We start from the raw sequence: 42931 nt of genomic DNA on the forward strand, positions 1-42931 counted from the left end.
CGGGCACCACCTTGGCAATGGCATCGATGGCATTGCTGAAATGCATGGACCTTTCCCTGTCAGTGTACCTGACAGGGAAAGGTCTCATGATCAGCTTATTGAAGGTAGGCTTAACTGACTGGCATTACGGCTACGGCCGCGCCTTTTTCATGGGCTCGCCAGGAGTTCGTGGTGCCACGGGTCCGATCTCGGTGGGGTTGAGTTCCAGTATCGCTTTTATACCGTTATCTTCGCGTGCCGCAGATAAGTCGATCCCTTCATGTTGCCGCTTCCAGGGCGGCGATGCGGGCGAGTGCCGTCGACCGGTCGGTGCCGCACACTTCGGGGTCGAAGTCGAAGCGCCGACAGACCGCCGGGCGGCGTGGATCATCGAACAGGCGGCAGAGGTTGTCGTCATCGAGTTGCACGCAGCGGACTCCGGCCGGCTTGCCATCGGGCATGCCGGGGATCGCCGAGCTGATCGAAGGCGCAATGCAGCACGCGCCGCAGCCCGCCCGGCAACCGTCGCTGCCTGAGTCGCTGGAGATGAGTTCGCTCATGGTTCGCTCGTGACGGGGGCAGGCCGTGGCGATTCGGCACAGGCTCCCTTGTCGATGCCCTCGAAGGCCTGGACGCGGATATGGGCGTCCGGCGCATCGTGGCATGACACCTGCGCGGCCAGCCAGGCGGCGATCTGCTCCACGGTCGTCGCCGTGGGCAGCAATTCACAGCGCTCGCGGGGCAGGGTCAGGCGGAATTCACCCTGACTGGCCCGGTAGCCGAGCGTCACCCTTGTATCCGTCTGCTCGAGGATATCCTCGACATGAGCCAGATAGCGTGTGTCGAGACGCCTGGCCCAGTGGCGCTCGAGTGAGGGTCGGCGTTCGCCGTCGCACCAGATCAGCAGCCGCGAGCGGTGGCCATGAGCGATACGCTGACAGTTTCCGCCATGTCGCTTGAGGCCGTGACTATAACCATAGGCCGCGCCTTCGATGGCTTCTTCGGTGAATCGCAGGCGCACCGATTCGACCCGTCGGGGCGGGTGCTGAATGAGTCGTTCCCCATAGAGAGCCGCCAGACGTTCAGCGGTAATGGCCGGCCAGGGCAGCAGCGTGAAGGCCTGTCGAGGCCCGCGCACATCCATGGCGTAAGGCTGCGTGGTTCGAACGATGCAATCCTCGTCCTGGAAAGTGACCGTGACGCCCGGCGCCCGGGTTGGCACCAGCAGGGTGTGGTCGGGGCCGTTGTCCAGGCTTGCCTTGATCCAGGGCTTCACCTCGCCGAAATCGAACAGCATGCCATCCGCACCCAGTTGTCCATCGAGTTCGACATCGACGCCCCAGCTTGCGCCGCTGAGCCCTCTTTGCGGACACCAGAAGGAGACATCGACATGGCTGATGTGGTTGACGAAAAGAGTCATCAGTCGATTCCAAGCGTTTTATGAGTCTGCAGCGAGAGACGCCATTGCGGATTTTCCAGGCAATAGGACAGCGCCGCAGTGAGCGGATCGGAGCAATGGCGGGAGGACGCGATGCCCGATGTGTCCATGGGCTGCAGGTAGAAATGGTCGAAGCCCAGGCTCGCGAAGCGCGATGGCGGGGCGTCGTGCTGAGGATAGACCAGCTTGAGTTCGTCGCCGTGGTCGATAGCCAGCGTCGTCGTGCTTTTGGGGCTGACGCATAGCCAGTCGATGCCGGGTGGCGCCGGTAGCGTGCCATTGGTCTCCACGGCAACCTCGAAGCCGCGAGCCTGCATGGCCTCGATCAGGCCTGCGTCGAGTTGCAGCAGAGGCTCGCCGCCGGTGAAGACCACATAGGGCGTGGCCGCCGTCAGCGGGTGTGGCCACAGTGCGGCGAGATGTCCGGCCAGCTCGCCGGCGTCGTTGAAGCGGCCGCCATTCTGGCCGTCGCTGCCGACAAAGTCCGTATCGCAGAAACGGCAGGCGCTGTGTGCCCTGTCGGCCTCGCGTCCCGACCACAGGTTACAGCCGGTGAAGCGGCAGAAAACGCTGGCTCTGCCGGTACGCGCGCCCTCGCCCTGAAGCGTGTAGAAGGCTTCCTTGAGGTGGTACATCCTCACGACTCCATCGGCAGGGTGCGATAAGCCAATGGATCGGCGAGGCCTCGTGCGGCGAAGGCCGCCAGGCGTTCGCGGCAGCTGCCGCATGCGCCGCAGGCCAGCTCGCCGCCCTGGTAGCAGGTCCAGGTCTCGGCATAGTCGAGCCCCATGCCCAGGCCATCGGCGAGGATGTCGGCCTTGCTGGCGTGCAGGTAGGGGGCCTCGATGCGCACGGCATTGAAGTTGGCCACCGCCGAGGCGGCATTCATGCGCTCGACGAATTCGGGTCGACAATCCGGATAGAGCACGTGATCGCCACCGTGGGCGCCGTAGAAACATACATCGGCACCGATGTTGACGGCATGGGCGATCGCCAGCGACAGCAGAATCATGTTGCGGTTGGGGACCATGGTGGTCGCCAGGCTATCGCTATCGTAGTCGCCGTTGGGCAGCGTTCGGCTGCTGTCGGTCAGGGCGGAAGCGTCGATCAGCGAATGAATCGCCCGGATGTCGATCACCTGGTGGGCGAGATCCAGCCGTTGGCAGACGCGGCGCGCGATATCGAGTTCCCTGGCATGGCGTTGGCCGTAGTCGAAGGACAGGGCGTGTACCGAATAGCCTTGGCGAAGGGCATGGTGCAGGACGGTATAGGAGTCCATACCGCCGGAATAGATGACGACGGCCCTGGCGGATGCCGTGGCCGGGAAAGAATCGTTCATGGTCGGTCCTGCCGGAGAATTTATTGGTCCGTTGAAGACGGCGTCCGGGATCCGGGTGTCCGGACGTATGATCTTTCTAGCGAGCGGGCATTGTACTCATCGCCGATGCGGACCGACAATGCCGCACTTGGCGATTCTCGATCACAATGCGTACTCTTCTAGGAAAACGTCGGCTCAACAAGGAAGCGCATGGCGACCATCGAACACAGTGCGGTATTGAAGGCGGCACCCGAACGCGTCTATGCACTGCTGGAACGCATCGAAAACTTTAGCGACTATTCGGACAAGATCGAACGCGTCGAACCCCTCGGCAACGACTGCTATCGCTGGCACATTCACGTGATAGGACGTGACTGGCAATTCGACGTGCAGGTCACGGAGCGGCAGCCGCCGCATACGTTGGCCTGGGAATCCCTGGCCGGTGTGCGTAACCAGGGGCGCTATACCCTGACCGCGGTACCGGAGGGCACGCGGGTCGAACTCAGCGTGAGTTACGAGATACGCAACCGCCTGCTCGCCAAGGCGGTGGACAAGGCGGCACGACCGCTGGTCAACCAGGTCGGTCAGCAGGTACTGGCCCGGCTCGAGGCCAGACTCTAGACCGCGGTCTATTCGTGGGTCACCCGGTTGCGTCCGGTACGCTTCGACAGGTACATGCGCTGGTCGGCCCGGTGGATCAATTCATCGGTTGAGTCGTAGTCCTCCTCCTTGAGGCTGACGATGCCGACCGAGGCGGTGATCTGGATCGCTGCCCCCCGGTGGTCGAGCAACGGACGGCTGCGCAGCGTGTTGCAGATGTGATCGGCGTAGCCGGCGGCCTGGTGGCGGTCGTAACCGGGCAGTATCACCATGAACTCCTCACCACCGTAACGGCCGACATGAACGTCCGGATCGCTCAGATCGACGAGCAGGCTGGCAAAATTCTTGAGTACTTCGTCGCCCACCGGGTGCCCGTGCTCGTCGTTGATCTGCTTAAAATGGTCGAGGTCGAGAAATACCACCGACAGCTCCTGGGACAGCTGATAGGCCTGTTCGAAATGCGTCTCGAGCAAGGACAGCAGGTACTGGCGGGTATAGAGCTGGGTCAGCGGGTCATAGCGTAGCGCGTGGTCGAGATGCCAGTTGGCTGCCTGCAGAGCGTCCAGTTCCTGGCTCTGGTGCTCGAGCCTGGATTGCAGGCGAAGTGCACGATCGAGGAGCAGTTGCTTCGCTTCCATCAGCAGGCGCGGCGAGTCGAGCGTGTCCGGGGCGTCGACGTCGAAGAGCCCGGCCATCTGGGGAAGTCGCGCCTGGATGCGGCCGAGCAGTTCGCTGCGCTGCTGTTCGTCGCTCAGCCAGGGATCCAGTTGGGCGAGGGTGCGGTGACCATCCGACGCCAGCCAGATATCGGCAAGACGGCCGGAGAGCATGACGCAGTCACCGGGCAGCGCGATAGCCTCTCGCACCGGTCGGTCATGACTGCGGCGTACCCACTCGCAGCAGCGTAATGACAACCCCCAGTTTTCCGTCAGCCAGGCTCCGATCTCGGCATGATCGGCACCGAAGTGCGAGCGCTCGCGCAGTGCGATCTGGTCGTGGTCGTCGAGGGTGCCGATGACTTCCGTATAATCGAGCGGAGCAACGGCGTTGAGAGCCAGCATGCCGATGTCCTGCAATAGCGCCGCCGTGAACACGGGACCGAGTTCGTTGCCCTGGCAGCACAGTGTGGCGAGCTCCTGGGCGGCGATGGCGGCGGTCAACGAGCGTTGCCAGAAGTGCCTAGTATCGAAGCCGGAGGATTGCGTATCGATACGTGACGCCGTTGCCAGGCTGAAACCCAGCGAGAGGGATATGGTGGTGTCGAGCCCCAGTCGCTCGACCGCTTCGCGTAGCGTTTCGGCGGGACTGGACTGCGCATAATGGACGGTGTTTGCCAGGGAAATAAGCCGTGCCGTCAGTGCCGGATCGTTGTGTAGAGCGTCCAGAATGGGCTGCAGGCGGACATCGGGATCGGCGGCAAGAACGAGGACGCGCTGAATGACAGCCGGAATTGAAGGAAGAGCCGGACAATCGAGCAATGACTGGATGAGAGGCGATGGTATCACTGGCTTATCCCTAGCCGCGAACCACGCCCTGGGCCATGCGAGTGACAAGGCTTAGGGCGACGGCGATGATGGCGTATTCTGCAATGAGCGAATATTCATTCTACGTTGCAGATTGTAATTATTACCATCGTTTTGTTACTCGATGTTACGCCAGTCGGTCAGCGCAAGCCAGCCATACTCGAGTGCCCCGGGCATGTGTTCAGGCTGAAGAGGTAACTCCCCCGAAACCGCGACGGCGTGATTGGCCGTTGGGACCGTAGAGCGCCTTGCCGGCGGCGTTATTGAGAAAGTCGAGGATGCGTTGGTTCTGATTCATGCGCGAACCGATCAGTACGCCATTCAACTGGTTGAGTTGTTTGGCGTGTAGCGCTCGGCTCAGAAAGGCATGCCAAGCCTCCAGGCACCGGGCATCGCGTGCGGCGGCTTCGGCGCCTTGGCGACCCTGGCCATAGCCGAGCTTGCTCAGCACGTTACGTCGCTGAGTCTCGAGCGTTTCGAGGCGCTCCATGTGTTGCTGCTTCTGTTGTGCCTGGGCGGCCAGAGTTTCGCCATCGACTTCGCCTGCGGAGAGGCTGGCACGCTCCGCCTCGAGCAGCGCAATGAATGCCTCGAGGTGCTCTTGTTCGCGCTCGAGGTGTTGGGCCAGGCTCATAGGTGTGGTCTCCGCCGATAAACGTAGTTAGGGTCAGGTTTCGGACTTGCCGAGCAGGTCGCGGACGCTGTCGATCAGGCCATCGGCAATGCGCCCTGAATCGATCTCCAGGCGTCCTTCACTGATTGCCTGGCGAATTTCGGCAACGCGTGCGGTATCGATGTCCTGGGTCGTATCCTGGGTCTTGTTGCTCAGGTGCGCGACGGAAGCCGGATTCGAGGCTTGTGACTCGGCGTCAGGCTTGACGGGCTGAGCGGCCTTGCTGTCGGTTTGCGTCGGGCGCTGCAGGGGGTGTGTATTGTCGATTTTCACGGGGCATCCTCTTGATGATTTCGACCTTTCCCTGGCTATCGGCCACGCATGGCATAACTTTAATGGCCGCTTGGGATGGGAAACCCCGGCAGTGTAATTCCCGCCGTCTTCGACGGCCAGCTCAGAACTCGACGCTCAAACGCTTGGGGCCAATAACCCGAGCCTGGAGCAGCTCGCCGTTGGCGATGCGCAGCCTGACCTGTTCGCCCATTGCGCCGTTGTCCATCGCCCGGGCCTCGCGACGGATCTGGAAGCCGTCACCGCGAGCGATGACGCTCACGGTCTGCCCGCGCTTGACCAGGTCCTGCCGACGCAACTGATAGTCCTGCAGGGGCGTGCCCGCGCGCAAGGCCCGGGTGGTCACCAGCCCCGTAGCGTCACCGATGTGCCTGACGGCATGCCGCGGCAGTTTTTCCAGCAGCCCCCGCTCGAGGGTCACGTCCTGCGGCGTCAGGGTCGCGCCACGTGCAATGTCCCGCGCCAGGACGACGTGTTCGACAGCCACCGACACATCGGCTTGAACGTAACGGGTGCGCGGCGCGTCGCCGCTGCAATGAACGCCGACCGCGACTCGCCCATACAGCCGCTGATTGTTCCGCGGCAGGAAGGGCCGGGGGTCTTCGCAGGCTGGCAAGCGTGCCTGACTGCGCTGCACCGCGACGCTCACGCTGTCGCCCAGGGGGCGGGCCTGTTCGACCAGGAAGTCGTGAACGCGTTGCTCGAGCCGCGTTGCCGTCGCGGCGTCCTCGGCCAGCGCCCAGGGAGCACATAGTGCCATGAAGGCAGCGATGGCCAGCAGCTTCATGAAATGGGTGCCGAGAGACGGGCGGGCACTATGGTTTCGGTTGCGCATCGATTCTTCCCCCGTGCGTTGGAGACGATTCTAGTACCGGGGAGTGATCCTCATGCGCGGAAATGATGAGCAAATCGTGGCCTATTTCTTCCTTTGGGAAGACGGGCCGGCGTCTATTCTCCAGCCTGTACCTTTCCCATCCGAGCCAGGGGGCAAGACATGATCGACAAGCTTGACGGAGCGCTGCGCTTTCACCAGGAAGCCCTGAACCTGCGCGCGGAACGTCAGAAAGTGCTGGCAAGCAATATCGCCAATGCCGACACGCCGAACTACAAGGCGCGCGACTTCGATTTTTCAGCCGAGTTGTCGCGGGTCATGCAGCAGGGACGTCCGGGGGATGGCGGCCTGGAGTTGGCACGCACCTCTGGCCGGCACATCGCGGCTCAGGCCCCGGCGGGGGCGGGGCGTGACCTGCTGTATCGGGTACCCGACCAGCCGAGCCTCGATGGCAATACCGTCGACATGGATCGTGAGCGGGCTCAGTTCGCCGACAACGCGGTTCGCTATCAGGCGGGGCTGACCATCATGAATCGCAAGATTCAGGGCATGAAGACCGCGATGCAACCGGAGTAACAGCATGTCCATGTTCAGCATTTTCGATATTTCCGGTTCGGCGCTGACCGCTCAGTCGCAGCGCATGAACGTCACGGCCAGCAACCTGGCCAACGCCGACAGCGTCGCCGGCCCGGACGGCGAAGCCTACCGCGCCAAGCAGGTGATGTTCGAGACGCGCTCCCAGGTTTCCAGCGGCGTCGGCGGCGTCCGCGTCAGCGAAGTCGTCGAGGATCCTACGCCGATGCGCCGCGAATATCGCCCGGCGCATCCACTGGCCGACGAGGAGGGCTACGTGACGATGCCCAATGTCGAGCCGGTCAACGAGATGGTCAACATGATTGCTGCCTCTCGTTCCTATCAGGCCAACGTCGAGGTCATGAACACCAGCAAGACGCTGATGCTCAAGACGCTGACGCTGGGCGAGAACTAAGGGGGCGCTGAATAAATCGACGAGCGGCGTAAAGCGCGAGGCGCACGGAGCACAGGAACCGGAGCCTATGGGTATAGGTGAGGATTCCGAGCACCGCGCAACGAAGTGATTTTCCCGCGCAGGCATTTATGCAGTGTTTCCACAGTGAACTTTTGGTAGCCATCAGGAGCCCCCATGGCCAACACCATCGATACCAGCGTACTCAACAGCCTCAACCAGACCACAGGCGCATCGGCTAACAAGGCATCGGCGACCGACGATCTCAGCAACAGCTTCATGACCCTGCTGGTCACTCAGCTGAAGAACCAGGATCCGATGAATCCGATGGAAAACGCCGAGATGACCTCGCAGCTGGCGCAGATCAACACGGTCAACGGCATCCAGGACCTGAACAAGACCCTCGAGGGCATCACCAGCCAGATCGATGCCGGCCAGACCCTGCAGGCGGCGGCGCTGATCGGTCAGGGCGTGCTGGTGCCCGGCAGCCGGGTTTTGAAAGAGGGCGAAGTGACCACGCCGTTCGGGGTGGAGCTGGAAGCGCCGGCCGATGAAGTCACCATCTCCATTACCAACGACTCCGGCGAGGTCGTACGCAGCTTCAGTGCCGACGATATAGGGGCACTTGATGCCGGTGTTCAATCCTTTACCTGGGACGGAACCTTGCAAGATGGCAAGACTCAGGCGGCTGATGGCTCATACAACGTTTCCATTCAGGCTAGCCAGGGCGGTGAGCCGGTCAATGTCACCGCACTGAACTATGCGCAGGTGGGCGGCGTAGTGACGACCGATTCGGGCCCGCGGCTCGATCTCGGTGCGATTTCCGGCCAGGTCGGCCTCGATGCCGTCCGCCAGATTCTTTAACGGCAGTTTCTGCCAAGAATTAACCAAGAATCAATTAAGTAGCGGGCGTCTTGGCTCGCAGGGAGATTAAGAATGGGTTTTTCGCAAGCATTGAGCGGTGTCAACGCCGCTTCCCAGCAACTAGACGTCGTCGGCAACAACATCGCCAACTCGCAGACCACCGGTTTCAAGAGTTCGTCGGTGCAGTTCTCCGACGTGTTCGCCAATAGCAAGATTGGCTTGGGTACGCGCGTGGCTGGCGTCGTTCAGGACTTCGGCAACGGCAACCTGGAAACGACCGGGCGTAACCTCGATCTGGCGATCAGCGGTACCGGCTTCTATCGCTTCGAGCAGGAAGGCCAGATCGGCTACTCGCGCAATGGGCAGTTGACCATGACCGCCGATGGCGATCTGGTCAACGCCCAAGGTGCCAAGATCATGGGCTATGGTCTCGCTGGCGGTCCGTTTTCCGAGGTTGTTCCGGGCGGTCAGCCTGTCGCCTTGAATATTCCGGCCAATGACATGCCGGCACAGGCGACCGGAACCGCGACCGGGGTACAGGCTGTCTATAACCTCAACCAGGCCACTGACCCGACCGACCCTTCCAAGCTAAATACCGTGAATCTCGATGATGGCAGCGCGCCCGGTGTCGATGTCGATTACCACTATTCGAACAGCTTCACGGTCTACGACTCCCTGGGTAACCAGCGCAACGCCACGGTCTATTTCGAGAAGGCCGCCGCCCCTGCCAACACATGGAACGGCAAGGTCGCCCTAGACGGTTTCTATGATGCCAACAACGACTTCACCCTCGGCTTCGACACCAATGGCCAGCTCAGTTCCATCGAGCAAGGTGGGACGACCACTACCCAGCCCAACTTGACCCAGCCGCAAGTCAACTTCACGACGGCCCAGTTGGGTGGTGATCCCGCGGATCTGGGCTTCGAGTTGAATCTTCAGGGAACCACTCAGTTCGCCAACGACTCCACCCAGAACTCTTTGGTTCAGGATGGTTATACCTCGGGTACGCTGGTGGGTATCACTATCGCGGATGATGGCACCATCATGCGCAACTATACCAACGAGAAATCGGTAGCGGCGGGCCAGATCGCGCTGGCCAACTTCCGTAACCCCGAAGGCCTGAAGGCTGCAGGCGATAACATGTGGGCGGCGACCGCCGAGTCCGGTGCCGAGGTGGTTGGTACGGCGGGTGTGGGGCAGTTCGGTTCCATCGAGTCCGGCACCCTGGAAGCATCCAACGTCGACCTGACCAAGGAACTGGTCGACCTGATCATCGCCCAGCGCAACTACCAGGCCAACACCAACTCGATCCGCACCCAGTCCGAAGTGATGGATCAGATCGCCCAGCTGCGCTAACGGCTAGTTGATGCCGGGCCTTCCTGGCCCGGCATCGTGATGCGTCACGTCGAGAGTCAAACATCATGGATCGCATTCTTTACACCGCCATGAGCGGCGCCAGGCAGAGCATGGACCAGCAGGCGGTGGTCAACAACAACCTGGCCAACGTCGCCACGCCGGGTTTTCGTGCCGAGCTCAGCGCCATGCGCGCGGTGCCTGTCCAGGGCGATGGCCTGGCGACCCGCACCTCGGTGATGGCCTCCACGCCGGGCAGCGACTTCACCCCCGGCCCGCTGTCCACCACCGGGCGCGAGCTCGACGTGGCGGTCGACGGCGACGGCATGCTGGCCGTGCAGACTGCCGACGGCGAAGCCTATACCCGGCGTGGCGACCTGCAGCTGGACGCCAACGGCGTGGTCAACATCATGGGCCGTCCGGTGATGGGCGACGGCGGGCCGATCATCGTCCCGCTGGGCGCCGACGTCAGCATCGGCGCGGATGGCACCCTCAGCGCCGTGGTTCCTGGCGGCGCGCCGAATACCCGTGGCCCGGTAGGCCAGTTGAAGCTGGTCAACCCGGAGCCGGGTTCGCTGGTGCGTGGCGAGGATGGCCTGTTCCGCCCGCAGGGTGGCGGCCAGCTTCAGGCCGACGACACGGTCAGGGTGGTCAGCGGGGCGCTGGAAGGCAGCAACGTGAGCGCCACCGAGGCGATGGTCGCGATGATCGATGGCGCACGGCGCTACGACATGCAGATGAAGACCATCGAAAGCGCCGACGAGAACGCCCAGCGCGCCAACAGCCTGCTGTCCGTAACCAGCTAGCGTTAACCCCTTCGAGGAATTGAATCATGATTCGTTCATTGTGGACTGCCAAGACCGGGCTGGAAGCTCAGCAGGTGCAGATGGATGTCATATCCAACAACCTGGCCAACGTCAGCACCAATGGCTTCAAGCGTTCGCGCGCGGTGTTCGAGGATCTGCTCTACCAGAACCTGCGCCAGCCCGGTGCGCAGTCGAACGTGCAGGACAACCTGCCGTCGGGCATGCAGATCGGCAGCGGTGTGCGTCCGGTCGCCACCGAGCGGCTGCATACCCAGGGCAACCTGGAAAACACCGAGAACTCGCGTGACCTGGCGATCAGCGGCAAGGGCTTCTTCCAGGTGACGCGGGCCGATGGCACCACGGCCTATACCCGTGATGGCAGCTTTCAGGTCAACCAGAACGGTCAGCTGGTGACGGCCAGCGGCTATCCCATCGAGCCGGCCGTCTTCATCCCCGAGAATGCGTTGTCGGTCTCCGTCAGCCGCGACGGCATCGTCTCGGTGACCCAGCCGGGCACCGCGGAGTCCAACCAGGTGGGGCAACTGACCCTGGCGACCTTCAGCAACCCCACGGGGCTCGAGAGTATCGGTGAAAACCTCTATCTCGAGACGGCCGCGTCGGGGCCGCGCAACGACAACGTTCCCGGGCTGAATGGCGCCGGCACGCTGTACCAGGGCTATGTCGAGACCTCCAACGTCAACGTGGTCGAGGAGATGGTCGGCATGATCCAGACCCAGCGCGCCTACGAAATCAACAGCAAGGCCGTGCAGACTTCCGACGAGATGCTGGCGCGTCTGGCACAGCTGTGATCGATGGTCGTCGCATGAATACCGGGCCGATGCCGGATGTGAGGAAATGCATGCCGAACCGTTTGTTGCGGGGCTTGTTGGTGGGAACCTTGTTGCTGGCCATGGGCGGCTGTGCGCAATTGCCGAGGCCCTCGGTGGTCGGCGAGCAGGAGAAGATCGTCATCAACGAGCCGCCGCCGCCGATTCCCAATGGTTCGATCTACCAGCCGGCCACCGCCTATCAGCCGTTGTTCGAGGATCGCCGTCCGCGCAACATCGGTGACATCCTGACCATCGTCCTCGACGAGGACGTAAGCGCCAGCAAGAATTCGTCGGCCAATGCGGGGCGCAACGGCAGCGCAAGCCTGGAACTTGCCCAGTTGCCCGATGCGCTCGACCAGCTCGCCGAGTACGGCTTCGACGTGTCCGGTGAAAACGACTTTGCCGGCAGCGGGGGCGCGGCGGCCAACAACAGCTTTACCGGCACGATTACCGTCACGGTCATCGATGTGCTGTACAACGGCAACCTGCGAGTGCGTGGCGAGAAGCAGATCGCCATCAACCAGGGCACCGAGTTCATTCGCTTTTCCGGCGTAGTCAATCCGCGCGCGGTCACCGGGCAAAACACCGTTATCTCGACCGACGTCGCGGATGCGCGCATCGAATACGTCGGCGACGGCTATATCAACGAGGCGCAGACCATGGGTTGGCTGCAGCGCTTCTTCCTCAATGTGTCACCGTTCTGATGATACGTCGCAGGTATCAAGGCTGATGATCATGTTTATTCGTCGCTCTCTTTTGCAGCTTGGTCTTCGTCGGCTGGCGGGTCTGTGCCTGCTGGTGGTGCTGGCAGCTCCGGCACAGGCCGAGCGTCTTCGCGATCTCGCTTCCTTCGCCGGGGTTCGTGACAACGCCCTGGTCGGCTATGGCCTGGTCGTCGGGCTGGACGGCTCGGGCGACCAGACCACTCAGGCGCCGTTCACGACCCAGAGCCTGACCAACATGCTCTCCCAGTTGGGAATCAGCGTGCCGGCCGGCACCAACATGCAGCTCAAGAACGTGGCCGCGGTGATGATCACCGCGCAGTTGCCGCCGTTTGCCCGGCAGGGCCAGGAGATCGATGTCGTGGTTTCCTCGGTGGGCAACGCGCGAAGCCTGCGCGGCGGCACCCTGCTGATGGCGCCGCTCAAGGGCGCCGACGGCAACGTCTACGCCATGGCCCAGGGCAACGTCTTCGTCGGCGGTGCCGGCGCGGAAGCGGGCGGCAGCAGCGTGTCGATCAACCAGCAGGCCGGCGGCAGCATCAGCGGGGGCGCCACCGTCGAACGCGAAGTGCCGCTACAGCTCGGTGCCAACGGCACCCTGGACCTGCAGCTCGATGAATACAGCTTCGATAACGCCCAGCGTGCCGTGACGGCGATCAACCGGGAATTCGGCGCCCCGGTAGCCGCGGCACTCGATGGCCGGGTAATCCGCCTGCAGACGCCGATGGACAGCAACGATCGCGTGCGTTTCATGGCCCGGGTACAGAATATCGACCTGGCCCTGGGCGAGGAGCCTGCTCGGGTGATCATCAACTCGCGCACCGGCTCGGTGGTGTTGACCAGTGCCGTGACGCTGCGCCAGGCGGCGGTGGCCCATGGCAACCTGTCGATCACCATCGACAACAATCCCCAGGTCAGCCAGCCGAATCCGTTCTCCGAAGGCGAGACCGTGGTCGTGCCCAATGCCGAGGTGTCGGTGGCCCAGGAGGGCGGCGCGCTGCAGATGCTCAATACCAGCGCCGACCTGGGCAAGGTCGTCAATGCCCTGAATGCGCTGGGCGCGACGCCGCAGGATCTGATGTCGATCCTCCAGGCCCTCAAGGCCTCCGGCTCGTTGCGCGCGGACCTGGAGATCATCTGATGTCGATCGATACGAGCAATGGCCAGTTCGCGCTCGACCTGCAGGGCCTGCAGCGGCTCAAGCAGACTGCGGCCCGGCGTCCCGAGGAGGGCGTTCGGGAAGCCGCCAAGCAGTTCGAGTCGGTGTTCCTCAAGATGATGCTCAAGAGCATGCGCGAGGCGACCCCGCAGTCTGGCCTGCTGGACAGTCAACAGACGCGCTTCTATACCGAGATGCTCGACCAGCAGTGGTCGCAGCATCTGGCCGGACAGGGCGTCGGCCTGGCTGAGCAGTTGGTACAGCAACTCGAGGATCGTGGTCTGGTTCCCAAGGCCGGAAGCGCCAGCGAGTCGCTGATCGCCGGGATACCGCGGGGCACGCCGAGGGTGTTGCATGGGGCGCTCCAGGGAGAGGCTCCGGTGGCTTCCCGGAGCGATGACGCGCCCTCGACGGATCCCTCGACACGCTTTACCGACGCACTGGTGCTCGAACCCGCGGGAAGCGGCTACGAAGCCGCGAATCGCGCGGCCGTGGATTCCGCCGACCCGGGTGATCGCGAGCGTCCGGCACATGTCGCCGAGTTCCTTCGCGATCTTCACGGGCCCGCCCAGGCCGCCAGCCGTACCACCGGTGTGCCGGCCGAGCTGATTCTGGCCCAGGCCGCGCTGGAAACCGGCTGGGGTCGCCACGAAATCCCCACGGCCGAGGGCAACAACAGCCACAACCTGTTCGGCATCAAGGCGGGCAGTCAGTGGCAGGGTGAAACCACCGACATCACCACCACCGAATATGTCGATGGGCGGGCGATAAAGATGGTCGATCGCTTCCGCGTCTATGACGACTTCGAGGCGGCGTTCACCGACTACGCCCGATTGATCGGCGACAATCCGCGCTATGCCGGGGTCGTCACCGCCAGCAGCGCCGACAATGCGGCGCGCGCCCTGCAGGCGGGCGGTTACGCCACCGACCCGGCCTATGCCGACAAGCTGATCGCCATCATGGGTACTCTCGGCGTGAACGGCGCGGCCGGGGCACCACTGGCGTCTAACGACGCGAGGCCGAACGGTGAAGCACGCGCCAGGCTCGACGGCTATGCCATCGACGATCTGCCGACACAGATTTTCTGAGTCGCCCAAAAGTGCTCGGCCGGGCTTCAAGTTCTGCGACAGGCGGCCGATAAATCAGGTAATTGCTAGCTCCTCTATCGGGATGGACCCATGAGCCTCTTTTCCACCGGCCTTAGCGGCCTCAGCGCGGCCCAGATAGCGCTACAGACGACCAGCACCAACATCAGCAACCTCTATACGCCGGGCTACAACCGCCAGATCACCCAGTTGGGCGAAACCAGCCCGAGTGGCGGCGGTGTGCAGGTCAACGATATCGAGCGCCAGTTCAACAAATACATCGCGTCGCAGCTCAATGAAGCCACCAGTCGCTCGAGCGCGCTGCAGACCTATGACACCCAGGTCAGCCAGCTCGACAACCTGCTGGCCGATGGTGATGCCGGACTCGCGCCGTTGATGCAGAACTTCTTCTCGTCGCTCGAGGATCTCGCCGGCGCGCCCTCCGACCCGGCGGCGCGTCAGGGGCTGATCGGCAGCGCCGACACGCTGACCGCTCAGTTCCGTGCCTTCGACAGCTATCTCGACGACATGCAGTCGGGCATCAACGGCCAGATCCGTGACGAAGTCACCCAGATCAACAACAGCGCCGACCAGTTGGCCAAGCTCAACCGGCAGATCTCGCTGACCCAGGCCAAGACCGGCGATGTACCCAACAACCTGCTGAATCAGCGCGACCACCTGGTTGCCGAGCTGAGCGAGCGCATCGACATCAAGCTGTCGGTCCAGGACGGTGGCACCTACAACCTGACCATGGCCAATGGCCAGCCGCTGGTTGCGGGCAACAGGAGCTATTCGCTGGAGGCCGTGGCGTCTTCATCGGACCCGTCGCGTACCGTGGTTGCCTACAACGACCCGGGCGGTAGTCAGATCGAGCTGGCTGAATCGGCCTTCGAGGGCGGCACGCTGGGCGGATTGATGACCTTCCGCAGCGAAACGCTGGACAAGACCCAGAACCAGATCGGTCAGATGTCGCTGTCGCTGGCCGCGGGCTTCAACGAGCAACATCGTGCCGGGCAGGACCTCAATGGCGATGCCGGTGGTGACTTCTTCGCGATCGGCGATCCAACGGTCTACTCGAACGAGAACAATGGCAGCGATGCGTTCTTCACCGCCGAGTTCAGCGATGTCTCGGCGGTGACGACCAGCGACTACCAGATCAAGCGCGAGGGCGGCGCCTTCGTCGTATCGCGGGTAGGCAGCAACGAGCCGCTGGATCCGCAGCCGCCCGTCGTACCGGATGGCAGTGGCAATGACACCTTGTCGTTCGGCGGCATGACCCTGACGCTGGACGAGTCGCTGGGGGCTGTCGGCGAGGGCGATACCTTCCTGATACAGCCGACCCGTGCCCTGGCCGGGGAGCTGGAAAACGTCGTCGACGACACATCCAAGATTGCGGCCAGCGCGCACGTCAAGGTGACGCCGACACTCCAGACGGGTAGCACCCTGGAGGCCGGCGACATCACCCTAGAGGAAGGCTTTACGCTGCCCGCCTCGAGTATCCAGATGGATATCTCCATCAGCGCTGCCGATGCGGCCAATGGTGAATTCACTCTGAGCCCCAATGCGCCTGCCGGCAGCGAAGTCCTGGTCAATGGCGAGGTCCCGGCGGATCCATCGAGCGTCAAGCTTTCCGCGGGCGATACGCTGTCCATCGACGGCGTCAGCATGACCTTCAGTGGTGAACCGGTCGACGGTGACAAGCTGACCCTGGCGTCCGACCCCGCCAGCGGCGACAACCGCAATGCGCTGGCGCTGCAGAACCTGCAGAATGGCGATCTCGTCGGCGGGGCGGCGAGCCTGAGCGAGGCCTACGCGTCGCTGGTCAGCGATGTGGGTAATCGGACCAACGTCGTCCAGGCGAATCTGAGCGCGCAATCGGTGCTGACCGAGCAGTTGACGGCCGTGCAGCAGTCCGAGTCGGGGGTCAATCTCGACGAGGAGGCCGCCAACCTGATCCGCTTCCAGCAGTTCTACCAGGCCAATGCCCAGGTGATTCAGACCGGCAGCACGCTGCTCGACACCATCCTGGGCATTCGTTGATCCCCGGCCATCCCGTTTATTGAGGTTTCGTCATGCGCATCAGCACCGTGACCATGTTTGAATCCAGCCTGTCGTCGATGAACCGTCAGCAGGGTGCCTTTCTCGATGTCGGCCAGCAACTGGCGACCGGGCGTCGCGTCGTCAATCCCTCCGACGACCCCCAGGCGGCCTCGCGCGCGGTCAGCGTCTCGCAATCGATGGCGGTGTCCGAGCAGTATTCCGATGCCCGGATCACGGCGCGTAATGCGCTCAGCCAGGAAGAGAGCGTGCTCGACAGCGTCAGCGACGCGATTACCAGCGCCAAGACGCTGATCATCCAGGCCGGCAACGGTACCCTGAGCGATGCTGATCGCACGTCCCTGGCCAGCGACCTGCGCGGCGTCTACGAGAGCCTTCTCGGCCAGGCCAACACCACCAACGGCAACGGCGATTACCTGTTCGGCGGCGTGAAGGATAGTGCGCCGCCCTTCGTCAAGCAGGCGGGCGGTGTCGCCTATCAGGGGGCGGACTCGGTGCGTGCCCAGCAGGTCGACTCCTCGCGTCAGATGCCGGTGGGCGATAGCGGTCTGGAGGTCTTTTCCGGGGTGCACGCCGGCTCGGACTACGTGGCCGAGGCAACGACTGCCGATGACAGCACCCTGACCTTCACCGGCCCCAGCGTCCGGGATGCAGCTGCGGACGGCTTCGGCGAGCGCTACACGCTGACATTCACCGATGCGACGACCTTCAGCGTCACCGACCGTCTGGGCGATGTGGTGGCGACCGATACCTACACGGCTGGCAAGCCCATCGAATTCAATGGCATGTCGATCACCCTGGAAGGCGAGCCCAGGCAGGACGATACCATCGAGATGACCAAGGGCGAAGACCAGAGTGTCTTCACGACCCTGGAGAATGTCCTGGCCGCCCTGGAATCCCCGGCCGACACGCCCGCCAAGCAGGCGGATCTCAGCAATACGCTGTCGTCGGTCAGCCGCCAGCTGGACAACAGCCTGGATAACGTGCTCACCGTACGGGCTTCGGTCGGCGCGCGCCTCAACGAGCTGGATGTGCTCGATACCGTGGGCGGCAACCGCAGCTTGAACTATGAGTCGACGCTCTCGGAACTGGTCGATCTCGATTACGCCACGGCGATCTCCGACTACACGCTGCGGCAGGTGGGCCTGCAGGCCTCGCAGAAAGCGTTCGTCGACATGCGCGGCATGAGCCTGTTCGAAATGCTGTAACCCGAAGACAGCGACAGCATGACGTGAGCGGCGCCGAACGGCGCCGCTTTTCGTTAGCGGCCTTCGCTGCTCGCGCTGAGGGTGCCGGGCCCTTGCTCGATCCAGGCGTGCATGACCCGCTCCGGATACCAGGTTTCGCCCAGGCTACCGTTGTAGCGTGCCAGGGCGCGGGTCAGGTCGCCGTTCTCCAGGCGCAGGTAGTAGGCGAGGATGGTGCAGCCGTAACGCAGGTTGGTGCCGGGGTCGAGCAGGTCGTCGTCGGCGCGGCCGATCACGCGTTTCCAGAACGGCATTACCTGCATCAAGCCCTCGGCACCGGCGGATGAAACGGCGTCTGCGGTAAAGGCGCTCTCGACCTGGATCACGGCGAGGACGATGTCCGGCGCCAACCCGGCGAGCCGGGCCTCGGCGCGGATCCGTGCCAGCAGGTCGCGGCGCATCCGGGCATCGGGAAAGCGTGACGCCAGCCGTCCCTGCATGCGTTCGACCCAGCCCGACGCGTGTCGAGTCGCCGGCAGTGTGTCGCTGCCGGTCACGGCTTCCAGGGTGTCGATCAGTGTCGCCGGAATCCCATCGGGAACGCGCGCCGCGGCGTGGGCAGGGCCCGGGCCCGCCAGCTGCGCGCCGACGGCGATCGCCAACAGCAGCGCTGCCGCCGGGTCGCGATACCGTGCCCGGCGCCGATCAGCCCTGCAGACGCTCACGCAGGAAGTCGACCAGGCTGTCGGCGGCGATCATGGTGTTGTCGCTGTCGCGGCGACCCTTGTATTCCAGCTCGCCGTTGTCGAGGCCGCGATCGCCGATAACCACCCGGTGCGGAATGCCGATCAGTTCCTGGTCGGCGAACTTGACCCCGGGGCGGGTATCGCGGTCGTCGAGCAGCACGTCGATGCCCTGGGTCCGGAGCTCGCCATACAGGCGCTCGGCGGTCTCGCGCACACGCTGCGACTTGTGGGCGTTCATCGGCACCAGCACCACCTCGAAGGGGGCGATGGCATTCGGCCAGATGATGCCCGCGTCGTCGTGGTTCTGTTCGATCGCCGCGGCGACGACGCGGGTAATGCCGATGCCGTAGCAACCCATCCACAGCTTGGCGGCCTTGCCGCTGTCGTCGAGCACCGTGGCGTTCATCGCCTGGGAATACTTCTGGCCCAGCTGGAAGACATGGCCCACCTCGATGCCGCGGGCGATGGACAGGGTGCCCTGGCCATCCGGCGACGGATCGCCCTCGACCACGTTGCGCAGATCGGCGACCTTGGGCAGGGCGACGTCGCGCTCCCAGTTGATGCCGAAGTAGTGCTTGCCGTCGACATTCGCGCCGGCGCCGAAGTCGCTCATCAGCGCCACGCTGCGATCGACGATGACCGGCATGTCGAGGCCGACCGGGCCCAGCGATCCGGGACCGGCGCCCACCGCGGCGCGGATCTCGGCCTCAGTGGCCATGGTCAGCGGTGTGGCCACCTCGGCCAGGTTCTCGGCCTTGATCTCGTTGAGCTCATGGTCGCCGCGCACCAGCAGGGCGATCAGCCCGCCCTGGGCGGCATGCACCATCAGCGTCTTGAGGGTCTTGTCGATCGGCAGGCCGTGCTGCTCGACCAGCGCGGCGATGGTGCGGGCATCGGGTGTGTCGACCAGACGCAGTTCCTCGCCGGGAGCGGCGCGTTCGGGCGTCTGTCCCAGTGGCGCCGGCAGGGCCTCGGCCTTCTCGATGTTGGCGGCGTAATCGGAACCGGTGGAGAACACGATGGCATCCTCGCCGGAATCGGCCAGTACATGGAACTCATGCGAGCCGGTGCCGCCGATCGAGCCGTTGTCGGCGAGCACCGGGCGGAAATCCAGCCCCAGGCGTTCGAAGATGCGCACGTAGGCGTCGTACATCAGTTGGTAGCCGGCCTTGAGCGATTCCTCGTCGACGTGGAAGGAGTAGGCATCCTTCATGATGAATTCCCGCGAGCGCATCACGCCGAAGCGCGGGCGGATCTCGTCGCGGAACTTGGTCTGTACCTGATAGAAGTTGCTCGGCAGCTGCTTGTAGCTGGAGAGCTCCTTGCGCACCAGATCGGTGATCACTTCCTCGTGGGTCGGGCCGACGCAGTAGTCGCGCTCATGACGATCCTTGAGGCGCAGCAGCTCTGGGCCGTACTGCTCCCAACGGCCCGACTCCTGCCACAGCTCGGCAGGCTGCACCGCGGGCATCAGCACCTCCTGGGCGCCGGCGCGATCCATCTCCTCGCGGACGATGCGCTCGACCTTGCGCAGCGTGCGCAGGCCGATCGGCAACCAGGTGTAGAGCCCCGAGGTCAGGCGGCGAATCATGCCCGCGCGCAGCATCAGCTGGTGGCTGACGATCTCGGCGTCGGCGGGCACTTCCTTGAGGGTGGCGATCAACAGTTGGCTGGCGCGCATGGGTCCGGCGTTTCCTTCATGTAAAGAGTCGTGGGCGGGGCGATAGAGAGCCATTCGCCGCATTGTACGGTCAAGCCGGGGGCGCGGCAAAAGCCCGTGGGACGGGCACTGTCTCAGCGCATGGCTATCTCGACGGGCGGGGTCTGCAACTGCATCGGCTGGCGTTGCCAGTCGGCGAAGTTGTCGACCTGGCCGGTGTCGCGCAGCGCGGCGATGGCCTCGAGGTCGAGGCGGGCGAATTGCCAGCCCGGCGTGGCATCGTTGGCCATGGTCAGCACGCCGTTGGGCGGCAGGCCATGGTCGCAGGGCGTGTAGACGGCGGCCCGGCCGATGTTGATGTCCACCGCCGGCGACCACAGCGCCTCGCCGACGGTCGGCGAATGGACCACCGCCACCTGCTGTTCGATGGCGCGCGCCTGGGACGACCAGCGCACCCGATGATAGCCGGCGTCGGTATCGGTGCAACTGGGCACCAGCAGCAGCTCGGCGCCGGCCTCGACCAGCGCCCGGGCGAACAGCGGGAACTCGCTGTCGTAGCAGATCAAGACCCCGAGTCGCCCCGCGGGGGTATCGAACAGCTTGAGCCCGTCACCGCTCTCGATGCCCCAGGGCCCGCGCTCGAAGCGGGTCATGATCTGCTTGTCCTGCCAGGCGGCATGGCCGGGGGCAAGCAGCCAGGCGCGGTTGACGAAGCGCCCGTCATCGGTCCGCCACGGCATCGAGGGTGCCAGCAGGGTGACCCGGTAGCGTTCGACCAGCGCCTGCCAGGTGGCGATCGCCTCGTCGCGCAATGGCTGCAGGGCGTGCAGTTGGGCATGCAGGTCGTCGCGGGTCGCTTCGGGCAGCAGCGAGGCGAGTTCCATGCCGCCGTATTCGGGCAACACCAGCAGCCCGGCCCCGTGATTGACGGCATTCTGCACCCAGCGTTCGGCCTTGATGCGGAATTCGTCGAAATCGCGCAGGGCATCGATCGGGTACTGGGCGGTGGCGACGTCGATCGTGCGGGTCATGCCGGCTCCTGGTCCTCGAGTTCGCGCAGCCAGAATACCATGGTTTTCCCGGTCTCCCGGTCGGCGCCGACGTCCTTCCAGGCGAAGGACGTGGTCAACTCCGGGCGGCGGCGGTAGCCGCGTGCGCTCCAGAAGCCGTGCAGCGGTTGGTAGTCGGCGGGCCTGGCCGGGTGATCCGGCTCGCGCTCGACGGCGCAGAAGGCGACTCGGGCAAATCCCCGTCGACGGGCGTGGTCCTCGCGCTCGGCCATGAAGGCCTTGCCGATGCCGCGTCCCCGGTAGTCCGGCAATAGTACCGACTCGCCGTAATAGAAAACCGATCGGGGATCGATGCCGGCCCCTTCGAAGGGTTGGCGAAAGGGCTCGCATTCGGCCGCGAGCGGCATGCCGGTGGCGGCGCCCACCAGAGCGTCGCCGTCGAAGGCCAGCACGAACAGGCTGTCCGGGCACTCGGCGTAGCGCGACAGGTAATCGGCCTCGTAGGCGAGATCGCCATCGTAGAGGTAGGGGAAATCGCGGAAGACACGGATGCGCAGGCGCGCGAGCGCCTCGAGATGGGGGGCGACGTCGCCGCCCTGGCATGACATCAGCGTGGTATCGACCATGCTCGGCTCTCCTGAAATGATCGGGCGAACGGTATCAGGGGCACCGGGGATCGCCAATGATGACCGGCCCGGGTGGCGTCGGCGGACCGGCAGGTGGCGCATTCCTAATACCAAGGTCTTACGACCAAGGTGTTGGCGTGCCCCTCGTTAGCATGCAATGCTCTTTCGCTGCGATTGTCGACACGACCCGTCGAACCTTCCTTCATCATTGCCTTCATTGCCGGAGAAGCCTGTCATGACCGTCAACAATATCGGGGCCCGTTGCCGTCTGCCCGGCTGGGAATCACTCGAGCGCAGCGCCGAGGAGGCCGCCGCCCTGATCGACAACGGCATGACGGTCGGCATGAGCGGTTTTACCCGCGCCGGTGAGGCCAAGGCCGTGCCCAGGGCGCTGGCCGAGCGCGCACGGCGGGACCCGCTGTCGATCACCCTGATGACCGGCGCGTCGTTGGGCAACGATCTCGACAAGCTGCTGACCGAGGCTCACGTGCTTACCCGGCGCATGCCGTTCCAGGTCGATGCCACGCTGCGTCGGGCGATCAACGCCGGCGAGGTGATGTTCATCGATCAGCACCTGTCCGAGACCGTCGAGCTGCTGCGCAATCACCAGCTCAAGGACATGGACGTGGCGGTGGTCGAGGCGGCGGCGATCACCGAGGAGGGCGGCATCGTGCCGACGACCTCGGTGGGCAATTCGGCCAGCTACGCGATCCTCGCCAAGCGCGTGATCGTCGAGCTCAACCTGTCGGCGCCGGCCGAACTCGAGGGGCTGCACGACATCTACATTCCCCAGATGCGGCCCAATCGCACGCCGATTCCGGTGGTGGCGCCTGATTCGCGGATCGGCACGCCCCACATTCCGGTCGATCCGGCCAAGATCGCCGCCATCGTGGTGACCGACGGCCGCGACAGTCCTTCTTCCGTGCTGCCGCCGGATGGCGAAACCCAGCGCATCGCCGACCACCTGATGGCGTTCTTCACCGCCGAGGTGGAGGCCGGGCGTCTGACCCGCTCGCTGCTTCCCCTTCAGGCAGGGATCGGCACCATGGCCAATGCGGTGATGAGCGGTCTGGCCAATAGCGCCTTCGAGCATCTGACGATGTATTCCGAGGTGCTTCAGGATTCCACCTTCGATCTGTTCGATGCCGGCAAGCTCGATTATGCCTCCGGCTGCTCGATCACCCTTTCCGAGTCGCGAGGCGACGCGGTATGGGGCAATATCGACAAGTACCGCGATCGCCTGATTCTGCGCCCGCAGGAGCTGTCCAACCATCCCGGCATCGTGCGCCGACTGGGAGTGATCGCCATCAACACGGCGCTCGAGGCGGATATCTACGGCAACGTCAATTCCACCCATGTGTGTGGCACGCGGATGATGAACGGCATCGGTGGCTCGGGGGATTTCGCCCGCAACGCCCAACTGTCGGTGTTCATCACCAAGTCGCTGGCCAAGGGTGGTGACGTGTCGAGCCTGGTGCCGTTCGTCAGCCATGTCGATCATACCGAGCATGACGTCGACGTCCTGGTGACCGAGCACGGGCTGGCGGACCTGCGAGGGCTGGCCCCCCGCGAACGGGCGCCGCTGATCATCGAGCACTGCGCCGACCCGGCCTACCGGCCGGCGCTGAGACGCTACTTCGAGGCCGCCCGTCGGCGCGGCGGCCAGACGCCGCACTGCCTGGAACAGGCGCTCGGCTGGCACGTGGCCATGGAGCGTGACGGTCACATGCGCAGCCTGCGCGACGACGGCTGAACCGCGTCGGTTCGAGCCGGTTGCCAGTTTCCCCGCGAGCGGCTATTCAGAGAGAGCGATGGACTGCGCTCACGTTCGGGAGAACACGGCATGCGAACCTATTCCTGTACCTGCGGAACCCGGTTGTTCTTCGACAACAGCCAATGCCTGAATTGCCAGCGCGAGGTCGGCTGGTGCCCGGCCTGTGCGCGGATCGCGGCGCTCGAGCCGCTCGTCGAGGGCGGCTTTCGCTGCACCAATGAAGAGTGCGGCAGCGAACTGCTCAAGTGCCTCAACTATGCCGAGCATGGGGTCTGCAATCGCATGGTGCCGAGCGAGGCCGGCGGCGAGGCGCAGTCGCTGTGCGACTGCTGTCGCTACAACGAGATCGTCCCCGACCTGTCGGTGCCCGGGCATCGCGAACGCTGGGCGGCGCTGGAGGGGGCCAAGCGCCGGTTGTTCTATACCCTGGATCTGCTGGGGCTGCCCCACGGCACTGCCGACGAGGGATTCGAGCCGCCGCTGTCATTCTCGTTCATGGCCGATGCGCTGCCCGACGCCGGGCTATGGCGCAGCACTGCCGGCACCGACAAGGTCTACACCGGTCATGCTGCCGGGCATATCACCATCAACGTCAGGGAGGCCGACGACGTCGAGCGGGAACGCCTACGCATCGACATGAACGAGTCGCATCGCACCCTGATCGGCCATTTCCGGCACGAGATCGGCCACTATTACTGGGACCTGCTGATCAAGTCGCGCGACGAGGAGGGCAGTCGCCGGGTGTTCGGCGATCACGATTCACCGACCTATGGCGAGGCACTGGAGCGCTACTACGAAGTCGGGCCGCCCGATGATTGGCGCCGGCAGTTCATTTCGGCCTATGCCACCATGCACCCTTGGGAGGACTTCGCCGAAACCTTCGCCTTCTACCTGGACCTGGTCTCGGTGCTGGATACCGCCCATCACCTGGGTCTGACCGGAGTCGATCATGACGACAGCCTGCCGACCCTGCTGGCGGCCTTCCATCAGGTCGGGCTGGCACTCAACGAACTCAACCGCGACATGGGGTTGATCGATTTCATGCCCCACGTGATCTCGCCGGCGGTACTCGACAAGCTGGAGTACGTGCACCGGCTGTTGCGACGCGCCGATCGCCCGCCGGTCCCTGCGTCGACGCCGGCGACGCGCTGAGCGACTCGTCCGGGGTGGGCGACGGCGTTCAGTCCTCGTCGTCCTCCTCGGCGATCGTCGCCTCGCCGCCATGGAGCAGGCCGCGGGGGGTGTCCTCCAGGCGCGCGAAATAGGTGGTGACGATGGCCTCGTGAAGGGTATTGAAGCCGATCTGCAACTCGTCGATGAAGGCGTGCAACTCATCGGTGGAGCGCGCCAGCGCCTGCATGTCGGCCTCGAGCACGTCGGCGCGCACCAATGCCGCTGCCGCCAGGGCGCGGTCGTGACGGGGCAGCGACTGCAGCTCCCAGGCCAACGCCTCGAGACTGCGCGCCACGGCCCGCGGGAAGTGCTGGTTCTGCAACAGAAAGCGCAGCACGTCGGGGCCGCGTACCCGCAAACGCACCTGTTGCCGATACATCTGGTAGCCGGTCAGCGACTTGAGCACGCTCATCCACTGCAGGTGCTCGAAGGGGCGCAGCTCTTCGGGGTCCTTGGGCAGCAGATTGCCCGAACGCACGTCGAGGATGCGGGTGGTCATGTCGGCGCGCTCGAGATGTCGGCCGAGCTCGATGAAGGTCTTCGCCGACAGGTGGCTCAGCGTGCCCTCGATCACCCCGGTCAGCGTCTGGCAACCGCGGATCACGCGTTTCAGGAAGGCGTCGCGACGGCGTGGCGTCAGGCCGCTCTCGGCCTGGTCGCGCACCTCCAGGTAGAGCTCGTTGATCAGCTCCCAGATCTCGCGGGAGACGACATCGCGGGTGGTGCGCAGGTTCTCGCGGGCGCCGGCCAGCGAGGAGAGGATCGACCCCGGATTGTCGGGCTCGACGCACAGGAAATGCACGACGTTCTTCTCGCTGCGCCTGTCGTATTTCTTGTCGAACAGTTCGTCGCCGCCGGTGATGTCGATCAGCGTCGACCAGCCCAGGGCCGTCTGATGGGGCAGGTCGAGCAGCAGATGGCTGTTGACGCTGACCAGCCGGGCGGTGTCTTCGGCGCGTTCGATATAGCGCGCCATCCAGTAGAGGTTCTCGGCCACTCTCGACAGCATGACGCTTACTCCCCGTCGGTCTCGACGATCCAGGTATCCTTGCTGCCCCCGCCCTGCGAGGAGTTCACCACCAGCGAATCCTTGACCAGCGCGACCCGCGTCAACCCCCCGGTGGTCACTTGAATGTCGGTCCCGGAAAGGATGAACGGGCGCAGGTCGACGTGTCGGGCCTCGGTGCCGCCGTCGCACAGGGTCGGCGCGGTGGACAGGTCGAGCGTCGGCTGGGCCATGTAGTTGCGCGGGTCGGCCTTGATCCGTTCGGCGAACTCGGCACGCTGGCCGGGCGTGGCGCGCGGTCCGATCAGCATGCCGTAGCCGCCGGACTCGTTGGCCGGCTTGACCACCAGCTCGTCGAGGTGCTCGAGCACGTACTTGCGGTCCTCCTCGAACATGCACAGATAGCTGGGCACGTTGGGCAGGATCGGCTTCTGGTCCAGGTAGTACTCGATGATCCTGGGCACGAAGGCGTAGACGACCTTGTCGTCGGCGACCCCGGCGCCCGGGGCGTTGGCCAGCGCCACCTTGCCCGAGCGCCAGGCGCGCATCAGCCCCGCTACGCCCAGCGTCGAGTCGGGGTTGAAGACCTCCGGGTCGAGGAACAGATCGTCGATGCGCCGGTAGATCACATCGACCCGGGTCAGTCCCTCGATGGTGCGCATGTAGACGATATCGTCGTCATCGACCACCAGGTCGGAGCCCTGGACCAGTTCGACGCCCATCTGCTGGGCCAGATAGGCGTGCTCGTAGTAGGCCGAGTTGTAGATCCCCGGGGTCAGCACCACCACCCGCGGTTCGTCGTAGGGGCGTGGCGACAGGCTGGCCAGCATGTCGTAGAGCTGCGCGCAGTAGTCGTCCACCGGCAGGATGCGTCCGGTGGCGAAGACCTCGGGCAGCACGCGCTTGGTGACGTTGCGGTTCTCGAGCATGTACGAGACCCCGGAGGGTACCCGCAGGTTGTCCTCCAGCACGTAGAGCGTGCCGTCACCGTCGCGCACCAGGTCGGAGCCGCAGATATGCGCCCAGACGTGGTGGGGCGGGTCGATGCCGCGACACTGCGGCCGGAAGTTCACCGACTGGGCGAGCACTTCGGCGGGCAGCACCCTGTCCTTGATGATGCGCTGGTCGTGGTAGAGATCGTCGATGAACAGGTTGAGCGCCTCGACGCGCTGCTTGAGTCCGGCCTCGGTGCGCCGCCACTCGTCGGCGGGAATGATCCGCGGGACGATGTCGAACGGCCAGGCGCGGTCGATCATGCTGCCTTCGGAATACACCGTGAAGGTGATGCCCATGGTCTGGATGGCGATCTCGGCGGCGGCCTTGCGTTCGGCGAGATCCTGCGGGCTGAAGCCGGCGAGTATGCCGCAGAGATCCCGGGCGGCCGGCCGCGGTTGCCCGGGTGCCGCGAGCAGCTCGTCGTAGAAATCCGTGCAGCGGTAGCCTTGCCAATCGATGAGACTCATGGGCGTTACCTTGCCTGGGAGGTCACCGGCGCACCGGTGACGACACTGTCCATGGGCCGTCCCGCACGGGGTCGCGGAGCGGTGCGCTTTCCTCAGGCTATACCAGTTCTTCGGCTCCCGCCTGCGGGCAAGCGTTGACCGGTCGGGTTGCAGTTGTGCTAGACGCGTCCACGGCCGATAGTGAATGGCATTGGCCGTTCGGCCGGCACTCGTTCAGCGTTTGGGGTCCGATATGACGATTCGCGTCGCCTTGCAGCACCATACGAGCTACCGCTTCGACCGCCCGGTGAATCTCTCGCCGCACCTGATTCGCTTGCGGCCGGCGCCGCATTGTCGAACGCCGATCGAGGCCTATTCGCTGAAGATCGACGGCGAACCGCACTTTCTCAACTGGCAGCAGGACCCGTTCGGCAATTTCATCGCCCGGGTGGTGTTCTCCGAAAAGCTCACCCGGCTGGCGGTCGACGTCGAACTGATCGCGCCAATGACGGTGATCAACCCGTTCGACTTCTTCATCGAGAGCTACGCCGAGCATTTCCCCTTCGATTATTCCGCAGCGCTTGCCAAGGAGCTGGCGCCGTATCTCGAGGTTCGCGAGGCGGGTCCGTTGCTGCGCGACTGGCTGCATGGGTGGCGACAGGAAGCGCCGAGCGCGCCCCGGGCGATGGTCGACTTCCTGGTCGCCATCAATCAGCGCCTGCAGCAGGATATCGGTTACCTGGTACGCCTGGAGCCGGGCATACAGAGCTGCGAGACGACGCTGGACAAGGCCAGCGGCTCGTGTCGCGACAGCGCCTGGCTGCTGGTGCAGATATTCCGTCATCTGGGCCTGGCGGCGCGTTTCGTCTCCGGCTATCTCGTCCAGCTGGCCGCCGACGTCAAGGCGCTCGACGGACCCTCGGGTACCGAGGTCGACTTCACCGACCTGCACGCCTGGACCGAGGTGTTCATCCCCGGCGCCGGCTGGGTGGGGCTCGACCCCACCTCGGGGCTGTTCGCCGGCGAGGGCCACATTCCCCTGGCGGCGACGCCCGAACCGTCGAGCGCCGCGCCGATCAGCGGCCTGAGCGACGAGTGCGAGGTCGAGTTCGACTTCGCCATGCGCGTCGAGCGCATCCACGAGGACCCGCGTGTCACCCGACCCTACAGCGAGACCCAGTGGGCGGCGATCAACGCGCTGGGGGAGCGGGTCGACGAACGGCTGGCGAAGGGCGACGTACGCCTGACGCTGGGTGGCGAGCCGACCTTCGTGTCGATCGACGACATGGACGCCGCCGAGTGGAACACCGCGGCGCTCGGCCCGACCAAGCGCGTGCTGGCCGGCGACCTGCTCAAGCGCCTGCGCGAGTGCTTCGCCGAGGGCGGGCTGCTGCACACTCATCAGGGCAAGTGGTACCCCGGCGAATCGCTGCCACGCTGGGCGCTGGCCTGCTACTGGCGGCGTGACGGCGTACCGCTGTGGCGCGACGAGGCACTGCTCGCCGACGACCGTCATCCGGGGCGCTACGGTGTCGATCGGGCGCGGCGCTTCGCCGAGGCACTGGCCGAGCGTCTCGGCGTCGCCAAGCAACGCCTGATCCCCGCCTACGAGGATGCCTATTACTATCTGTGGCGCGAGCGCACCCTGCCGGTCAATGTCGACCCCCGTGCCTACCGGCTCGACGATGACGAGGAGCGCCGCCGGCTGGGCCGGCTGCTCGAGCGCGGGCTCGGCGAGATCACTGGCTTCGCGCTGCCGCTGCGTCACGCTCTCGACAGGCCCCACGCCTGGGAGAGCGGCGAATGGCCGCTCAAGCGCGATTACCTTTACCTGGTGCCCGGCGACTCGCCGATGGGCCTGCGCCTGCCGCTGTCGGCGCTGCCCTGGGAGGCGCGCCCCGACCGGCCCCAGCCGCAATCCCTGTTCGAGTTTCGCGACAACCTGGGCGATGTGCACAGCGAAGTGACGCGCCGCTACAGCGATCTGCGCGCCCCGGGGGCCGACGCGACTCGTGGGTTGCATCGTCAGGCGCCCGACCAGGACTGGCAGGAGCAGCCGCTGGCCGAGGGCGACCGCGACGAGCCGACGATCCACACCAGCCTGTGCGTCGAGCCCCGCGACGGCCGGCTGCACGTCTTCCTGCCGCCGATGACCCACCTCGAGCACTACCTGGACCTGATCGCCAGCGTCGAGGATACCGCCGCCGCGCTTGCCACGCCGGTGATCGTCGAGGGCTACCCGCCGCCATCCGACCCACGCCTGGCCAAGTTCCTGATCACCCCGGATCCGGGGGTGATCGAGGTCAACATCATGCCCGCCGAGGACTGGCCCTCGCTGGTCGCCAATACCGAAACGCTCTACGAACAGGCGCGGCTGACCCGGCTGGGCACCGAGAAGTTCATGCTCGACGGCCGGCATACCGGCACCGGCGGCGGCAACCACGTCACCCTGGGTGGTGCCACGCCGGCGGACTCGCCGTTCTTGCGGCGCCCGGACCTGCTGGGCAGCCTGCTCACCTACTGGCAGCATCACCCCAGCCTGTCGTACCTGTTCTCGGGACTGTTCCTGGGGCCGACCAGTCAGGCGCCGCGCGTCGACGAAGCGCGCCACGAGGCACTCTATGAACTCGAGATCGCGCTGGCGCAGATCCCCGAGGGCGAGGTGGCGCAGCCGTGGCTGATCGACCGGCTGCTGCGCCACCTGCTTACCGATATCACCGGCAACACCCATCGTGCCGAGTTCTGCATCGACAAGCTCTACTCGCCGGACAGCGACACCGGGCGGCTGGGGCTACTGGAACTGCGCGCCTTCGAGATGCCGCCCCACGCACGCATGAGCCTGATGCAGATGCTGTTGATCCGCGCCCTTGTCGCGCGCTGCTGGGAGCGTCCGTACCGCGGCAAGCTGGTGCGCTGGGGCACGGCGTTGCACGATCGCTGGCTGTTGCCGCACTGCCTGTGGAACGATCTCGAGGATGTGGTCGACGATCTGCGCCGGCATGGCTTCGACTTCGAGCTCGACTGGTTCGCACCGTTTCTCGAGTTCCGCTTCCCGGTCCATGGCCGGGTCAGCCATCGCGACGTACGACTCGAGCTGCGCCAGGCCATCGAGCCCTGGCACGTGCTCGGCGAGGAGAGCGCCGGGGGCGGCACGGCACGCTACGTCGATTCCTCGGTGGAACGCGTTCAGGTCAAGGTCAACGGATTGAGCGGCGATCGCTACGTCGTCACCTGCAACGGCCGGCGCGTGCCGCTGACCCCGACCGGGCGGGTCGGCGAGGCGGTGGCCGGGGTGCGTTTTCGCGCCTGGCAGCCTCCCTCGGCGCTGCACCCGCGGATCGGCGTGCACGCACCGCTGACGTTCGACATCGTCGACACCTGGAACCAGCGCTCGGCGGGCGGTTGCATCTATCACGTCGCCCATCCGGGCGGGCGCAACTACGAGACCTTCCCGGTCAACGCCAACGAGGCCGAGGCGCGGCGGCTGGCGCGTTTCACGGCGCAGGGGCACAGTCAGTCCGCAATGCAGCCGGCGCTGGAAGCGCCGAGCCTGGAGCTGCCCATGACCCTCGACCTGCGGCGCCCGGGCTGAGCGATGCCGGCAGGGCCGGTCTCGCCGGCAGGCCGGCGGATTTCCGGGAGCGGCAGGTCGTGTTAGTGGCCGTTAACCGTCATATGGCGGCCTACAGGGGCGCAGATCGACGTATTGCCCCGCTCGGAACGCGCTATGATGCACGCTGAAACTCCCTCACCCATGGGCATGCCCACCATGTTGGTCCCCGACGTTCCGGAATCGCTGCGCGACACGTCATCCGCCGCGCAGACGCAAGGCAGCCGCTCGCTCGACGCACTGCTGGCAGGCTATGCCGTGGGCGACTCCACGCGCCACGACATGCTGTTCGATGCGGATGGCGAGTTGCGTTCGCACTGGCGCGAGCTGCTCGAGGAGCTCGCCGCGCTGGGCGAGCAGGGGCTGGCCGAGCGTACCGACGAGGTCCAGCGACTGCTCTACGAGAACGGCGTCACCTTCAACGTGCATGACGACATGCGCGGGCGGCTGCGCACCTGGCGCGTCGACCCCTTGCCGCTGGTGATCCCGACCGCGCAGTGGGCCGAACTCGAGGCCGGCTTGACACAGCGCAGCCGCCTGCTCGATGCCTTGCTGGCCGACATCTACGGCCCGCGGCGGCTGATCGAGGAGGGCTATCTGCCCCCCGAGCTGATCTACGAGCATCCCGGTTTCCTGTTCGCCTGCGACCACAGCTACGGCCAGAGCGAGGCGCGCCGTGCCGGGCTGGTCTTCCACGGCGTGGACCTGGTGCTCGACGACCGGGGCCAGTGGCGGGTGGTAGGCGATCGCCTGCAGGCACCGTCGGGGGCCGGCTACGCGCTGGAAAACCGCATCATCCTCGCCCGGGCGATGCCCACGCTCTACCGCGAGGCACCGTTGCGCCGGCTGGCGAGCTTTCTCGAGGCCGAGCATCGCACCCTGGCCGCGCTGTCCACCCTGCACCGCGAGCAGCCCAACGTGGTCCTGCTGACCCCGGGGCCCGATAGTGACGGCTATTTCGAGCACGCCTACCTCGCCAACTACATGAACCTGTCGCTGGTCGAGAGCCTCGACCTGGTGGTCCGCGACAGCCGGGTCTGGATGCGCACGCTGGGCGGGCTCAAGCCGGTCGACGTGATCCTGCGACGGCTCGAGGATGCCTGGTGCGACCCGCTCGAGCTGCGCGCCGATTCGCTGATCGGCGTGCCGGGGCTGGTCCAGGCCGCGCGCAGCGGCGGGGTGGCCCTGGCCAACCCGCTGGGCGTCAGCGTGCTCGAGCACCCCGGTCTCGCTCCCTACCTGGCGACGCTCTGCGAGCGTCTGCTCGACGAGCCGCTGATTCTGGAACCGCCGCAAAGCTGGTGGTGTGGCGACCCGCAGTCGCTCGACACGGTGCTCGACGACTTCGAGCACCTGACGATCCGCGACATCGACCCCGGCGCGCGCTGGATTCGCGCCGCGGAACTCAGCGAAGCCGAGCTCGACCTGTTGCGCCAGCGGGTGGAGGCGCGGCCCAGTCGCTATGTCGCCCAGCGTCCGTTGCGTTCGGCGACCGCGCCGGTCTACGACGACGCCAGCGGCCGCTTCGTGCCGCGCCCGCTCAACCTGCGCGCCTTCGTCACCGCCGAGGCCGAGGCGCCGACCGGGCCGGGGAAATCCGAGCGGAGTGGCTGGTGCTATCGGGCGATGCCCGGCGGGCTGGCCTGGGCCGGGGCGCCGGGAACCCCCTCGCTGGACAGCGACGTGGTCAAGGACGTCTGGGTGCTGGCCGACAAGCCGCAGCCCCACGTCAGCCTATTGCGCCAGGCCTCGGGGCCGATCGTCGTCACCCGCGACGGCAACGACCTGCCGAGCCGGGTCGCCGATAGCCTGTTCTGGCTGGGCCGCTACGGCGAACGCCTCGACGTTCGCGCACGCTTGCTGCGCGAAGGGCTGCTGCGGCTGCTCGAGCAGGATCAGTCGGAATACGCCGACATCACCATGGCCGACCTGTTCGAGGTGCTGACCCTGGAGTGGCCCGATGGCGATCCCGACGCGCTGGCGGACGAATCCGTCGCCGGCGGTCCCTCGCTCGGCGGACGCTTTCACGACCTGCGCGCGGCCCTGCTGACGCTGCTCGACGACGACACCCGCCAGGGCCTGCCGGCGTATTTCCAGCAGATGCTGCGCAACTCGCGGGCGGTGCGCGACCATCTCGGCGACGACGCCTGGCGGGTGCTCAACCAGCTGCGCCGCCAGATCAACGCCATGCCGAGGGTGCCCTCGGCGAGCGCCGGACGGCGCGCCTGCGAGGAGGTGGTCAATCAGCTGGCGGCGTTCTTCGGCCTGTGCAACGAGACCATGCCGCATCATTACGGCTGGCGCTTCATGGACATCGGCCGCTACATCGAGCGGGTGCTGCGTACCCTCGAGCTGCTGCGCCTGGCGCTGCTCGACGCCCGCGAGCCCGGCGTCGCGCTTTGGGAGGTGGTGCTGGCGACCACCGACAACGTCACCGCCTACCGGCGCCGCTATCGCAGCGAGCTGCACCCCACGGCGATTCTAGACCTGCTGCTGTTCGACGAGGGCAACCCGCGCTCGGTGGGCTACATGCTCAAGCGCCTGGGCCGCCAGATCGAGCGCCTGCCGCAACCCGATTCGGCGCCGTATCGCAGCCGCGAGCAGCGTCTGATCGTTCAGGCCTCGAGCACCTTGCAGCTCGCCGACATCGATGTGCTTGCCGATGTGCATGCCTCCGAACGTGCCCGCGAGGCGCTGGCGGTGCTGTTCGATGCCTTGCTCGATCCGCTGGAACAGCTCTCTGACGCCATCGGCCACAGCCACTTCAGCCACGCCGAGACGCCCAAGCAACTGATCAAGATGCAGGTGCAGCCGTGATCTACCAATTGCGCCACACCACCCGCTACAGCTACAGCGCGCCGGTCACGCTGTGCCACAACGAGGCGCGCATGCTGCCCCGCGAGCTGCCCTGGCAGCGCTGCGAGGCGTCGCGTATCGAGATCCTGCCGCACCCGGCGGTGTGCAGCGAGCGCCAGGACTTCTTCGGCAACCGGATTCTGTACTTCGCCATACAGGACATTCATCAGGCGCTCGAGGTCAGCGTGCGCACCCGCCTCGAGACCCGGCCGCGGCCGGCCCTGCCGATCAGGCTGCCCGGCGACTGGCAGGGCTGTCGCGATACGCTGGCCAGCGCCGCCGAGAAGAGCTGCCTGCAGGCGCGGCTGTATCGCCTCGACTCGCCCTTCGTGCGGCGCCATGCGCGGCTCGCCGACTACGCCGCGGTAAGCTTCACCCCGGGGCGTTCGCTGCTCGAGGCGGCCCAGGATCTCAACCGGCGCATCTTCGATGAATTCACCTACGACCCGAGCTTCACCACGCTGGCCACGCCCTTGCTCGAGGTGCTCGAAAAGCGTCGTGGCGTCTGCCAGGACTTCGCCCATCTGGCGATCGGCTGCCTGCGCTCGGTCGGCCTCGCGGCGCGCTATGTCAGCGGTTATCTGGAGACCTTTCCGGCACCCGGCCAGCCCAAGCTGATCGGCGCCGATGCCTCGCACGCCTGGCTCGCGGTCTTCCTGCCGGGCTGGGGCTGGCTGGAACTCGACCCGACCAACGGCAGCCTGCCCGCCGAGCAGCACATCGTGGTCGGCTGGGGGCGCGACTACGCCGACGTGCCGCCGCTGAGCGGCGTGATGAGCGGCGGTGGCGACCACAGCCTCGACGTCGCGGTGGATGTGATTCCCGAACCCCCGGCGAACTCGCCGGGGCGAGCGCAACACCCGCCCGGGACCCCGTTGGAGCCGTCGTCCCGCCCGGCTTGAGCCCGGCCGTTCAGTCGGCGGTTGCCTCGTCTCGCCGTTCGCTCCGCGCCGCCGATGAGCGCTGCGACACGCCACCGGGCGCCGGTCCGGGCGGGCGTAACCCCAGCGTGATCAGCCCGCCGATCAGGCCCCAGAAGGCCGCTCCGATGCCCAGCAGTTTCAGCCCCGAGGCGGTGATCAGGAAAGTGACCGCCGCGGCCTCGCGTTGCCGCGGATCGGCGAGGGCATTGTGCAGGCTGGTGGCGATGGTCGAGAGCAGGGCGAGGCCGGCGACGGTAACGATCAACGCGTTCGGCAGGGCGTTGAACAGCGTACCGATCGAACCGCCGAACGCCCCGGCAAGCAGATAGAAGCCGCCGGCCGCGGCGGCCGCCACGTAACGTCGCTGAGGGTCGGGATGCGCTTCGGGGCCCATGCAGATGGCGGCGGTGATCGCCGCCAGGCACACCGAGAAACCGCCGAACGGCGCCAGCACGAGCGTCGCCAGCCCGGTCCAGGCGATCAGCGGCGATATCGGCGTACGGTAGCCCGCGGCGCGTAGCGTGGCGACACCCGGGGCATTCTGCGAGGCCATGCTGACGACGAACAGCGGAATCCCCACCCCGATCAGCGACGACCACGAGAAGCTCGGCACGATCAAGCTCGGCGCGGTGAACACCAGCGCCGTGCGCTCGGCCTCGATGCCGCCCTGCAGCCAGGCCACGGCCAGCCCCACCGCGAGCACCAGAAGGATCGTGTAGCGCGGCAGCCAGCGCTTGCCGATCAGGTAGCTTGTGCACATCGCCGCGACGAGGGTGAAATCGGCCTCCAGGGCAGCGAAGGCATCGATGCCGAACTGCAGCAGCACGCCGGCGAGCATGGCCGCGGCGACCGCCTGGGGAATGCGCTCCATCAACCGCGCGAAGAGCCCGGTCACCCCGCACAGCAGCACCAGCAGCGCCGAGAACAGGAATACCCCGATCGCCTCGTTGAGCCCGACTCCCGGCAGGCTGGTGGCAAGCAGCGCCGCGCCCGGCGTCGACCAGGCGGTGAGTACCGGCTCGCGGTAATGCAGCGATAGCCCCAACGAGGTGACGCCCATGCCCAGCCCCAGCATGCTCAACCAGGCGCCGATCTGCAGCGGGCCGGCGCCGGCCGCCTCGGCGGCCTGGAAGATGATCACCGCCGAGCTGGTATAGCCGACCAGCACGGCGACGAAGCCGGCGACCAGCGCCGAGGGGGACAGGTCGTGCATCACTGAGCGGCGGGGCATGAGCGTCTCCGGATCGGTTGTGCGTTATAACGCACGTTGCGCACACGTTAGCACCGCGGCCTTTGGCGTACAATTGCTCGCACGTCCGTATTCCAGCACGTATTCCAGGTAGCCCAGCCATGTCGACCGATCCCCGCACGCACATCCCTGCCACCCTCAGGCATCTGCGCCAGTCGAGGGGCTGGAGTCTCGAGCGCTGCGCCGACGCGACCGCGGTCAGCAAGGCCATGCTCGGCCAGATCGAGCGCGGCGAGTCGAGCCCCACCGTGGCCACGCTATGGAAGATCGCCAGCGGTTTCGGGGTATCGTTCTCGGTGTTCTTCGGGGAAGCGACCGGGGCCGACAGTCACGTGCCTGATGGTGCCGGGGAGGATGCCCACTGGCAGGATGCCGCCGGCATGGGCCTGGACGTGCTGATACCCTTCGATGCCGCGCTCGGCTGCGAGATGTTCGCCGTCACCCTGGCACCCGGTGCGATGAGCGCCTCGGCGCCGCACGCCAGCGGGGTCATCGAGCACGTCATCGCCCTGGACGACGGGGTCGAGATCGCCGTCGACGGCCGGTGGCACAGCCTGGCGGCGGGGCAGGCACGGCGCTTCGCCGCCGACCGTCCGCATGCCTATCGCAACCGCCGCTTGCAGCCGGTGCGCTTCCACGATCTGGTTCATTACCCGCGTTGAAGTGGGCCGGGGGTCATTCCAGGCGTAACCGTTCGAGCGACGTCGGGCGGTACCTGGCCAGCAGCGCCCACAGGATCGCCGCGCTTTCGGCGTCGGGATTGCCGTCGTAACGGGCCGGGCGGAAGTGCATCTGGAAGGCGCGCAGCGCCGCGCGGGTCTGGCCGTCGAGTTCGCCGCTTGCGATCACCGGGTAGCCGTAGGCGGCCAGCGCCCGCTGCCATTGGCCGAGCGTCGGCGGCTGCCCTTCGAAGCGTACCCGGTAGGCGGCGACACTCGCCGGATCCGGCCAGGCACCGATACCGGCGCGATGCAGCCGCGCCCAGGGAAAGCGAGGGCCGGGGTCGATCTTGCGCTGCGGGGCGATGTCGGCGTGGGCGACGACATTCGTCGGGTCGATGGCGTAGCGTTCGACGATATCCCGGGCGACGGCGACCACGGCATCGATCTGAACCGCTGGAAAGCGGTCCCAGCGCATGCCTTGGGCGGTGTCGAGGGGGCCGTGATTGACGATCTCGATGCCGATCGAGGTGTCGTTGAGGTTGCTGCGGTTGCGCCAGGCGCTGGCGCCGGCGTGCCAGGCGCGACGCGACTCGTCGACCAGCTGGTAGATTCGCGGTGCGGCGTGGCCATCCCCGGGGTGGCGGGGGATCAGGTAGTGGACGCTGACGTGGGGTCCGGTCAGGGTCTTCAGCGATCGCGCGTCGCCGCTGTCGGTGTAGTGCAGCACCAGATGACGGATCCGTGAACTCTGTGCCGGTGCGGTATGGCGCCGGTCGACCTGGTAGCCGGTCCGTTCTTCGATTCCCGGCGTCGTGCCGCAGGCCGCCAGCAGCGCGCTCGCTGCCAGCAGAGCCAGCGCCGGCCACGGCGAAGGGGGGCGGATGAGTCGTGGCATGGCGTTACATGACCGCCAGTGCGCGGCGAATCAGGATGCCCAGGCACAGCGTCAGGGCGAAGCTCAGCATGGTGCCCAGCAATACGTACTCGGTCAGCTTGCGGTCGCGGTCCTCGCGCAACTCGCCGAAGCGCAGCACCGACTTGGCGGCGAGCAGGAAGCCGATCGGCACCAACTGATCGGCGAGCACGAAGGTCAGCACCAGAAAGCGCTCAAGCATGCCGATACGCGCGCCGGCGTCGGCTAGCATGCCGCTGGTGTCGACCTGGCGGCTCCAGCGCTGCATGATCAGCGCGATCAGGATCGAGGTGGGGCGCAATACCAGCAGATAGCCGAGGGCCACCAGCAAGGGCGCCGGTTGCAGCAACCAGCCGCCGAGGCCGACCAGCCAGACGGGCGATTCGATCAGCAGTGCCCAGACCACCAGCAGCACGCCAATGTGCAGTGCCTGGTCGAGCAGGAAGTAGCGCGCCCGCGGCGGCGCGTAACTCTTGGCGATATCGATCGCCAGATGCGTCACGGCGATCACCATGGCGGCGAGTCCGGCCGGCAGGAGCGGTTGCGCGCCGACCAGCAGCGCGGCCAGCGCCAGCAGGCCGTGCAGGCCGGAATGCAGGTAGACGGCCGGCGACAGGTGGTGCCGGCTTTCCTTGCTGCGCACCCAGGCCTGGCTCTGGAGCAGGAAATCGCCGGCCAGATGGGCGAGCAGCAGCAACAGCAGCAGCGACAGGCCGTTCGAGTCCATCATGCCTCCCTCAGGCGTTGACCGACGTGGGTCAGGTAATCGCGGATCAGCGGCCAGCGGGCGGCCACCAGACGGCGATTGATGGTCGGCTGGGTACGTTCCAGGCGTCTTGCCAGGGCTTGCTGCGATTCGTCGTGCAGCAGGCTGTGATAGGCCACCTCGGCAGAATAGCGCGACCAGTGGCTGAGGATGTCGTCGGCGAAACGCGTCAGCAGCGCGAGCTCCTCGTCGAGTTGCGGCGTGCCGGTCACCACCACCAGTCGCTGGGAGGTCTCGCTCAGGGCGTCCAGTCGCCGCCCCGAACGCACGAAGGCCTCGCCCTCGGCCTCGGCGAAATGCGCCGCGTCCGGCACCTCGCCGCCGCCTATGGCGACCGCGATACGGGCGTCCCACGTCACCTGGCGCGAGGGCGATCGCTGGATGAGTGCCGCGCGCAGCAGTACCGCAGCGGTCACGCCGTAGCCCGGTTCACTGACGGCCACCTGGAAGCCATCGCCGCGATAGCGGTCGCTACGGGCCGCGAAACGTCCTTCGATCAGCGCCAGCGCATCGTCCAGCGTGCGGCTCAAGTTCGGCTTGTCGTCGACCTGCTGTGAGCCGACGATGTCGCCGGTCAGGACCGCGATGTTGTTCATGATGTTGCACCTGCCATTTTATAGCCTTTATTAGCTATAAGTAGAGATAATAGCCTAAAAAAGCTATTATTTTATAGCCTAAAAAGGCTATAAAGCTTATATATAGTCTACAAGGGCTATAAAACAAGCCGAATCATCGAAAGCTCTCTTTTGCTGTAATTATATACAGTATCGTGGCGAGTCCAAGCGTCATCCCCGGGTTGGCTGTAGCAAAATGTAAGCCGCACCGGGCGCTCACTGGACCAGCGCGCGGGTGGCCGCTTCCAGACCTTGCAGGGTCAGGGGATACATGCGCTCGCCGATCAGTTGCCGGATCAGCCGGTTCGAGTGGGTCAGCTCCCAGGTGCGCGGCGGCATGGGGTTGAGCCAGGCCAGATGGTCGAACTTGGTCGCCAGGCGCTGCAGCCAGACGCCGCCGGGCTCGTCGTTGAAATGCTCGACACTGCCGCCGGGATGGCTTATCTCGTAGGGCGACATGGCGGCGTCGCCGACGATGATCAGCTTGTAGTCGTCGCCGAAGGTACGCAGCAGCTCGAAGGTGGACAGGCGCTCGTCGCGGCGTCGGTTGTCGCGCCATAGCCCTTCATAGATGCAATTGTGGAAGTAGAGGTGCTCGAGGTGCTTGAACTCGCTGCGACACGCCGAGAACAGCTCCTCGCAGGTGTGCACGTGGTCGTCCATCGAGCCGCCGACGTCGAGCAGCAGCAGGACCTTGACGGCGTTGTGGCGTTCGGGGCGCATCCGTACATTGAGAAGGCCTGCGTCGCGGGCGGTGGCATCGATGGTTGCGTCGATGTCGAACTCCTCGCCGGCGCCGCTGCGCGCGAAGTGGCGCAGGCGGCGCAGCGCCAGCTTGATGTTGCGGGTGCCCAGCTCGCGGCTATCGTCGTAATCGCGAAAACGACGCTCGTCCCAGACTTTCACGGCGCGGCGCTGGCGCGAGCCATCCTGGCCGATGCGCATGCCCTCGGGGTTGTAGCCGTAGGCGCCGAAGGGGCTGGTGCCACCGGTACCGATCCACTTGTTGCCGCCGGCATGGCGCTCACGCTGCTCGGCGTAGCGCTGCTTGAAGGTCTCGATCAGCTGCTCGAGACCGCCGAGCGATTCGATCCGGGCCTTCTCCTCGGCGGACAGCGAACGTTCGAACTCGCGGCGCAGCCAATCGTCGGGGATCAGCGCATCGATCGCCGCGTCGAGGTTCTCGATGCCCTCGAACCAGGCGGCGAAGGCGCGATCGAAGCGATCGTAGTGACGCTCGTCCTTGACCAGGGTCAGCCGGGCGAGGCGATAGAAGGCTTCGCTGTCGGCGAACGCCACGCCGCGCTCGACGCCGGCGTGCAGGTCGAGCAGCTCGCGCAGGGTTACCGGCACGTCATGGCGGCGCAACGTTTCGAACAGACCCAGAAACATGCGCTAGCGCCTCGTCGTCTGTTGGCGGCGGACCATGAACGCCAGTCGCTCGAGCAGGCCGGTGTCCTGTTCGTTCTTGACCAGTGCGCCGGCCAGCGGCGGCAGCGCCTCGGCCGGGTCGCGGGCGTACAGCGCCTCGCGGGCGAGCTCGTCGGCCATCAGCAGCTTGAGCCAGTCGACCAGCTCCGAGGTCGAGGGTTTCTTCCTGATGCCCGGGACGTCGCGAATATCGAAGAACACGTCCAGCGCCTGGGCTACCAGCCGCGACTCGATGTCGGGAAAGTGCACGGCGACGATCCGTTGCAGGGTCTCGTGGTCGGGGAAATCGATGTAGTGGAAGAAGCAGCGTCGCAGAAAGGCGTCGGGCAGTTCCTTCTCGTTGTTCGAGGTGATGACGATGATCGGTCGGTGCCGTGCCCGCACGGTGTGGTCGGTCTCGTAGACGTAGAACTCCATGCGATCGAGTTCCTGCAGCAGGTCGTTGGGAAACTCGATGTCCGCCTTGTCGATCTCGTCGATCAGCAGCACGGCGCGCTCGTCGGCGTCGAAGGCCTCCCACAGCTTACCGGGCCTGATGTAGTTACTGACGTCGTCGACGCCCTCGATGCCCAGCTGCGAGTCGCGCAGCCGGCTGACCGCGTCGTACTCGTAGAGGCCCTGCTGGGCCTTGGTGGTGGACTTGACATGCCAGGTAATCAGGCGGCTGCCCAGCGCGCCGGCCAGTTCCTCGGCGAGCAGGGTCTTGCCGGTACCGGGTTCGCCCTTGATCAACAGGGGCCGTTCGAGCGTGACGGCGGCATCCACCGCCAGGCGCAGGGCGTCGCTGGCGACGTAGGTGTCGGTGCCTTGGAAAGCCATGAAGGTCTCGTTCCTGGATATGATCAAACGAGTGTACGAACGGCGATCGATGGCGGCAACCGCGCGGTCGCCTGGCTTCAGGCTGGGGGGCTGGTGGTTACGGGCTCGTCACGAGGCTCGCCGACCAGGTTGCTGACCGTGCGGTTGCGACCCTGGGCCTTGCACTGATAGAGCGCCGCATCGGCGCAGACCAGCAGGTTGTCCAGCTCGATCGGGGTGCCCGGTGCGGCGGTGGCCACGCCGATGCTGACGGTGACCACTTCGGCGGTGGGCGAGGTCTCATGGGGGACGCCGACCGCCTGGAGCATGCCGCGCATGGCTTCGGCCAGGCGGGTGGCTTCGTCGAGGTCGATGTCGAGCAGCACCACCAGGAACTCCTCGCCGCCGAGGCGAACCACGATATCGGTCTCGCGCCGGAAGATGTCGCGCAGCACGTTGGCGATCTCGATCAGGCAGGCATCGCCGGCAGGGTGGCCGTAGCGGTCGTTGTACTGCTTGAAATGATCGACATCGATCATCAGCGCCGACAGCGGGGACATGCGCCGGCGGCTCAATGGCAGGGCGATCTCGAGGCGCTGTTCGAGCAGGCGGCGGTTGCCGAGTCCGGTGAGCGGATCGTTGAGGGTCTGCTCGAGCAGTTGCTGGTTCTTCTCGCGCAGGCTGAACAGCAGCGCCTCGATCTCGCGGGTCAGGAAGGCGATGTCGTCGTTGCGCACGAGCAGCGAGGCGGGCGGAGCCGTGGGCTGGCCGTCATGCTGGTTCCTGACGTAGTCGACCAGGCGATGAAGCGGCTGAATGTACTGACGCCGAATCAGCCAGTTGGCGGTCAGGATGAAACCCAGCAACAGAACCGCCAGCAGGGCGATGCGGTGGTCGGCGACGCTATCGCCAAGGTTCAGGGAGTCGGCCCGGGCGAGCAGCCACAAGGCCGAGCCGACCACCATGAACAAGCCGCATAACGTGGTCAACAGGCGTAGCAGGGTACTGTGACGGCGCAATCGCATGGGCCTGCTTCGTAGGTCAGGCACGCCGTGCGGCAAGCCTGTCGATGAGTTTCAGCGCGTATTCCACGAGCGAATCGGGCAGCCTGCCGCGCCAGGTCGTCAGCGATGACCGGCGGGGCGGTGGTCGCGGTACCGCTGGGCTGTTCGGCAAGCCGTTGCCTGACGCCTGTCTTGCAAAGGCGCTTGGTCAAGCGACTCCTTACTTTACTTAATCGGCTGCGTTGACGTGAACTTGAGCCAGAACACGCAGGAGCGCGGTCGTGTCGGGGGCCTCATCGGTCGAGGTCGAACTGCAGGCCGGCCAGGTGACGGTAGAGTGGGTTGCCGGCCAGCAACTCGGCGTGCGTGCCGGCGCCGACCAGGCGACCCCGGTCGAAGACCAGCAGGCGATCGGCGGCGATCACCGTGGCCAGCCGATGGGCGACGACCAGCGTGGTGCGCCCGACCATCAGCCGGTCGAGCGCTTCCTGAACGAGCCGCTCGCTCTCGGCGTCCAGCGCGCTGGTTGCCTCGTCGAGCAGCAGCACCGCGGGGTCGCGCAGCAGCGCACGGGCGATGGCCAGGCGCTGGCGCTGGCCGCCGGACAGCTGAACGCCGCCCGGGCCCAGGTAGCTGTCGAAACCCACCGGCAGCGCCGCGATGAAATCCAGGGCGTTGGCATCGCGTGCCGCCTGGCGCACGGCGTCGTCGTCGGCCTCGGGCATCCCGTAGCGGATGTTGTCGGCGGCGCTGCCACTGAACAGGATCGGTTCCTGGGCGACCAGGCCGATGACACCGCGCAAGGCTGCCGGGTCGAGTTCGCGCAGGTCGATGCCGTCGAGCATCAGACGCCCGGCCTGCGGATCGTGGAAGCGCAGCAACAGCTGCAGCAGGGTGCTCTTGCCGGCTCCCGACGGGCCGACCAGGGCGATGCGTTCGCCGGGGCGGATGGTGATGTCCAGGTC

The 42931-nt window shown here is 65.7% G+C and carries 40 protein-coding genes; 18 read left to right on the top strand and 22 right to left on the bottom strand.

Going from position 1 to position 42931, the window contains the following annotated elements:
* Positions 1 to 257: 257 nt before the first annotated feature.
* The 4 genes from HR9077_RS12385 to queC are packed head-to-tail and all read right to left on the bottom strand — an operon-like array spanning position 258 to position 2756.
* The gene (locus HR9077_RS12385; RefSeq protein WP_136067313.1) at positions 258 to 539 is read right to left on the bottom strand and encodes a YkgJ family cysteine cluster protein; all 282 of its coding nucleotides are present in this window, start codon (positions 537 to 539) and stop codon (positions 258 to 260) included.
* Positions 536 to 1399: a 6-carboxytetrahydropterin synthase gene (locus HR9077_RS12390; RefSeq protein ID WP_136067314.1), complete on the bottom strand. Its 864-nt coding sequence runs from the start codon at positions 1397 to 1399 to the stop codon at positions 536 to 538. The genes HR9077_RS12385 and HR9077_RS12390 overlap by 4 nt, the downstream gene beginning before the upstream one ends.
* Positions 1399 to 2052, bottom strand: coding sequence for a 7-carboxy-7-deazaguanine synthase (queE, locus tag HR9077_RS12395; protein WP_136067315.1), 654 nt, complete (start codon positions 2050 to 2052; stop codon positions 1399 to 1401). Before queE ends, HR9077_RS12390 begins: the two co-directional genes overlap by 1 nt.
* A 2-nt stretch (positions 2053 to 2054) precedes the next feature.
* A complete protein-coding gene (queC, locus tag HR9077_RS12400; protein WP_136067316.1) occupies positions 2055 to 2756 on the bottom strand; it encodes a 7-cyano-7-deazaguanine synthase QueC in 702 nt (233 codons plus the stop codon).
* Between the two features lie 189 nt (positions 2757 to 2945).
* Between queC and HR9077_RS12405 the strand changes: the two genes are divergently transcribed.
* Positions 2946 to 3356 (top strand): SRPBCC family protein, encoded by a 411-nt coding sequence (locus tag HR9077_RS12405; protein WP_136067317.1) that lies wholly within the window; start codon positions 2946 to 2948, stop codon positions 3354 to 3356.
* Positions 3357 to 3364: 8 nt separating this feature from the next.
* On the opposite strand, the gene HR9077_RS12410 is transcribed toward HR9077_RS12405, so the two are convergent.
* The 4 genes from HR9077_RS12410 to flgA all read right to left on the bottom strand — a co-directional run bounded on the left by HR9077_RS12410 (position 3365) and on the right by flgA (position 6657).
* Positions 3365 to 4840, bottom strand: coding sequence for a GGDEF domain-containing protein (locus HR9077_RS12410; RefSeq protein WP_168380941.1), 1476 nt, complete (start codon positions 4838 to 4840; stop codon positions 3365 to 3367).
* Between the two features lie 199 nt (positions 4841 to 5039).
* Positions 5040 to 5492, bottom strand: a complete 453-nt coding sequence (locus HR9077_RS12415; RefSeq protein WP_136067319.1) for a flagella synthesis protein FlgN — start codon at positions 5490 to 5492, stop codon at positions 5040 to 5042.
* A 33-nt stretch (positions 5493 to 5525) separates the two neighbouring features.
* Positions 5526 to 5804 carry a flagellar biosynthesis anti-sigma factor FlgM gene (gene flgM, locus HR9077_RS12420; protein ID WP_136067320.1) on the bottom strand — a complete coding sequence of 93 codons (279 nt, stop codon included), beginning with the start codon at positions 5802 to 5804 and terminating at the stop codon, positions 5526 to 5528.
* Between the two features lie 121 nt (positions 5805 to 5925).
* Positions 5926 to 6657 (bottom strand): flagellar basal body P-ring formation chaperone FlgA, encoded by a 732-nt coding sequence (gene flgA / locus HR9077_RS12425; RefSeq protein WP_136067321.1) that lies wholly within the window; start codon positions 6655 to 6657, stop codon positions 5926 to 5928.
* A gap of 159 nt (positions 6658 to 6816) precedes the next feature.
* Between flgA and flgB the strand changes: the two genes are divergently transcribed.
* The 11 genes from flgB (at position 6817) to flgL (ending at position 17724) form a co-directional block, all read left to right on the top strand.
* Positions 6817 to 7230 (top strand): flagellar basal body rod protein FlgB, encoded by a 414-nt coding sequence (flgB, locus tag HR9077_RS12430; protein WP_136067322.1) that lies wholly within the window; start codon positions 6817 to 6819, stop codon positions 7228 to 7230.
* Positions 7231 to 7234: 4 nt separating this feature from the next.
* Positions 7235 to 7642, top strand: coding sequence for a flagellar basal body rod protein FlgC (flgC, locus tag HR9077_RS12435; RefSeq protein WP_136067323.1), 408 nt, complete (start codon positions 7235 to 7237; stop codon positions 7640 to 7642).
* A 174-nt stretch (positions 7643 to 7816) separates the two neighbouring features.
* The gene (locus HR9077_RS12440) at positions 7817 to 8503 is read left to right on the top strand and encodes a flagellar hook assembly protein FlgD (protein WP_136067324.1); all 687 of its coding nucleotides are present in this window, start codon (positions 7817 to 7819) and stop codon (positions 8501 to 8503) included.
* Between the two features lie 72 nt (positions 8504 to 8575).
* Positions 8576 to 9859, top strand: a complete 1284-nt coding sequence (flgE, locus tag HR9077_RS12445) for a flagellar hook protein FlgE (protein ID WP_136067325.1) — start codon at positions 8576 to 8578, stop codon at positions 9857 to 9859.
* Between the two features lie 65 nt (positions 9860 to 9924).
* Positions 9925 to 10662: a flagellar basal-body rod protein FlgF gene (gene flgF / locus HR9077_RS12450; RefSeq protein WP_136067326.1), complete on the top strand. Its 738-nt coding sequence runs from the start codon at positions 9925 to 9927 to the stop codon at positions 10660 to 10662.
* Positions 10663 to 10688: 26 nt separating this feature from the next.
* Positions 10689 to 11471 carry a flagellar basal-body rod protein FlgG gene (gene flgG, locus HR9077_RS12455; protein ID WP_136067327.1) on the top strand — a complete coding sequence of 261 codons (783 nt, stop codon included), beginning with the start codon at positions 10689 to 10691 and terminating at the stop codon, positions 11469 to 11471.
* A gap of 50 nt (positions 11472 to 11521) precedes the next feature.
* Positions 11522 to 12196: a flagellar basal body L-ring protein FlgH gene (locus HR9077_RS12460; RefSeq protein WP_210725919.1), complete on the top strand. Its 675-nt coding sequence runs from the start codon at positions 11522 to 11524 to the stop codon at positions 12194 to 12196.
* A gap of 25 nt (positions 12197 to 12221) precedes the next feature.
* Positions 12222 to 13355, top strand: coding sequence for a flagellar basal body P-ring protein FlgI (locus tag HR9077_RS12465; RefSeq protein WP_136067328.1), 1134 nt, complete (start codon positions 12222 to 12224; stop codon positions 13353 to 13355).
* Entirely contained in the window at positions 13355 to 14461 is a 1107-nt protein-coding gene (gene flgJ, locus HR9077_RS12470) for a flagellar assembly peptidoglycan hydrolase FlgJ (RefSeq protein ID WP_136067329.1), read from the top strand. The genes HR9077_RS12465 and flgJ overlap by 1 nt, the downstream gene beginning before the upstream one ends.
* A gap of 90 nt (positions 14462 to 14551) precedes the next feature.
* Complete coding sequence (gene flgK / locus HR9077_RS12475) at positions 14552 to 16498, top strand: flagellar hook-associated protein FlgK (RefSeq protein WP_136067330.1); 1947 nt, start codon at positions 14552 to 14554, stop codon at positions 16496 to 16498.
* A gap of 32 nt (positions 16499 to 16530) precedes the next feature.
* On the top strand, positions 16531 to 17724 hold the full coding sequence (gene flgL / locus HR9077_RS12480) for a flagellar hook-associated protein FlgL (RefSeq protein WP_136067331.1): 1194 nt from the start codon (positions 16531 to 16533) through the stop codon (positions 17722 to 17724).
* Positions 17725 to 17777: 53 nt separating this feature from the next.
* Here the strand turns inward: flgL and HR9077_RS12485 are convergent, their stop codons facing one another.
* From HR9077_RS12485 to HR9077_RS12500, 4 genes are all read right to left on the bottom strand, one after another.
* Complete coding sequence (locus tag HR9077_RS12485; RefSeq protein WP_348532929.1) at positions 17778 to 18428, bottom strand: lytic transglycosylase domain-containing protein; 651 nt, start codon at positions 18426 to 18428, stop codon at positions 17778 to 17780.
* Positions 18409 to 20130, bottom strand: a complete 1722-nt coding sequence (locus HR9077_RS12490) for a proline--tRNA ligase (protein ID WP_136067332.1) — start codon at positions 20128 to 20130, stop codon at positions 18409 to 18411. The genes HR9077_RS12485 and HR9077_RS12490 overlap by 20 nt, the downstream gene beginning before the upstream one ends.
* Before the next feature lie 113 nt (positions 20131 to 20243).
* Positions 20244 to 21140 carry a carbon-nitrogen hydrolase family protein gene (locus tag HR9077_RS12495; protein WP_136067333.1) on the bottom strand — a complete coding sequence of 299 codons (897 nt, stop codon included), beginning with the start codon at positions 21138 to 21140 and terminating at the stop codon, positions 20244 to 20246.
* A complete protein-coding gene (locus tag HR9077_RS12500; protein ID WP_136067334.1) occupies positions 21137 to 21745 on the bottom strand; it encodes a GNAT family N-acetyltransferase in 609 nt (202 codons plus the stop codon). Before HR9077_RS12500 ends, HR9077_RS12495 begins: the two co-directional genes overlap by 4 nt.
* Before the next feature lie 235 nt (positions 21746 to 21980).
* Between HR9077_RS12500 and HR9077_RS12505 the strand changes: the two genes are divergently transcribed.
* On the top strand, positions 21981 to 23498 hold the full coding sequence (locus HR9077_RS12505; RefSeq protein ID WP_136067335.1) for an acetyl-CoA hydrolase/transferase family protein: 1518 nt from the start codon (positions 21981 to 21983) through the stop codon (positions 23496 to 23498).
* Between the two features lie 90 nt (positions 23499 to 23588).
* Positions 23589 to 24671, top strand: coding sequence for a zinc-binding metallopeptidase family protein (locus tag HR9077_RS12510; RefSeq protein ID WP_136067336.1), 1083 nt, complete (start codon positions 23589 to 23591; stop codon positions 24669 to 24671).
* A gap of 28 nt (positions 24672 to 24699) precedes the next feature.
* Here the strand turns inward: HR9077_RS12510 and HR9077_RS12515 are convergent, their stop codons facing one another.
* Both HR9077_RS12515 and HR9077_RS12520 read right to left on the bottom strand, forming a co-directional pair.
* Entirely contained in the window at positions 24700 to 25701 is a 1002-nt protein-coding gene (locus HR9077_RS12515) for an alpha-E domain-containing protein (protein WP_136067337.1), read from the bottom strand.
* Positions 25702 to 25706: 5 nt separating this feature from the next.
* The gene (locus HR9077_RS12520; protein ID WP_136067338.1) at positions 25707 to 27161 is read right to left on the bottom strand and encodes a circularly permuted type 2 ATP-grasp protein; all 1455 of its coding nucleotides are present in this window, start codon (positions 27159 to 27161) and stop codon (positions 25707 to 25709) included.
* Positions 27162 to 27393: 232 nt separating this feature from the next.
* On the opposite strand from HR9077_RS12520, the gene HR9077_RS12525 reads away from it, so the two are divergent.
* From HR9077_RS12525 to HR9077_RS12535, 3 genes are all read left to right on the top strand, one after another.
* The gene (locus tag HR9077_RS12525; RefSeq protein ID WP_136067339.1) at positions 27394 to 30732 is read left to right on the top strand and encodes a transglutaminase family protein; all 3339 of its coding nucleotides are present in this window, start codon (positions 27394 to 27396) and stop codon (positions 30730 to 30732) included.
* Positions 30733 to 30867: 135 nt separating this feature from the next.
* Positions 30868 to 33567, top strand: coding sequence for a circularly permuted type 2 ATP-grasp protein (locus HR9077_RS12530; RefSeq protein ID WP_136067340.1), 2700 nt, complete (start codon positions 30868 to 30870; stop codon positions 33565 to 33567).
* Positions 33564 to 34508 carry a transglutaminase family protein gene (locus HR9077_RS12535; RefSeq protein WP_136067341.1) on the top strand — a complete coding sequence of 315 codons (945 nt, stop codon included), beginning with the start codon at positions 33564 to 33566 and terminating at the stop codon, positions 34506 to 34508. Before HR9077_RS12530 ends, HR9077_RS12535 begins: the two co-directional genes overlap by 4 nt.
* 10 nt (positions 34509 to 34518) lie before the next feature.
* Here the strand turns inward: HR9077_RS12535 and HR9077_RS12540 are convergent, their stop codons facing one another.
* On the bottom strand, positions 34519 to 35760 hold the full coding sequence (locus HR9077_RS12540; RefSeq protein ID WP_136067342.1) for a benzoate/H(+) symporter BenE family transporter: 1242 nt from the start codon (positions 35758 to 35760) through the stop codon (positions 34519 to 34521).
* Positions 35761 to 35879: 119 nt separating this feature from the next.
* Between HR9077_RS12540 and HR9077_RS12545 the strand changes: the two genes are divergently transcribed.
* Entirely contained in the window at positions 35880 to 36440 is a 561-nt protein-coding gene (locus tag HR9077_RS12545) for a helix-turn-helix domain-containing protein (RefSeq protein WP_136067343.1), read from the top strand.
* Between the two features lie 13 nt (positions 36441 to 36453).
* Here the strand turns inward: HR9077_RS12545 and HR9077_RS12550 are convergent, their stop codons facing one another.
* The 7 genes from HR9077_RS12550 to HR9077_RS12580 all read right to left on the bottom strand — a co-directional run.
* On the bottom strand, positions 36454 to 37335 hold the full coding sequence (locus HR9077_RS12550; RefSeq protein WP_136067344.1) for an N-acetylmuramoyl-L-alanine amidase: 882 nt from the start codon (positions 37333 to 37335) through the stop codon (positions 36454 to 36456).
* 4 nt (positions 37336 to 37339) lie between these two features.
* Positions 37340 to 38083 (bottom strand): DUF3307 domain-containing protein, encoded by a 744-nt coding sequence (locus tag HR9077_RS12555; RefSeq protein WP_244613192.1) that lies wholly within the window; start codon positions 38081 to 38083, stop codon positions 37340 to 37342.
* Positions 38080 to 38715: a hypothetical protein gene (locus tag HR9077_RS12560; protein WP_136067345.1), complete on the bottom strand. Its 636-nt coding sequence runs from the start codon at positions 38713 to 38715 to the stop codon at positions 38080 to 38082. Before HR9077_RS12560 ends, HR9077_RS12555 begins: the two co-directional genes overlap by 4 nt.
* Positions 38716 to 38949: 234 nt before the next feature.
* Positions 38950 to 40125, bottom strand: a complete 1176-nt coding sequence (locus tag HR9077_RS12565; protein WP_136067346.1) for a vWA domain-containing protein — start codon at positions 40123 to 40125, stop codon at positions 38950 to 38952.
* A gap of 3 nt (positions 40126 to 40128) precedes the next feature.
* Positions 40129 to 40983 carry an AAA family ATPase gene (locus HR9077_RS12570; protein WP_136067347.1) on the bottom strand — a complete coding sequence of 285 codons (855 nt, stop codon included), beginning with the start codon at positions 40981 to 40983 and terminating at the stop codon, positions 40129 to 40131.
* A 77-nt stretch (positions 40984 to 41060) separates the two neighbouring features.
* Positions 41061 to 41987, bottom strand: coding sequence for a GGDEF domain-containing protein (locus HR9077_RS12575; protein ID WP_136067348.1), 927 nt, complete (start codon positions 41985 to 41987; stop codon positions 41061 to 41063).
* A gap of 272 nt (positions 41988 to 42259) precedes the next feature.
* On the bottom strand, positions 42260 to 42931 hold a 672-nt coding region (locus HR9077_RS12580; RefSeq protein WP_136067349.1), incomplete at its 5' end, for an ABC transporter ATP-binding protein.

The sequence above is a fragment of the Modicisalibacter radicis genome (assembly GCF_900961225.1).
Taxonomy (GTDB): domain Bacteria; phylum Pseudomonadota; class Gammaproteobacteria; order Pseudomonadales; family Halomonadaceae; genus Modicisalibacter.

Coding starts and splice junctions, on each gene's coding strand:
- HR9077_RS12385 (WP_136067313.1), bottom strand. CDS start 539: ATGAGCGAACTCATCTCCAGCGACTCAGGCAGCGACGGTTGCCGGGCG.
- HR9077_RS12390 (WP_136067314.1), bottom strand. CDS start 1,399: ATGACTCTTTTCGTCAACCACATCAGCCATGTCGATGTCTCCTTCTGG.
- queE (WP_136067315.1), bottom strand. CDS start 2,052: ATGTACCACCTCAAGGAAGCCTTCTACACGCTTCAGGGCGAGGGCGCG.
- queC (WP_136067316.1), bottom strand. CDS start 2,756: ATGAACGATTCTTTCCCGGCCACGGCATCCGCCAGGGCCGTCGTCATC.
- HR9077_RS12405 (WP_136067317.1), top strand. CDS start 2,946: ATGGCGACCATCGAACACAGTGCGGTATTGAAGGCGGCACCCGAACGC.
- HR9077_RS12415 (WP_136067319.1), bottom strand. CDS start 5,492: ATGAGCCTGGCCCAACACCTCGAGCGCGAACAAGAGCACCTCGAGGCA.
- flgA (WP_136067321.1), bottom strand. CDS start 6,657: ATGCGCAACCGAAACCATAGTGCCCGCCCGTCTCTCGGCACCCATTTC.
- flgB (WP_136067322.1), top strand. CDS start 6,817: ATGATCGACAAGCTTGACGGAGCGCTGCGCTTTCACCAGGAAGCCCTG.
- flgC (WP_136067323.1), top strand. CDS start 7,235: ATGTCCATGTTCAGCATTTTCGATATTTCCGGTTCGGCGCTGACCGCT.
- HR9077_RS12440 (WP_136067324.1), top strand. CDS start 7,817: ATGGCCAACACCATCGATACCAGCGTACTCAACAGCCTCAACCAGACC.
- flgE (WP_136067325.1), top strand. CDS start 8,576: ATGGGTTTTTCGCAAGCATTGAGCGGTGTCAACGCCGCTTCCCAGCAA.
- flgF (WP_136067326.1), top strand. CDS start 9,925: ATGGATCGCATTCTTTACACCGCCATGAGCGGCGCCAGGCAGAGCATG.
- flgG (WP_136067327.1), top strand. CDS start 10,689: ATGATTCGTTCATTGTGGACTGCCAAGACCGGGCTGGAAGCTCAGCAG.
- HR9077_RS12460 (WP_210725919.1), top strand. CDS start 11,522: ATGCCGAACCGTTTGTTGCGGGGCTTGTTGGTGGGAACCTTGTTGCTG.
- HR9077_RS12465 (WP_136067328.1), top strand. CDS start 12,222: ATGATCATGTTTATTCGTCGCTCTCTTTTGCAGCTTGGTCTTCGTCGG.
- flgJ (WP_136067329.1), top strand. CDS start 13,355: ATGTCGATCGATACGAGCAATGGCCAGTTCGCGCTCGACCTGCAGGGC.
- flgK (WP_136067330.1), top strand. CDS start 14,552: ATGAGCCTCTTTTCCACCGGCCTTAGCGGCCTCAGCGCGGCCCAGATA.
- flgL (WP_136067331.1), top strand. CDS start 16,531: ATGCGCATCAGCACCGTGACCATGTTTGAATCCAGCCTGTCGTCGATG.
- HR9077_RS12490 (WP_136067332.1), bottom strand. CDS start 20,130: ATGCGCGCCAGCCAACTGTTGATCGCCACCCTCAAGGAAGTGCCCGCC.
- HR9077_RS12495 (WP_136067333.1), bottom strand. CDS start 21,140: ATGACCCGCACGATCGACGTCGCCACCGCCCAGTACCCGATCGATGCC.
- HR9077_RS12500 (WP_136067334.1), bottom strand. CDS start 21,745: ATGGTCGATACCACGCTGATGTCATGCCAGGGCGGCGACGTCGCCCCC.
- HR9077_RS12505 (WP_136067335.1), top strand. CDS start 21,981: ATGACCGTCAACAATATCGGGGCCCGTTGCCGTCTGCCCGGCTGGGAA.
- HR9077_RS12510 (WP_136067336.1), top strand. CDS start 23,589: ATGCGAACCTATTCCTGTACCTGCGGAACCCGGTTGTTCTTCGACAAC.
- HR9077_RS12515 (WP_136067337.1), bottom strand. CDS start 25,701: ATGCTGTCGAGAGTGGCCGAGAACCTCTACTGGATGGCGCGCTATATC.
- HR9077_RS12520 (WP_136067338.1), bottom strand. CDS start 27,161: ATGAGTCTCATCGATTGGCAAGGCTACCGCTGCACGGATTTCTACGAC.
- HR9077_RS12525 (WP_136067339.1), top strand. CDS start 27,394: ATGACGATTCGCGTCGCCTTGCAGCACCATACGAGCTACCGCTTCGAC.
- HR9077_RS12530 (WP_136067340.1), top strand. CDS start 30,868: ATGATGCACGCTGAAACTCCCTCACCCATGGGCATGCCCACCATGTTG.
- HR9077_RS12540 (WP_136067342.1), bottom strand. CDS start 35,760: ATGCCCCGCCGCTCAGTGATGCACGACCTGTCCCCCTCGGCGCTGGTC.
- HR9077_RS12545 (WP_136067343.1), top strand. CDS start 35,880: ATGTCGACCGATCCCCGCACGCACATCCCTGCCACCCTCAGGCATCTG.
- HR9077_RS12550 (WP_136067344.1), bottom strand. CDS start 37,335: ATGCCACGACTCATCCGCCCCCCTTCGCCGTGGCCGGCGCTGGCTCTG.
- HR9077_RS12555 (WP_244613192.1), bottom strand. CDS start 38,083: ATGATGGACTCGAACGGCCTGTCGCTGCTGCTGTTGCTGCTGCTCGCC.
- HR9077_RS12560 (WP_136067345.1), bottom strand. CDS start 38,715: ATGAACAACATCGCGGTCCTGACCGGCGACATCGTCGGCTCACAGCAG.
- HR9077_RS12565 (WP_136067346.1), bottom strand. CDS start 40,125: ATGTTTCTGGGTCTGTTCGAAACGTTGCGCCGCCATGACGTGCCGGTA.
- HR9077_RS12570 (WP_136067347.1), bottom strand. CDS start 40,983: ATGGCTTTCCAAGGCACCGACACCTACGTCGCCAGCGACGCCCTGCGC.
- HR9077_RS12575 (WP_136067348.1), bottom strand. CDS start 41,987: ATGCGATTGCGCCGTCACAGTACCCTGCTACGCCTGTTGACCACGTTA.